Source organism: Streptomyces sp. NPDC047515 (assembly GCF_040643055.1).
Taxonomy (GTDB): domain Bacteria; phylum Actinomycetota; class Actinomycetes; order Streptomycetales; family Streptomycetaceae; genus Streptomyces.
In genome coordinates, this window is record NZ_JBEYTM010000025.1 from 1 (window position 1) to 56,817 (window position 56,817).

Annotated in this window: 48 protein-coding genes, 1 tRNA gene, 1 pseudogene and 1 riboswitch; of the genes and pseudogenes, 34 read left to right on the top strand and 16 right to left on the bottom strand. The window is 70.5% G+C overall.

What is annotated here, in order from left to right; translation table 11 throughout:
- The first annotated feature begins 152 nt into the window (after positions 1-152).
- The 10 genes from ABZ826_RS21070 to ABZ826_RS21115 all read left to right on the top strand — a co-directional run bounded on the left by ABZ826_RS21070 (position 153) and on the right by ABZ826_RS21115 (position 12,439).
- Positions 153-1,127: a nucleoside triphosphate pyrophosphohydrolase gene (locus tag ABZ826_RS21070; RefSeq protein WP_361450223.1), complete on the top strand. Its 975-nt coding sequence runs from the start codon at positions 153-155 to the stop codon at positions 1,125-1,127.
- 9 nt (positions 1,128-1,136) lie between these two features.
- Positions 1,137-2,558 (top strand): cytochrome P450, encoded by a 1,422-nt coding sequence (locus ABZ826_RS21075; RefSeq protein ID WP_361450226.1) that lies wholly within the window; start codon positions 1,137-1,139, stop codon positions 2,556-2,558.
- 105 nt (positions 2,559-2,663) lie between these two features.
- The gene (locus tag ABZ826_RS21080; protein ID WP_361450229.1) at positions 2,664-3,632 is read left to right on the top strand and encodes a transglycosylase family protein; all 969 of its coding nucleotides are present in this window, start codon (positions 2,664-2,666) and stop codon (positions 3,630-3,632) included.
- A 299-nt stretch (positions 3,633-3,931) separates the two neighbouring features.
- A riboswitch (cyclic di-AMP (ydaO/yuaA leader) is annotated at positions 3,932-4,102 on the top strand.
- Positions 4,103-4,105: 3 nt separating this feature from the next.
- Positions 4,106-4,858, top strand: coding sequence for a transglycosylase family protein (locus ABZ826_RS21085; RefSeq protein ID WP_361450232.1), 753 nt, complete (start codon positions 4,106-4,108; stop codon positions 4,856-4,858).
- A 406-nt stretch (positions 4,859-5,264) separates the two neighbouring features.
- Positions 5,265-6,551, top strand: coding sequence for a phosphopyruvate hydratase (eno, locus tag ABZ826_RS21090; protein WP_351076713.1), 1,287 nt, complete (start codon positions 5,265-5,267; stop codon positions 6,549-6,551).
- Between the two features lie 192 nt (positions 6,552-6,743).
- Positions 6,744-7,214, top strand: coding sequence for a septum formation initiator family protein (locus ABZ826_RS21095; RefSeq protein ID WP_361450236.1), 471 nt, complete (start codon positions 6,744-6,746; stop codon positions 7,212-7,214).
- A 60-nt stretch (positions 7,215-7,274) separates the two neighbouring features.
- Positions 7,275-7,883, top strand: a complete 609-nt coding sequence (locus ABZ826_RS21100) for a DUF501 domain-containing protein (RefSeq protein WP_361450239.1) — start codon at positions 7,275-7,277, stop codon at positions 7,881-7,883.
- A 73-nt stretch (positions 7,884-7,956) separates the two neighbouring features.
- Positions 7,957-8,898, top strand: a complete 942-nt coding sequence (locus tag ABZ826_RS21105) for a Ppx/GppA phosphatase family protein (RefSeq protein WP_361450242.1) — start codon at positions 7,957-7,959, stop codon at positions 8,896-8,898.
- 472 nt (positions 8,899-9,370) lie between these two features.
- A complete protein-coding gene (locus ABZ826_RS21110) occupies positions 9,371-10,756 on the top strand; it encodes an NAD(P)/FAD-dependent oxidoreductase (RefSeq protein ID WP_361450245.1) in 1,386 nt (461 codons plus the stop codon).
- Positions 10,757-11,134: 378 nt separating this feature from the next.
- Positions 11,135-12,439: a cyclopropane-fatty-acyl-phospholipid synthase family protein gene (locus ABZ826_RS21115; protein WP_361450248.1), complete on the top strand. Its 1,305-nt coding sequence runs from the start codon at positions 11,135-11,137 to the stop codon at positions 12,437-12,439.
- 88 nt (positions 12,440-12,527) lie between these two features.
- On the opposite strand, the gene ABZ826_RS21120 is transcribed toward ABZ826_RS21115, so the two are convergent.
- Positions 12,528-15,056: an FtsX-like permease family protein gene (locus ABZ826_RS21120; protein ID WP_361450251.1), complete on the bottom strand. Its 2,529-nt coding sequence runs from the start codon at positions 15,054-15,056 to the stop codon at positions 12,528-12,530.
- A 58-nt stretch (positions 15,057-15,114) separates the two neighbouring features.
- Positions 15,115-15,885 carry an ABC transporter ATP-binding protein gene (locus ABZ826_RS21125; RefSeq protein WP_361450254.1) on the bottom strand — a complete coding sequence of 257 codons (771 nt, stop codon included), beginning with the start codon at positions 15,883-15,885 and terminating at the stop codon, positions 15,115-15,117.
- A gap of 621 nt (positions 15,886-16,506) precedes the next feature.
- Between ABZ826_RS21125 and ABZ826_RS21130 the strand changes: the two genes are divergently transcribed.
- The 3 genes from ABZ826_RS21130 to ABZ826_RS21140 all read left to right on the top strand — a co-directional run bounded on the left by ABZ826_RS21130 (position 16,507) and on the right by ABZ826_RS21140 (position 18,727).
- A tRNA-Leu gene (locus ABZ826_RS21130) sits at positions 16,507-16,592 on the top strand.
- Between the two features lie 712 nt (positions 16,593-17,304).
- Positions 17,305-18,192 (top strand): Bax inhibitor-1/YccA family protein, encoded by an 888-nt coding sequence (locus ABZ826_RS21135; RefSeq protein ID WP_361450257.1) that lies wholly within the window; start codon positions 17,305-17,307, stop codon positions 18,190-18,192.
- Positions 18,193-18,409: 217 nt separating this feature from the next.
- Positions 18,410-18,727 carry a hypothetical protein gene (locus tag ABZ826_RS21140; RefSeq protein WP_361450260.1) on the top strand — a complete coding sequence of 106 codons (318 nt, stop codon included), beginning with the start codon at positions 18,410-18,412 and terminating at the stop codon, positions 18,725-18,727.
- 67 nt (positions 18,728-18,794) lie between these two features.
- Here ABZ826_RS21140 and ABZ826_RS21145 read toward each other — a convergent pair whose 3' ends face one another.
- From ABZ826_RS21145 to ABZ826_RS21155, 3 genes and pseudogenes are all read right to left on the bottom strand, one after another.
- The gene (locus ABZ826_RS21145; protein ID WP_361450439.1) at positions 18,795-19,625 is read right to left on the bottom strand and encodes a hypothetical protein; all 831 of its coding nucleotides are present in this window, start codon (positions 19,623-19,625) and stop codon (positions 18,795-18,797) included.
- Positions 19,626-20,079: 454 nt separating this feature from the next.
- Positions 20,080-21,300: an acetyl-CoA C-acetyltransferase gene (locus ABZ826_RS21150; RefSeq protein WP_361450263.1), complete on the bottom strand. Its 1,221-nt coding sequence runs from the start codon at positions 21,298-21,300 to the stop codon at positions 20,080-20,082.
- 358 nt (positions 21,301-21,658) lie between these two features.
- Positions 21,659-22,633 (bottom strand): annotated as a pseudogene (locus tag ABZ826_RS21155) (SGNH/GDSL hydrolase family protein); the annotation flags it as partial.
- Positions 22,634-22,788: 155 nt separating this feature from the next.
- Here ABZ826_RS21155 and ABZ826_RS21160 point away from each other — a divergent pair.
- Positions 22,789-24,195 carry a cystathionine beta-synthase gene (locus ABZ826_RS21160; protein WP_361450266.1) on the top strand — a complete coding sequence of 469 codons (1,407 nt, stop codon included), beginning with the start codon at positions 22,789-22,791 and terminating at the stop codon, positions 24,193-24,195.
- A gap of 390 nt (positions 24,196-24,585) precedes the next feature.
- Here the strand turns inward: ABZ826_RS21160 and ABZ826_RS21165 are convergent, their stop codons facing one another.
- Together ABZ826_RS21165 and ABZ826_RS21170 are read right to left on the bottom strand one after the other, a co-directional pair.
- Entirely contained in the window at positions 24,586-25,005 is a 420-nt protein-coding gene (locus ABZ826_RS21165; RefSeq protein ID WP_361450269.1) for a hypothetical protein, read from the bottom strand.
- A gap of 78 nt (positions 25,006-25,083) precedes the next feature.
- Positions 25,084-26,529, bottom strand: coding sequence for a cytosine permease (locus ABZ826_RS21170; protein WP_361450272.1), 1,446 nt, complete (start codon positions 26,527-26,529; stop codon positions 25,084-25,086).
- Positions 26,530-26,940: 411 nt separating this feature from the next.
- Here ABZ826_RS21170 and ABZ826_RS21175 point away from each other — a divergent pair, with 411 nt between their 5' ends.
- Positions 26,941-27,792: a MurR/RpiR family transcriptional regulator gene (locus ABZ826_RS21175; RefSeq protein WP_361450275.1), complete on the top strand. Its 852-nt coding sequence runs from the start codon at positions 26,941-26,943 to the stop codon at positions 27,790-27,792.
- Between the two features lie 140 nt (positions 27,793-27,932).
- Positions 27,933-28,499, top strand: coding sequence for a hypothetical protein (locus tag ABZ826_RS21180; protein WP_361450278.1), 567 nt, complete (start codon positions 27,933-27,935; stop codon positions 28,497-28,499).
- Positions 28,500-28,509: 10 nt separating this feature from the next.
- On the opposite strand, the gene ABZ826_RS21185 is transcribed toward ABZ826_RS21180, so the two are convergent.
- From ABZ826_RS21185 to ABZ826_RS21200, 4 genes are all read right to left on the bottom strand, one after another.
- Positions 28,510-28,884: a hypothetical protein gene (locus ABZ826_RS21185; protein ID WP_361450281.1), complete on the bottom strand. Its 375-nt coding sequence runs from the start codon at positions 28,882-28,884 to the stop codon at positions 28,510-28,512.
- A gap of 69 nt (positions 28,885-28,953) precedes the next feature.
- Positions 28,954-29,418, bottom strand: a complete 465-nt coding sequence (locus ABZ826_RS21190) for a roadblock/LC7 domain-containing protein (RefSeq protein ID WP_361450283.1) — start codon at positions 29,416-29,418, stop codon at positions 28,954-28,956.
- A 38-nt stretch (positions 29,419-29,456) separates the two neighbouring features.
- The gene (locus ABZ826_RS21195) at positions 29,457-30,194 is read right to left on the bottom strand and encodes a winged helix-turn-helix domain-containing protein (protein ID WP_361450442.1); all 738 of its coding nucleotides are present in this window, start codon (positions 30,192-30,194) and stop codon (positions 29,457-29,459) included.
- 38 nt (positions 30,195-30,232) lie between these two features.
- Positions 30,233-30,655 carry a hypothetical protein gene (locus ABZ826_RS21200; RefSeq protein ID WP_361450286.1) on the bottom strand — a complete coding sequence of 141 codons (423 nt, stop codon included), beginning with the start codon at positions 30,653-30,655 and terminating at the stop codon, positions 30,233-30,235.
- A gap of 280 nt (positions 30,656-30,935) precedes the next feature.
- On the opposite strand from ABZ826_RS21200, the gene hutU reads away from it, so the two are divergent.
- The 4 genes from hutU to hutI all read left to right on the top strand — a co-directional run bounded on the left by hutU (position 30,936) and on the right by hutI (position 36,746).
- Complete coding sequence (hutU, locus tag ABZ826_RS21205) at positions 30,936-32,597, top strand: urocanate hydratase (RefSeq protein WP_361450289.1); 1,662 nt, start codon at positions 30,936-30,938, stop codon at positions 32,595-32,597.
- Positions 32,598-32,791: 194 nt separating this feature from the next.
- Positions 32,792-34,000 carry an allantoate amidohydrolase gene (locus ABZ826_RS21210; protein WP_361450445.1) on the top strand — a complete coding sequence of 403 codons (1,209 nt, stop codon included), beginning with the start codon at positions 32,792-32,794 and terminating at the stop codon, positions 33,998-34,000.
- Positions 33,991-35,376, top strand: a complete 1,386-nt coding sequence (locus ABZ826_RS21215) for a formimidoylglutamate deiminase (protein WP_361450292.1) — start codon at positions 33,991-33,993, stop codon at positions 35,374-35,376. The genes ABZ826_RS21210 and ABZ826_RS21215 overlap by 10 nt, the downstream gene beginning before the upstream one ends.
- Positions 35,377-35,573: 197 nt before the next feature.
- A complete protein-coding gene (hutI, locus tag ABZ826_RS21220) occupies positions 35,574-36,746 on the top strand; it encodes an imidazolonepropionase (RefSeq protein WP_361450295.1) in 1,173 nt (390 codons plus the stop codon).
- 247 nt (positions 36,747-36,993) lie between these two features.
- Here the strand turns inward: hutI and ABZ826_RS21225 are convergent, their stop codons facing one another.
- Positions 36,994-37,974, bottom strand: a complete 981-nt coding sequence (locus ABZ826_RS21225) for an RNA polymerase sigma factor SigF (protein WP_361450448.1) — start codon at positions 37,972-37,974, stop codon at positions 36,994-36,996.
- Positions 37,975-38,257: 283 nt separating this feature from the next.
- On the opposite strand from ABZ826_RS21225, the gene ABZ826_RS21230 reads away from it, so the two are divergent.
- From ABZ826_RS21230 to ABZ826_RS21255, 6 genes are all read left to right on the top strand, one after another.
- Positions 38,258-38,626, top strand: a complete 369-nt coding sequence (locus ABZ826_RS21230; protein ID WP_361450298.1) for an STAS domain-containing protein — start codon at positions 38,258-38,260, stop codon at positions 38,624-38,626.
- Between the two features lie 192 nt (positions 38,627-38,818).
- Entirely contained in the window at positions 38,819-39,340 is a 522-nt protein-coding gene (locus ABZ826_RS21235; protein ID WP_361450301.1) for an ATP-binding protein, read from the top strand.
- 391 nt (positions 39,341-39,731) lie between these two features.
- Positions 39,732-40,403: a peptidase gene (locus tag ABZ826_RS21240; RefSeq protein ID WP_361450304.1), complete on the top strand. Its 672-nt coding sequence runs from the start codon at positions 39,732-39,734 to the stop codon at positions 40,401-40,403.
- Between the two features lie 153 nt (positions 40,404-40,556).
- Positions 40,557-41,510 carry a hypothetical protein gene (locus ABZ826_RS21245; RefSeq protein WP_361450451.1) on the top strand — a complete coding sequence of 318 codons (954 nt, stop codon included), beginning with the start codon at positions 40,557-40,559 and terminating at the stop codon, positions 41,508-41,510.
- 86 nt (positions 41,511-41,596) lie between these two features.
- A complete protein-coding gene (locus ABZ826_RS21250; RefSeq protein ID WP_361450454.1) occupies positions 41,597-42,628 on the top strand; it encodes a hypothetical protein in 1,032 nt (343 codons plus the stop codon).
- A gap of 38 nt (positions 42,629-42,666) precedes the next feature.
- Positions 42,667-44,019 carry a hypothetical protein gene (locus tag ABZ826_RS21255; protein WP_361450457.1) on the top strand — a complete coding sequence of 451 codons (1,353 nt, stop codon included), beginning with the start codon at positions 42,667-42,669 and terminating at the stop codon, positions 44,017-44,019.
- 146 nt (positions 44,020-44,165) lie between these two features.
- Here the strand turns inward: ABZ826_RS21255 and ABZ826_RS21260 are convergent, their stop codons facing one another.
- Positions 44,166-45,656, bottom strand: a complete 1,491-nt coding sequence (locus ABZ826_RS21260; RefSeq protein WP_361450307.1) for an oligopeptide:H+ symporter — start codon at positions 45,654-45,656, stop codon at positions 44,166-44,168.
- A gap of 490 nt (positions 45,657-46,146) precedes the next feature.
- Between ABZ826_RS21260 and ABZ826_RS21265 the strand changes: the two genes are divergently transcribed.
- Both ABZ826_RS21265 and ABZ826_RS21270 read left to right on the top strand, forming a co-directional pair.
- Positions 46,147-46,824 (top strand): response regulator transcription factor, encoded by a 678-nt coding sequence (locus tag ABZ826_RS21265; protein WP_361450310.1) that lies wholly within the window; start codon positions 46,147-46,149, stop codon positions 46,822-46,824.
- A 15-nt stretch (positions 46,825-46,839) separates the two neighbouring features.
- Complete coding sequence (locus tag ABZ826_RS21270; RefSeq protein WP_361450313.1) at positions 46,840-48,105, top strand: ATP-binding protein; 1,266 nt, start codon at positions 46,840-46,842, stop codon at positions 48,103-48,105.
- A gap of 5 nt (positions 48,106-48,110) precedes the next feature.
- Here the strand turns inward: ABZ826_RS21270 and ABZ826_RS21275 are convergent, their stop codons facing one another.
- Positions 48,111-48,635 carry a GtrA family protein gene (locus ABZ826_RS21275; protein WP_361450316.1) on the bottom strand — a complete coding sequence of 175 codons (525 nt, stop codon included), beginning with the start codon at positions 48,633-48,635 and terminating at the stop codon, positions 48,111-48,113.
- Between the two features lie 171 nt (positions 48,636-48,806).
- Between ABZ826_RS21275 and ABZ826_RS21280 the strand changes: the two genes are divergently transcribed.
- From ABZ826_RS21280 to ABZ826_RS21290, 3 genes are read left to right on the top strand one after another with little or no spacing between them, the layout of a single operon-like run.
- Positions 48,807-49,958, top strand: coding sequence for a 5-(carboxyamino)imidazole ribonucleotide synthase (locus ABZ826_RS21280; protein WP_361450319.1), 1,152 nt, complete (start codon positions 48,807-48,809; stop codon positions 49,956-49,958).
- Entirely contained in the window at positions 49,955-50,494 is a 540-nt protein-coding gene (gene purE, locus ABZ826_RS21285; RefSeq protein ID WP_361450322.1) for a 5-(carboxyamino)imidazole ribonucleotide mutase, read from the top strand. The genes ABZ826_RS21280 and purE overlap by 4 nt, the downstream gene beginning before the upstream one ends.
- Positions 50,495-50,500: 6 nt before the next feature.
- The gene (locus ABZ826_RS21290) at positions 50,501-51,721 is read left to right on the top strand and encodes a dipeptidase (RefSeq protein WP_361450325.1); all 1,221 of its coding nucleotides are present in this window, start codon (positions 50,501-50,503) and stop codon (positions 51,719-51,721) included.
- Positions 51,722-51,802: 81 nt separating this feature from the next.
- Here the strand turns inward: ABZ826_RS21290 and ABZ826_RS21295 are convergent, their stop codons facing one another.
- Positions 51,803-52,165 carry a VOC family protein gene (locus ABZ826_RS21295; RefSeq protein ID WP_361450328.1) on the bottom strand — a complete coding sequence of 121 codons (363 nt, stop codon included), beginning with the start codon at positions 52,163-52,165 and terminating at the stop codon, positions 51,803-51,805.
- A 109-nt stretch (positions 52,166-52,274) separates the two neighbouring features.
- Here ABZ826_RS21295 and ABZ826_RS21300 point away from each other — a divergent pair, with 109 nt between their 5' ends.
- Positions 52,275-52,787 (top strand): CGNR zinc finger domain-containing protein, encoded by a 513-nt coding sequence (locus ABZ826_RS21300; protein ID WP_361450331.1) that lies wholly within the window; start codon positions 52,275-52,277, stop codon positions 52,785-52,787.
- Between the two features lie 26 nt (positions 52,788-52,813).
- Here ABZ826_RS21300 and ABZ826_RS21305 read toward each other — a convergent pair whose 3' ends face one another.
- A complete protein-coding gene (locus ABZ826_RS21305; RefSeq protein WP_361450333.1) occupies positions 52,814-54,157 on the bottom strand; it encodes a UDP-glucose/GDP-mannose dehydrogenase family protein in 1,344 nt (447 codons plus the stop codon).
- A gap of 198 nt (positions 54,158-54,355) precedes the next feature.
- Here ABZ826_RS21305 and ABZ826_RS21310 point away from each other — a divergent pair, with 198 nt between their 5' ends.
- Together ABZ826_RS21310 and ABZ826_RS21315 are read left to right on the top strand one after the other, a co-directional pair.
- Positions 54,356-55,513: an acyl-CoA dehydrogenase gene (locus ABZ826_RS21310; RefSeq protein WP_361450460.1), complete on the top strand. Its 1,158-nt coding sequence runs from the start codon at positions 54,356-54,358 to the stop codon at positions 55,511-55,513.
- Between the two features lie 362 nt (positions 55,514-55,875).
- Positions 55,876-56,373, top strand: coding sequence for a DUF4365 domain-containing protein (locus tag ABZ826_RS21315; protein WP_361450336.1), 498 nt, complete (start codon positions 55,876-55,878; stop codon positions 56,371-56,373).
- Positions 56,374-56,817: the final 444 nt, after the last annotated feature.

Sequence of the window (56,817 nt, forward strand, 5' to 3'; positions counted from 1 at the left end):
ACGCGGGAGGGGGTCCCCCCTGGCCCTCAAGGCCTTGGGGGAGTGCGTGCCAGGGCGTGGCCGCCCGATCAGAGGCCGCCCGACAGGCTCTGAGGCCGAGAGGCCCTGGAGCACGGGCACGGCGACCGGAGCGACCGAGGTAGATTCGAACGGTGAACGCTGAAGACCCCGGCCGTATCGTCCTGCTCACCGCCAGCCACCGCGTCGCGCCCGGTCTTCTGTCCTGGCCCGCCTGGCAGACGCTGCACGCCGCCGACCGGGTGCTCTGCGCCGAGCGGGACAATCCGCAGCTGCCGTATCTGCGCGAGGCGGGCGTCACCGTCGAGCACGTGGCGCCCACCGCGCAGGAGCTCGTCGACGCCTGCGCGGGCGGCCGGAGCGTCGTTCTCCTCACGAGTGGCGAAGGCAGCCCGGCGCTGACCGACGGGCTCGCGCGGCTCGCGGGTTCGGGCCGGGTGCGGATGCCGGACCTGGAACTGCTGCCCGGTTCGTACGATCTGCCGGGGGCCCGGTTCCTCGATCTGGTCCAGATCATGGACCGGATCCGGATCGAATGCCCCTGGACCTCGCAGAAGACCCACAAGGGCCTCGCCAAGTACGCCATCGAGGAGGCGTACGAACTCGTCGAGGCGATCGAGGACGGCGACCGCGACGAGCTGCGCGAGGAGCTCGGGGACGTACTGCTCCAGGTCGTCTTCCACGCCCGGATCGCCGAGGAAGGCCGCCCCGAGGACGGGGCGGAGCCGTTCTCCGTCGACGACGTGGCCGCGACCCTCGTCGAGAAGCTGATCCACCGCCACCCGCACGTCTTCGGCGACGAGACCGCCGAGACCCCGCAGGACGTGCACGCGCACTGGCTGCGGACCAAGGCCGTCGAGAAGCAGCGCGACTCGGTCACCGACGGGGTGCCGCTCGGCCAGCCCGGCCTGGCGCTGGCGGCGAAACTGGCCGGCCGGGTCCGTACCGCGGGGCTCGACGTGGCCCTCCCCACGGGCGACGGCATCGGGTACGAGCTCCTCGCCCTCGCCGTGCGCGCCGAACAGGACGGCATCGACCCCGAGGCCGCGCTGCGGGCCGCGGGCCGCGCCTACCGGGACGCGATCCGGGCGGCGGAGGGCAACGGATAACGTCGGAGGGTGAATCACAGCCCCGCCGACCGCCCCGCCGATCCGCCTACCGACGGCCCTGCCGGTGACTTCGGTGACCGCCCCGCCGATGGCCCGGCGGCCCACCCCGGCTCCCGCCTCGCCGACAGCTCCGCAGCTGCCCCCGGCGATCACCCCGCCGCCTGCCCTGTCGGTGCGCCCGAACTCTTCACCTGGGAGTTCGCCACCGATCCGTATCCGGCCTACGCCTGGCTGCGCGAGCACAGCCCCGTGCACCGCACCGCGCTGCCCAGCGGCGTCGAGGCGTGGCTCGTGACCCGGTACGCGGACGCCCGGCAGGCGCTCGCCGACGGCCGGCTCTCCAAGAATCCGGCGCACCACGCCGAGCCGGCGCACGCCAAGGGGAAGACGGGCATCCCGGGCGAGCGCAAGGCGGAGCTGATGACGCATCTGCTGAACATCGACCCGCCCGACCACACCCGGTTGCGCCGCCTCGTCTCCAAGGCGTTCACCCCGCGCCGGGTGGCCGCGTTCGCGCCGCGCGTGCAGGAACTGACGGACCACCTCATCGACCGCTTCATCGCGGAGGGGAAGGCGGACCTCATCCACGACTTCGCGTTCCCGCTCCCCATCTACGCGATCTGCGATCTGCTCGGCGTGCCGCGCGAGGACCAGGACGACTTCCGGGACTGGGCGGGCATGATGATCCGCCACGGCGGCGGACCGCGCGGCGGGGTGGCCAGGTCGGTGAAGAAGATGCGCGGCTATCTCGCCGAACTGATCCACCGCAAGCGGGAGAACCCGGGGGACGATCTGATCTCGGGGCTGATCAGGGCCGGCGACCACGGCGAGCACCTCGCCGAGAACGAGGCCGCAGCCATGGCCTTCATCCTCCTCTTCGCCGGCTTCGAGACGACGGTCAATCTCATCGGCAACGGGGTGTACGCCCTGCTGCGCAACCCCGCACAGCGCGAGCGGCTGCACCTCTCCCTCGACGCGGGGGAGAGCGGGCTGCTGGAGACCGGGATCGAGGAACTGCTGCGGTACGACGGCCCGGTGGAGCTGGCGACCTGGCGGTTCGCCACCGAGCCGCTGACGCTCGGCGGCCAGGACATCGCGGCCGGTGACCCCGTGCTCGTCGTACTCGCCGCCGCCGACCGCGATCCGGAACGCTTCGAGAACCCCGACGCGCTCGACCTCGCACGGCGTGACAATCAGCACCTCGGATACGGGCACGGCATCCACTACTGCCTGGGAGCACCACTCGCCCGGCTGGAGGGACAGACCGCGCTCGCCATGCTCCTGAGGCGCCTTCCGGACCTGCGGCTTGCGGTGGAACCTACCGATTTGCGGTGGCGTGGCGGACTCATCATGCGCGGACTGCGCACGCTGCCCGTGGAGTTCACGCCGGGGGTCACGACGACACAAGGTGACACTCTGTCAACTCTGTGACTTTCACGTGATCTGTGCTGCATCGACTTGTGACACGCGTTCGAGTCCCGCTAGGTTCACCGTTCGACTCACCAGTCACTCGTCAGTCACACGGAAGGCAACCCCATGGGCTCCGCGAACGGCAGACACCGTCGCCCTCGTCAGGCACCCGCCATCGTCGTCGCCGCGGGCGTGACCGGCTCGGCCATCGCCATCCCGCTGCTCGGCGCGGCCGGTGCGCACGCGGCCGACGCCACGACCTGGGACCGGGTGGCCGAGTGCGAGAGCGGCGGCATGTGGAGCGCCGACCTCGGCAACGGCTTCTACGGCGGCCTGCAGTTCTCGCCGGAGACCTGGAAGGCGTACGGCGGCGAGTCGTACGCCCCGCGTGCCGACCTCGCCAGCCGCGCGCAGCAGATCGCCGTGGCCCAGAAGGTCCTGGCCGACAAGGGGCCGAAGGCGTGGCCCAGCTGTGCGGTCATCTCCGGTCTCGCGGTGGACGGAACGCTGCCGGGTGTCGACCCGGGGGTCACGGACTCCGCCGAGCCGGCGGACGGTGCGGAGTCGGCTGACGGCGCGTCGGCGACCCCGTCCGATGCCGCCACGCCATCGGGCGGCGCCCACAAGCCGACGGGCAAGCAGGCGGGCGAGAAGCCGGGCGAGAAGGCGGGAGAGAAGGCGGACGAGGCGGGCAACTCCGCGAAGCCTTCGGCCACCGAGTCGGCCGTTCCGTCCTCGGGCCCGTCCTCCGAGACGTCCGATTCACCCCGTACGTCCGACTCGTCCAGTGGTACGAGTGGCAAGCACCGCGGCACTCCGGCGCCCGAGGAGAGCCGGGACGTGGACGGTGGCGTCGACCGCGAGTCGGGCCGCCATGCCTCCCGTGGCGGCGGCGACGCCCGCGACGCGGGTGCGTCGGCCGTCGACGGCGCGTACGCCGTCCGTTCCGGCGACAACCTCTGGGCGATTGCTGATGCACAGAAGGTTCCCGGCGGCTGGCCCGCGCTCTATGAGGCCAACAAGGAGACGGTCGGCTCCGACCCGGACCTCATCCTCCCTGGCCAGAGCCTCCGTCTCGATGTGAAGGCCGACTGAGGGCAGTCTGAAAATCGGCTAATAGACCCTCAAAAACCGGGGTAGTTCAGGGACCTATGTCCACTTATGCGTAAGTGAGACATGGGTCTCTTTACGTCACTGGCGTGTCGCGCCCGGGGGGCCCTTCCGTATTGCCTCCCACCTGCGGAAACGATGGTTCCTCAGATGCAAGTAAGGGCTGATTGTCCGATGTGTCCATCTTTGAATGTGGGGGTTGCCTATGTTTACGGTCGGAACCGCTCGCACCGCGGGCCCCGTCGACCGTCACGCCGAATCCTGCCGTCGGTCGAAGGGAACAGACGCGTAAAGCGCCGTAGGCAGGAGCGGGGGACCCAGGTAAGCGCCGGCCCGATCGTCGAAAGACGGATCAGGGGCGGCTTGGGGTGAAGTCGCGTGCTAGGACGTGCGACCGGGCAACTCACTTGGCCCGAACCCGACAGCTCACCTCGTAGGCGTCGGTGAGGAGAAGTTCCATGCTGTTTTCCAGCAAGGGCAAGCACCGTCGCCCGTCCAAGGCCGTCCGTATCGCCACGCTCGCCGGTGTCGCCGGTACCGCCGTCGCCGTCCCGCTGATGGGTGCGACCGGTGCCTCCGCCGCCTCCGTCGCCACCTGGGACGCTGTCGCCCAGTGCGAGTCCGGTGGCAACTGGTCCATCAACACCGGCAACGGCTACTACGGCGGCCTGCAGTTCTCGCAGTCCAGCTGGGCCGCCGCCGGCGGTACGCAGTACGCCCCCCGTGCCGACCTGGCCACCAAGGCCCAGCAGATCGCCACGGCCGAGAAGCTCCTCGCCCTGCAGGGCCCGGGTGCCTGGGGCTGCGCCGGCGCCGGCAACCTGCGCAACGACGGTGTGGACCCGGGCGTCGACACCGGCTCCTCCTCGAAGACCAACTCCGGCGCCACGCAGCAGCAGAGCGCCCCCGCCGCGCCCGAGCGGCAGGTCCAGCCGAAGAAGGCCGAGCGCACCGAGGCCCCCGCCACCAACCGCTCGGACCGCTCCGCCGCCCCGCAGGCCGAGGCGAAGAAGACCGTCACCACCCCGACCGGCGAGAAGGTCAAGAAGGGCGACGGCGAGTACAAGGTCGTCTCCGGCGACTCCCTGAGCAAGATCGCTGCCGACCACAAGGTCGAGGGCGGCTGGCAGCACCTGTTCGAGCTGAACAAGGACATCGTCAAGGACGCCGACCTGATCTACCCGGGTCAGCAGCTGCACCTGACGAAGTAGTCCGGGAACTCTCCTCCCTGAGCACCCCGGCCCGGCGCGCGTTCCCCCGTACGCGCCGGGCCGGGGTTTCCGTGTGACCCCCTGCTTCCGCGAGGTGCGTCACCTCGCTGCGTGCGGCAGCTCTGTCCCGGCGGGGCGCGTCGCCTCCGTATCGCGTCCGGACGGGCCGGCTCCGGCCCGCGCGGGGCGGGCTCCGGGAGGGCCCAGCGGTGCGTGATCGTTCAACTTCTGTAGTTACTGACCAGTAAAATTCTGGCTGTTCGCCCCGTGATGCTCGCTCTTGGGTCCTTTTTCGTCCCAGGGGGCGGGCGGTAGTCCGACTGAGCGGGCCGGGCCGGTTAGGCTCTTGTCGCAAGGCCAAAGTGACCCTGCACAACCAGTGTCATATCCCAGAAGGAGATGCCTCGTGCCGTCCATCGACGTCGTCGTAGCCCGGGAAATCCTCGACTCCCGGGGGAACCCCACGGTCGAGGTCGAGGTCGGCCTCGACGACGGCAGCACGGGCCGTGCTGCCGTGCCGTCCGGCGCCTCCACCGGTGCGTTCGAGGCCATTGAGCTTCGCGACGGTGACCCCAACCGCTACCAGGGCAAGGGCGTGGAGAAGGCCGTCCTCGCCGTGATCGAGCAGATCGGCCCGGAGCTCGTGGGTTACGACGCGACCGAGCAGCGGCTGATCGACCAGGCGATGTTCGACCTGGACGCCACGGAGAACAAGGGCTCGCTCGGCGCGAACGCCATCCTCGGTGTCTCGCTGGCCGTCGCCCACGCCGCCTCCGAGGCCTCGGACCTGCCGCTGTTCCGCTACCTCGGTGGCCCGAACGCGCACCTGCTGCCCGTTCCGATGATGAACATCCTCAACGGTGGGTCGCACGCCGACTCCAACGTGGACATCCAGGAGTTCATGATCGCCCCGATCGGCGCGGAGTCCTTCTCCGAGGCCCTGCGCTGGGGCGCCGAGGTCTACCACACGCTGAAGAAGGTCCTGAAGACCAAGGGCCTTTCGACCGGTCTCGGCGACGAGGGCGGCTTCGCGCCGAACCTGGAGTCGAACCGCGCCGCCCTGGACCTCATCGTCGAGGCCATCAAGGAGGCAGGCTACGTCCCGGGCAAGGACATCGCGCTCGCGCTCGACGTCGCCGCCTCGGAGTTCTACAAGGACGGCAAGTACGAGTTCGAGGGCAAGTCCCGCTCCGCCGCCGAGATGACCGAGTACTACGAGGAGCTCGTCTCCGCGTACCCGCTGGTCTCCATCGAGGACCCGCTGTACGAGGACGACTGGGCCGGCTGGAAGGTCATCACCGACAAGCTCGGCGCCAAGGTGCAGATCGTCGGCGACGATCTGTTCGTCACCAACCCGGAGCGGCTGGCCCGCGGCATCGAGGAGGGCTCCGCCAACGCCCTGCTCGTCAAGGTCAACCAGATCGGTTCGCTGACCGAGACGCTGGACGCCGTCGAGCTGGCCCAGCGCAACGGCTTCAAGTGCATGATGTCCCACCGCTCCGGCGAGACCGAGGACGTCACCATCGCCGACCTCGCCGTCGCGGTGAACTGCGGTCAGATCAAGACCGGCGCCCCGGCCCGCTCGGACCGCGTCGCCAAGTACAACCAGCTGCTGCGCATCGAGGAGATCCTCGACGACGCCGCGGTGTACGCGGGCCGCTCCGCGTTCCCGCGGTTCCGCTCCGAGAGCTGATCTGCACAGCGCCACGACAGCCGGTCGGCACAGCGCTTTGTGAACCGACGAGCGCAGCGCCCAGCGAACCTCAGGCGCGACAAGGCCTGATCGCAGGCCCCTCGCGGGGCAAAGGCACCGGCCTCCGTCCGTCCCCGCACTCGGTCCCGTACCGTGTGCGGGGACGGACGTGCGTAATGGGGAGGCGGAGACATGGCCGCGAAGGACCGGGACCGGTTCTCCACCGCGACCCGGCTGCGGCTGCTCGGTGAGCAGACCGCCGCCCGCGTCTACCGGTCGCAGAACCGCCGCCAGGCCCGCCGCTCCCGGCTCACCGGCCGGGCGGCCTTCCTCGCCCTGATCGTCTGCTCCCTGGTGGTCGCGCTCGCGTACCCGATGCGACAGTACGTGTCGCAGCGCGACGAGATCGCCGACCAGGAGCGCCGGGCGCAGGAGGCCCGAGACCGTACCGAGGAGCTGCGCGACGAGAAGGCGCGCCTCCAGGACGACGCGTACATCAGGCAGCTGGCCCGCAAGCACCTGCACTACCTTCTCCCCGGAGAGACCGGATATACGGTGATCGACCCCGACGCGGTCAAGGAGCGCAACGGCGAGACGGATGATTCCGGCCGGCCGTGGCACTCCAACCTCTGGGACGGCGTGGACAGCGCCGACCGCGACTGACTCCCTTCATCCCCTCTGCAGAACCGCAGTTCGAGCAGCCCGATCAGAACCTAGGCAGGCATGGAAACCCCCCCTCCGCAGACCGAGTCCACCGCGCCCACCGAGGCGGACATCGCCGCGTTCCAGCTGCAGCTGGGCCGCCCGCCGCGCGGGCTGCGCGCGATCGCGCACCGCTGCCCGTGCGGCAACCCGGACGTGGTCGAGACCCAGCCCCGGCTGGAGGACGGTACGCCGTTCCCGACGACGTACTACCTGACGTGCCCGCGTGCCGCGTCCGCGATCGGCACGCTGGAGGCGAACGGCGTCATGAAGGAGATGACCGAGCGCCTCGCCACGGACCCGGAGCTGGCGGCCGCGTACCGCGCCGCGCACGAGGACTACATCGCCCGGCGCGACGCCATCGAGGTCCTTGAGGGCTTCCCGAGCGCCGGGGGCATGCCGGACCGGGTGAAGTGTCTGCACGTGCTGGTCGGCCACTCGCTGGCCGCCGGGCCCGGAGTGAACCCGCTGGGCGACGAGGCGATCGCCATGCTGCCGGAGTGGTGGCGCAAGGGGCCGTGCGTGACGCCGTGCGGCGCGCCGGAGGAGAAGGACGGCCGGACCGTCGAGACGTCGGAGGGCGGGCACTTCGCGTTCCGGCCGGCCGACGGGGCGCCGCACGAGGGCTGATCGTTCCCCCGGGGCCCCACCCCCGGACCCCCGCTCCTCGATCGCCGGAGGGGCTTGATCTCTAGGAGCACCCATGACCCGCGTGGCCGCCATCGACTGCGGCACCAACTCCGTCCGACTGCTCGTCGCCGACGCCGACCCGTCCACCGGCGAGCTCGTGGAGCTCGACCGGCGGATGGAGATCGTCCGCCTCGGCCAGGGCGTCGACCGCACCGGCAGGCTCGCGCCCGAAGCCCTGGAGCGGACGTTCGCCGCCTGCCGCCGGTACGCGGCGGTGATCAAGGAGCACGGGGCGCAGAGGATCCGTTTCGTCGCCACCTCCGCTTCCCGCGACGCGGAGAACAGGGAGGACTTCGTCCGTGGTGTGCTGGACATCCTGGGCGTCGAGCCCGAGGTGATCAGCGGCGACCAGGAGGCGGAGTTCTCCTTCACCGGCGCCACCAGGGAGCTCGCGGGCCGCGATCACCTCGCGAAGCCGTATCTCGTCGTGGACATCGGCGGCGGCTCCACCGAGTTCGTCCTCGGCGACGATCACGTGCGGGCCGCGCGTTCCGTGGACATCGGCTGCGTCCGGATGACCGAACGGCACCTCGTGCACGACGGTGTCGTGAGCGATCCGCCGGCCCCCGACCGGATCGCCGCGATCCGCGCCGACATCGACGCGGCCCTCGACCTCGCGCAGGAGAGCGTCCCGTTGACCGGGGCCGCCACGCTCGTCGGTCTCGCCGGGACGGTCACCACCATCGCCGCGATCGCCCAGGGGCTGAAGGAGTACGACTCCGAGGCGATCCACCACTCCCGGATCACCCTCGGGCAGGTCCAGGAGATCACCGGACGGCTCCTCGCCTCCACCCACGCCGAGCGCGCCGCGATCGGTGCGATGCATCCGGGGCGGGTCGATGTGATCACCTCCGGGGCGCTGATCCTGCTTGCCGTGATGGAGCGGACCGGGGCCCGGGAGGTCGTCGTCAGCGAGCACGACATCCTCGACGGGATCGGCTGGTCGATCGCGTAGGTACGCTCCGGCGAGGCCGCCCCCGGGCCGCCTCGCCGGGGGCGGCCCGGGGGGTTTCTGAAAGGTGCTCATGCGGACTCCGGCCTGCACCTTTGAGCCTTCATGGGCCACCAGAGGGGCGCCTTGCGAGACACGTCGCGACGAACTTCGTGAACTTCTTCACAAGGAATTCCGCCCTGTGAAGGGCAGTTCTGGCCCGTATGGGCACTCAGGGTCGCCGGCGGGGTCGTTCCGTGTCGATACGGGGCTGTTCCGGGCGCGTTGCCGGAGCGTGAATCGAGGCGGTGGTTCACCCCGCTCCGAGGCTCAAGGGCCAGCTCACAAGCGGTGAACAACGTTCGCCCCCGTGCCGCGGTTCCCTGCCGGCGTCATGACCTCGGTCACGTGGGTGGCGCAGTGTAGCAGAGGGCCGGTCATAGCTTGTGAAGGGGCTCACGAGCCCGCCCTCCGAGGGGGGTGGATACTCGATGCCATGAGCACCACGGAGCGTCCCAGGATCCTCGTAGTAGGCGGTGGGTACGTAGGCCTGTACGCAGCTCGACGCATTCTGAAGAAGATGCGCTACGGAGAGGCGACCGTCACGGTCGTCGACCCGCGCTCGTACATGACGTACCAGCCCTTCCTCCCCGAAGCTGCTGCCGGCAGCATCTCGCCTCGGCATGTCGTCGTCCCGCTGCGACGCGTACTGCCGAAGGCCGAGGTGCTCACCGGCCGCGTCACGACCATTGATCAGGACCGCAAGGTCGCCACGGTCGCGCCGCTCGTCGGCGAGGCCTACGAGCTGCCCTTCGACTACCTGGTCATTGCGATGGGCGCGGTCTCCCGCACCTTCCCGATCCCCGGCCTTGCCGAGCAGGGCATCGGCATGAAGGGCATCGAGGAGGCCATCGGCCTGCGCAACCACGTCCTGGAGCAGCTGGACAAGGCCGACTCGACGACCGACGAGGACGTCCGCCGCAGGGCGTTGACGTTCGTCTTCGTGGGTGGCGGATTCGCGGGTGCGGAGACCATCGGCGAGGTCGAGGACATGGCCCGCGACGCGGCGAAGTACTACACGAACGTGAAGCGCGAGGACATGCGCTTCATCCTCGTCGACGCCGCCGACAAGATCCTTCCCGAGGTCGGCCCGAAGCTGGGCACCTGGGGCCGCGAGCACCTGGAGTCCCGTGGCGTCGAGGTCTTCCTCTCGACCTCCATGGACTCCTGCGTCGACGGTCACGTCGTGCTGAAGAACGGCCTGGAGGTCGACTCCAACACGATCGTGTGGACGGCCGGTGTGAAGCCGAACCCGGCGCTGGCCCGTTTCGGTCTCCCGCTCGGTCCGCGCGGTCACGTGGACACCTCCGAGAAGCTCCAGGTGCAGGGCACCGACTACATCTGGGCCGCGGGCGACAACGCCCAGGTCCCGGACATGGTCGGCCGCAGGGCCGGCAACCCGAACGCCTGGTGCCCGCCGAACGCCCAGCACGCGCTGCGTCAGGCCAAGGTCCTCGGCGACAACGTCATCTCCGGGATGCGCGGCTTCCCGCAGAAGGAATACAGCCACGCCAACAAGGGTGCGGTCGCCGGTCTGGGGCTGCACAAGGGCGTTGCGATGATCGTCATGGGCAAGATGAAGATCAAGCTCAAGGGCCGTCTCGCCTGGTACATGCACCGGGGCTACCACGGCATGGCGATGCCGACCTGGAACCGTAAGATCCGGATCTTCGCGGACTGGACCCTTGCGATGTTCCTCAAGCGCGAGGTCGTCTCGCTCGGCGCCATGGAGACGCCGCGCGAGGAGTTCTACGAGGCCGCCAAGCCGGCCCCGGCACCGGCCGTCGCCAAGGCCGAGGGCGAGAAGGCCAAGGCCTCCTAGGGCTTCTTGTCCGGGCCGGGCCGGAGCCCGGCGTGATCCGGGCGAAGGGCCTCGGTCCACCCGCGGGTCCCACACGCCCGCGCAGTACGTGCACAACGCCCGAAGGGGCCGTCCGCCATCCGTGGTGCGGACGGCCCCTTCGGCGTACCCGGCCGTCGCGCGGTGGGGCATCGCGCGGGGCGCGAGGTGGCGCACCATCAAAAAACGTGTGACCTACAGGCATTTTGCCGTTCCGTTGCGCCATAGCGGGATGGCCCGCGTTCCGCAGACAGTTGAGGAGGGTGTACCTCGCCGTGGCGTCGTAGGTGCCCGGCGTGGTTGCAGGCATGTTTGGACATGTTTGGGCACATTGGGAACACCATCACGGAGGTGTGCGCCATGGCAGACGCCGCATTGCGGCTGACCGCTCTCGCCGAGGAGTTGCTGGGAGAAAAGCTGCCGGTCCGTATCCGGGCCTGGGACGGCAGCGAAACCGGACCGCCCGGTGCCCCCGTTCTTGTCGTCCGGAACCGCCGTGCGCTGCGCAGGCTGCTCTGGAAGCCGGGCGAACTGGGCCTGGCCCGCGCCTGGGTGGCGGGCGATCTGGGCATCGAAGGCGATCTGTACGAGGCTCTGGATCTGCTGGCCTCGCTGATCTGGGACCGCGGCGCGGAGGCCACGTCCGGCGTCCATCCGGTCCGCGACCCGAAGGTGCGGGCCTTCGCCACGGGGCTGTTGCGGCTCGCGGGCCCCTGGCTCCCGCCCGCGCCGCCGCCCGAGGAGGTACGCCGCCGCGCCGGCACCCTCCACACCAAGCGCCGCGACAAGGAGGCCATCAGCCACCACTACGACGTGGGCAATGACTTCTACGAACTGGTCCTCGGCCCGTCCATGGTCTACTCCTGCGCCTACTGGGAGGACGACGGAAATCTTGAGGACGCCCAGCGCGACAAGCTCGACCTCGTCTGCCGCAAGCTCGGGCTGAAGGAGGGCGACCGGCTCCTCGACGTCGGCTGCGGCTGGGGCTCCATGGCCATCCACGCGGCGCGCGCCTACGGCGCCCGGGTCACCGGAGTGACCCTCTCCGCCGAGCAGGCCGCCTATGCCAGGAAGCGCATCGCGGAAGAGGGCCTCACCGACCGGATCGAGATCCGGGTCCAGGACTACCGGGACGTCAGGGACGGCCCGTACGACGCCATCTCGTCGATCGGCATGGCGGAGCACGTCGGCTCCGTCCGCTTCCGCGAATACGCCGACGACCTCTACGCACTGCTCAAGCCCGGCGGCCGGCTGCTCAACCACCAGATCGCCCGCCGCCCCGAGAAGGACGAGTCCGCGTACCACGTGGACGAGTTCATCGACGCCTACGTCTTCCCGGACGGCGAACTGGCCCCGCTGGGACGGACCGTGACCACCCTCGAAGAAGCCGGGTTCGAAACCCGTGACGTCGAGTCGATCCGCGAACACTACGCACTGACCCTGCGCCGCTGGGTCGCCAATCTGGAGAAGCACTGGGACCGCGCGGTCCGGATGACCTCGCCCGGACGGGCCCGGGTCTGGCGGCTCTACATGGCCGCCTCCGCCCTCTCCTTCGAGCACAACAAGATCGGCGTCAACCAGATCCTCGTGGTGCGCCCGGCGGCGGGCGGGGCCTCCCGCATGCCGCTGCGGGCCCGCGACTGGACGGCTCCGGCGACCGGCTGACACCGGGACGGACCGAGGGCCGGTGCCCGCAGCTCCGTGCTGCGGGTACCGGCCCTCGGGCGCGTCCGGCGAGATGCCGCCCGGTTCGCTACTCGGTCTTGATCGCCGTCAGCATGTTCAGCTTCGCGGCGCTGCGGGCCGGCCAGAGGGCGGCCAGCACACCCACGACCCCTGCCAGCACCAGGAAGACCGCGATCCGGTCCCACGGGATGACCAGCGCGTACTCCGGGATGTCCGACGACAGGGTCTGCCCGATCGCCCAGCCGAGGAACATGCCGAGCACGACACCGACCACCGCACCGAAGAGCGAGATGACCACGGCCTCCAGCCGGATCATGCGCTTCACCCGGCGCCGGTCCAGGCCGATCGCCCGCAGCATGCCGATCTCCTGCTGGCGCTCGAAGACCGACATCGCCAGGGTGTTGATGACTCCGAGCACCGCGATGATCAGGGCCATCGCCAGCAGCCCGTACATGATGTTCATCGCGAGGTTGACCGAGCCGCCGAACATGTCACGGATGTCCTGACGGTCCATGATGCTCATCGCCGGGTTGTCGCCCAGAGCCTTCACCAGGGCCTGCTCGTTGGCCTTGGTCGCGCCGCCGTCCATCTTCAGCCAGATCTCGCGGATGTCCGACATACTGCCGTGCGCATCGGTGACGTTCTTCGGGACCAGGACCGGGGAAAGCATCTCGTTCCCCTCGAAGACCGCCCCGACCTTCAGCTCGCCCATCTTGTCGTCGTCGAACTTCACCCGGAGGGTGTCGCCGGTCTTCCAGCCGTTCGACTTGGCCGTCTTCTCGTCGACGGCGATCTCGCCCTTGTCCAGCGCGTCGATCGAGCCGGAGAGGGTCGTCAGCGCGAAGAGCTTCTGCACATCGCCGGGGGTGACGGCGGATGCGGAGTGGTAGTCCTCCTTGACCCGCAGCGAGGTGGCCTGCTGCGGCGAGATCGCCGAGACCCCGTCGGCCTTCTGCAGGGCGGTGAGCGCCGACTCGTCGAGCGGACCGCCGCTCGCCATCGTCACCATGTAGTCGGCCTTGATGTTGTCCGTGGTCATCCGGTCGACCGCCTGGCCGAGGGTGACGCCGAGGACCGAGATACCGGTGACCAGGGTGAGGCCGATCGCCAGCGCGGAGGCGGTGGCACCGGTACGGCGCGGGTTGCGGACCGCGTTCTGCGCGGCCAGCTTGCCGGAGACCCCGAACAGCCGCTTCAGCAGCGGGCGGACCAGTGCGATCACCGGCCGCGACAGCAGCGGGATCAGCACGATGACACCGATCAGCGTGAGGAAGGCGCCCACGGCGATGACGGTCCGGCCGGTCGATCCGGACTTGGCCGCGCCCGCCACGATGGCCGCCCCGCCCAGCAGGGTGAGCACGGCGCCGATCGAGTTGCGCAGCACCAGGGACTTGACGGTGGCCGTCGCGTGCACGCTGCTCATCGCCGCGACCGGCGGGATCTTGGCGGCCCGGCGGGCGGGCAGCCAGGCGGCCAGCACGGTGATCAGGACACCGACGGCGAGCGCGGCGATGACCGCGGTGGGCGAGATGATCAGCGGTCCGGCCGGGATCTTTCCGCCGAACAGGCCCATCGCGGAGCGCAGTCCGGTGGCGAGGCCGAGGCCGAGGGCGAAGCCGATGACCGAGGCGATCAGGCCGACGACGGCCGCTTCGAGGAGCACCGAGCGCTTGACCTGGCGGCGGGAGGCGCCGACGGCGCGCATCAGTGCCAGCTCCTTGGTGCGCTGGGCCACCAGCATGGTGAAGGTGTTGGCGATCAGGAAGACACCGACGAACAGGGCGATGCCGGCGAAGGCGAGCAGCATCCCGTTGAGACCGCTCAGACCGTCCTCGATCCGCTTGGCCTGATCGTCCGCGAGCGCCTGGCCGGTCTTGGCCTGGGCGTCCTTGGGCAGCAGCGGCTTCACTCCGGCCAGCAGCTTCTCGGCGGAGACGCCGGGCGCGGCGGACACGTTGGCGTCCCTGAACACGCCGGGCCTGAGGTAGAGCTTCTGGGCGACCTCGGTGTCGAAGAGGACCAGGCTGCCGCCCGCGTTGACCGCGCCGTCCTCGGTGGTGAAGACACCGGAGAGGGTGTACTCCTTCACCGGCCCGTTCGTGGCGACCCGGACCCGGTCACCGACGTGGTACTCGCCCCGCCTCGCGGTCTCCTGGTCGAGCGCGATCCGGTCGGCCGCGACCGGGCCCGTACCGTCGACGAAGGTGTACGCGGAGTCCTTGCCGTTCTTGCCGGGGGAGTAGTTCCCACCGGTGTTCGACCAGCCGTTGCCGATCAGCTTGCCGTCGGGGTCGGCGACCCCGGCGAAGCCGGAGACCCGGCCGGTGGCGGTGTCGACGCCGTCCAGGCCCTGGATCTTCTTCAGGGTGGCGGCGGTGATGCCGGGCGTCTTCTCGTCGCGCTGGTCGGCATAGGAGGTGACGGCCACGGCGACGTCGTCGTAGCTCTTCGCCGACTGGTTACGGAGGGCGTTGCCGAGGGTGTCGGTGAAGACCAGGGTGCCGGACACGAAGGCCACGCCGAGCATCACGGCGAGTACGGTCATCAGCAGCCTGGCCTTGTGCGCGAGCACATTGCGCAGGGCGGTTCGGAACATGTCTGTCAGTCCTGGGATCGGGAGGGGTTCCGGAGGATGGCGCGGAGAAGAGCGGGCGTCAGCTGGTGCGGCCCTTGGCGTCGAACGCCTTCATCCGGTCGAGGACCCCGTCCGCGGTGGGGTGCATCATCTGGTCGACGATCCGGCCGTCCGCGAGGAAGATGACCCGGTCCGCGTAGGAGGCGGCTGCCGGGTCGTGGGTCACCATCACCACGGTCTGCCCCAGCTCGCGCACCGAGTTGCGCAGGAAGCCGAGGACCTCGGCGCTGGAGCGGGAGTCCAGGTTTCCGGTCGGCTCGTCACCGAAGATGATCTCCGGCTGCGAGGCCAGGGCGCGGGCCACGGCGACGCGCTGCTGCTGGCCGCCGGAGAGTTCGGTCGGCCGGTGGGTCAGCCGGTCGGAGAGGCCCACCATGTCGATGACCTTGCGCACCCACTCGGCGTTCGGCTTGCGGCCCGCGATGTCCATGGGGAGCGTGATGTTCTCCTGGGCCGTCAGCGTCGGCAGCAGGTTGAACGCCTGGAAGATAAAGCCGATCTTGTCCCGGCGGAGCTGGGTGAGCTGCTTGTCCTTGAGGGAGCCGAGCTCCGTCTCACCGATCCGTACCGAACCGCTGCTGAAGCTGTCGAGGCCGGCCACGCAGTGCATCAGCGTGGACTTGCCGGAGCCGGACGGGCCCATGATCGCGGTGAACTCGCCGCGCGGGAAGTCCACGGAGACCTGGTCCAGGGCGGTCACCCTGGTCTCGCCCTCTCCGTAGACCTTCGACAGATCCGTGGCGCGGGCAGCCACCGTGGTGACGCGGTGTGCGGTGGAAGTGGTGGTCACGGGAATCTCCTGATTCGGGCTCCGGCCGAGGGCCTCGTCCGGGGTTGCGTTCGGTTGCGTCCGCTTGAGTTCGGAACCCCTCCATCGTCACCGCCGTATCGCCGCGGATCGTCAGTCCCCATGCCCGTTCCCGTGGCCGTCTTGAGTCGCACCGAGGGGCCCCGGTGTCCTCCTTCGGTATGACATCGACCCTGAGAGGCCCACCCGTCCGGCCGAGGGTCCCGCGGTCTCCCCGCCCCGGTGCCGGCCACCCGTCAACCCGCTGCCGGGAGAGCGCCGTGTTCCGCGTCACAGCCGAGGGGGTTCCCGGACCCTGGGAGGGCCCGGCGCCGGCCCCCGTCCGCGGTATGTCGGAGACACTGTCGCCCGGCCGGGTGGCGCACCCATGGCGATCACTGGCGCGTGTCTGGCGAATGCTCCGTCCGAGTGCGGCGACTTTACGTCAATCCGGAATAACGGTCGCCGTGCCCGCTACCCCGCCCAGGCATGTGACGATGGCCTCCCGCGAGTGCTGACGACCCCTCAAACGGTCAATAAAATAAGACAACATCGCGTCACCGATCGGCTGATCGGAGGAAGCGCCCGGATAGGGTCATGTGCCAACGCGGAGCCGCGCGCCAGGCCCGGATGGTGGAATGCAGACACGGCGAGCTTAAACCTCGCTGCCCCTCGGGGGCGTACCGGTTCGAGTCCGGTTCCGGGCACCACCCAGCGCGCAAGGCCTGACCGGCGAAAACAGCCCAAAACGCGCCTGATCCCTTCCCGTCCCGGCCGCACCGTTGCCACCCGCCCGACCGGTTTCGGCGCACGCCGGGCGTGCGAGAGCGAGAAGGCCGCGACAGGACGAGCTTCCGGGCCCGCCCGGTGGACGGGAGGAACCCGCCGGGGCGCGGAGCGGCCGGAGACGTTCGGCGACGCGGTGTCAGCCGGGTTCCTCAAGACTGCCGTTGGTGGGGCCGGGAAGAGCCGGCCGCCGGGGCGGGTCGGTGCGCGCCGCGCGTGTCACCGACGGTGCTGGACGCGCTCATGGAGCCGGGGCAGCACCGGCTGGAGCGCGACGGTCCGTGCTTCGGAGTGCTCGTTCGCCCCGGATTCCGTCGAGTGGGTGATGCGGCCGGACCTGTGACCTGGGCGCATTCGGTACGGATCCGCGCGGCGTTCGCCGGTGATCTCACCGGGACGGCCGAGCGGCGCGCGGCGATGCCGGAGCGCGATCGGCGAGGGCTCCCGCACGGGCTTCGGCCTGTGGCGCTCCCACCGGGTCCCGCCTTGGGGCGGGCGTCGGCCGTCGGCCTCGGCTCGCTCCGGTTCTCGTGCCGTTCCGCTTCCGCAAAGATCCTCCCCAAGCACTAGTCTGATCCCTTTGCCTACCCATTACTCTTGTGGGAAGGCCACGCAGGGTGGCCATGGAGGAGTGAGATGAGGAGCAGCAACCCGGTCTTCTCGCGACGGGGCTTCAGCCGCGACAACGGATACGCGGGCTTCAATACGGCGCCGCAGGCCGGGGCCCCCGTCGCGGGTGCCAACCCGTACGCGCAGGGCACCGCCGCCAACCCGTACGCCACCAACCCCTACGCCCAGCAGGACACCCAGTACGGCGTTCCGCAGGCACCGGTGCGTTCCGGTGCGATGACGATCGACGACGTCGTCACGCGCACCGCGATCACGCTGGGCACCGTGGTGCTCGGTGCCACGCTCGCCTGGGCCCTGCTGCCGGTCGACGAGGCCAATCTCGGCAAGTCCTACGGCATCGCGATCGGCGCCGCCCTGGTGGCGTTTGTCCTGTCGCTCGTCCAGTCCTTCAAGCGCAGGCCGTCCCCGGCGCTGATCGTCTCGTACGCGGCCTTCGAGGGCGTCTTCCTCGGAGTGATCTCCAGCGCGGTCAGCACGTACATCGGGCCGGGCGTCGTGATGCAGGCGGTGATGGGCACCATGTGTGTCTTCGCCGGTGTGCTGCTCGCGTACAAGATGCGCTGGATCCGCGTCACCCGCCGCTTCTACGGCTTCGTGATGGCCGCCGCCATGGGCTTCATGCTCCTGATGGTGGTCAACCTGCTGTTCGCCGTCTTCGGTGGCGGTGACGGCCTGGGCTTCCGCAGCGGTGGCCTCGGCATTCTCTTCGGCGTCATCGGGATCGTGCTCGGCGCGTGCTTCCTGGCCCTGGACTTCAAGCAGGTCGAGGACGGCATCGCGTACGGCGCTCCGCGCGAGGAGTCCTGGCTGGCGGCCTTCGGCCTCACCATGACCCTGGTGTGGATCTACCTGGAGATGCTGCGTCTGCTCTCCATCCTCAGCGGCGACGACTGACGTACGGCCCCGCGTCGCGATACGGAACGGCCCGCAGGCACCGCCTGCGGGCCGTCCCGCGTCTTTGGGGCCGGGGGGTGCTGGAGCAGCTCGCGCGCGGCCCTTGCGAGGTCGTGCTCGCGGATGAGTGCCTTCGCACGTCGCCGGTCCTTCCCGGCGCCGTGCCCGAGCGTCGGCCCGTTGGCGACCGTCCCGGGAGGGCGCGTAGGGTCGCGGAGTGCTCGATACGACCCCGCTGATCACCGCCGTGGACCGATTCGCCGACCGGCTGCGCGCCGCCCCGCAGAGCCGGCTGCAGCGTGGAGCCGCTGCCGAAGGGCTGGCCACGGCCAGAGAGCTGGCTGTGCGGGCCCAGCGCATCGAGGCGCCGGACCGGGAGCCGCGGATCCTGCCGGACGCCGGGATCTTCGCGATCGGCGACCAACTCGCCGTAGCGGGTCGTGACTTGGCGGTGGCACTGGAAACGGCCCCGTCAGCTGAGCTGGACGAGGCCGTGCAATTCGTGGCGGAGGCGGCTGCGCGGGCGTTCGCGTAGCCGCGGGCGGGCGGTGGGCCCGGAGGCGGTGGCCGGCGAGAGCCGCCCCGCCCGGAGGACCCGGGGTCTAGAACGAGGCGATGACGCGGTCGGCGAGGATGTAGACGTTCTCCTTGCCGCAGGAGAACGTCAGGGCGTACGCGCCGGAGACGCCGGAGCCGCCCAGCAGAACGGGGTGCTCGCCCGCGTGCAGTGCTTCGGCCAGCCGCTCGGCCGTCTCGCGGTGGCCGGGGGTCATACAGAGCGTGGTGCCGTCGGCGAAGACATAGACATCGAGGGTGCCGAGCGGGCCGGGACGCACATCCGCGAGCTCCGTACGGCTGTCGGCGAGCTCTTCCAGCCGGTTCACGGTGCGCTCGTGGTCGGTGACGACCGGGGTCTGCACCGGTACGAAGTCGGGGTGCGAGGGGTGGCGGCGACGGGCCGCGGCCAGTTCGGGGGAGTCCTCGGCGAACTCCGCCGTCTCGGGCAGCTCGGTCACGTCCGCCAGCTCGGTCAGTTCCGTCAGCTCTTCGAGCGCCTCGGTGGCTTCGAAGTCCATGGCCTCCAGGCCCGCGAAGTCGGCCTGGCGCGGCAGGAAGAACGGCACGTCCTCACCGATCCCGGTCAGACCGCCCAGCAGGGACGGGGCGTCGGCGGCATCGCGCGCTTCCTGGGAGGCCCAGAAGGCGCGGGCCTCGGCGAGTTCGCGCTCCCGCTCCTCGGCCAGTGCTTCGGCGACCGCCGCGCGTATCTCGGCGGCTGGGGTGATGTCGTTGCGGCTCTGCGCGGGCACGGCGACGTCGTGGGCGCGGGCCGTGGTCAGCTCCGTCCGAAGGGCCGTGATCTGCTTGCGCAGCCCGTGAGCGGCGTGCAGAGCGGCAGCGCCCACGGCCGTGGCGGCGGCGGTGGTCAGCAACAGGGCAAGAGACATGGCGCTCACTGACATACTCCCGGTTTCAATCGATCCCCCGACTTCCTACCTCAGCTTGTCCTCTACCTGCGCCCGGTGTCAGTGCATTACGTCACGAATTGGACAGGTCTTTGGGCCTGGGGTTTAACCCTGTTACGGGTGTGACCTGCGAGAATGCGTCTCCCCCAGGAGATAGGTCACATCCTGGGGGAGATTCGGTCACGGTCGGGGCTCGGAACCGGCCACTGCTCAGCCACTCGATCTTGTGGTCGTGCTGGAGCCCGTGGTCGCGTTCGCTTCGCTTTCGCTGTGGGCAGGTGCCGCCTTCGTTCCTCAGGCGCCCCCTACCCTCCGCTGCAGCTCAGCTCAGCCGCTCGGTTCTGTGGTCGCGTTCGCTTCGCTTTCGCTGTGGGCAGGTGCCGCCTTCGTTCCTCAGGCGCCCCCTACCCTCCGCTGCAGCTCAGCTCAGCCGCTCGATGACCATCGCCATGCCCTGGCCGCCGCCCACGCACATGGTTTCCAGGCCGAACTGCTTGTCGTGGAACTGAAGGCTGTTGATCAGCGTGCCGGTGATCCGGGCGCCGGTCATGCCGAAGGGGTGACCGACGGCGATGGCGCCACCGTTGACGTTGACCTTCTCCAGCGGCAGACCGAGGTCGCGGTAGGAGGGGATCACCTGGGCGGCGAACGCCTCGTTGATCTCGGCCAGGTCGATGTCGTCGACGGTCAGCCCGGCCCGCTTCAGCGCCTGCCTGCTGGCCTCCACCGGCCCGTACCCCATGATCTCGGGGGAGAGGCCGGAGACGCCCGTCGAGACGATCCGGGCCAGGGGGGTCAGGCCCAGCTCGCGCGCCTTGGTGTCGGACATGATCACGAGCGCGGCGGCGCCGTCGTTGAGCGGGCAGCAGTTGCCCGCGGTGACCCGGCCGTCGGGACGGAAGACCGGCTTCAGGCCCTGCACGCCCTCCAGGGTGACGCCTGCGCGCGGCCCGTCGTCCTTCGAGACGACCGTGCCGTCCGGGGTGGTGACCGGAGTGATCTCGCGCTCCCAGAAGCCGTTCTTGAGGGCTTCCTCGGCGAGGTTCTGCGAGCGCACGCCGAACTCGTCCATGTCCTGACGGGTGACGCCCTTGAGTCGGGCCAGGTTCTCCGCGGTCTGCCCCATCGCGATGTACGCGTCCGGGACCAGGCCGTCCTCGCGCGGGTCGCGCCAGTCGTCGCCGCCCTGCTCGGCGCGGGCCGCGGTGCGGGCCTCGGCGTCGGCGAACAGCGGGTTGTGCGTGTCCGGCAGGCTGTCGGAGTTGCCCTTCACGAAGCGGGACACCATCTCGACACCGGCCGAGATGAAGACGTCGCCCTCGCCGGCCTTGATGGCGTGCAGCGCCATCCGGCTGGTCTGCAGGGAGGACGAGCAGTAGCGGGTGACCGTACAGCCGGGAAGGTGGTCCATGCCCATCTGTACGGCGATGATGCGGCCCAGGTTGTTGCCCTGCTCGCCACCGGGGAGGCCGCAGCCGAGCATCAGGTCGTCGATGTCCTTCGGGTCCAGCTCGGGAACCCTGGCCAGCGCGGTCTGGATGATCGTGGCGGTCAGGTCGTCCGCGCGCAGGTCCTTCAGTGAACCCTTGAAGGCCCGGCCGATGGGGGAACGGGCAGCAGAGACGATCACGGCTTCGGGCATCACGCGGCTCCATGAGGGCTGGAAGGCGGGTTCTGGCAGGTGCTGACTTGGAAGTTACCTGTACGTAGATGCTGGGTCACCGGGCAGCGCATGTGACGCCGACCTCTTTTCTAAGCAACCGCTCAGTCGATCAATTGGCCGGGAGATTGTGCGTCTCCCCACTTGTCTCCTCGCTCACCTCCTCGCTCGCCTCCTCGCCCGTCCCGCCCCGCGACCGCCCGTCCGGCCGTCCATGCGGCTCTCCGTGCGGTTCCCCGTGTGTCTCCGCAGGGGTCTCCAGAGGTGTCTCCGTGCGCGAGTCCGCGGGCGGGCCCACGCGTGGGTCCTCGTGCGCGTCCGGCTCCGGTTCCTCGTGCGTCTCCGGGTGCGGATGGGGCTCCGTGGCCGCGGGCAGACGCCGCCGCCTGCGGTGCTTGAGGAGCGCCCAGGGCGCTCGGGCCCCCGTGACCTCCGTACCGGCCTCCCTGGCCGCCTGGGAGGCCGCCTTGGCCACCGGCAGCATGTCCTCGCGCCGGGCACCGTCCAGCCGGTCGGACTCCGGCCACAGCCCCAGGACCGCGCAGAGCGTGGGCAGGACCGCCATCGCCGCCGTGGCGTACCCCTCCGCCGACGGGTGGTAGTTGTCCGGCCCGAACAGCTCCCGCGGATTCGCCTCGAACTCCGGCCCCAGCAGATCGCCCAGCGACACCGTGCGCCCGCCCTGCTCGACCGAACCGATCGTCTGTGCCGCCGCCAGCTGCCGGCTCACCCGCCGGGCCAGCCAGCGCAGCGGCTGATAGACCGGCTCGATCGTGCCGAGATCCGGGCATGTGCCCACCACCACCTCCGCACCGGCCGTACGCAGCCTGCGTACCGCGGTGGTCAGACAGCGCACCGACTGGGTGGCGGGCATCCGGTGTGTCACATCGTTGGCCCCGATCATGATCACGCAGACATCGGGCGTACGGGACGGGTCGGCGAGCAGCAGCGAGACCTGCCGCTCCAGATCGTCCGACCGGGCGCCCGGCTGCGCCACGTTGCGCAGATCCACCGGACGTTCCGACACCGCCGCGAGCCCCGACGCCAGCAGTGCCCCCGGGGTCTGCCCGGACCGGCGCACTCCCTGTCCGGCCGCCGTCGAGTCGCCCAGCAACCCCAGTTGCAACGGGTCCGCCGGGCCGGCGAACGCCACCCCGTACCGCCCGTCCGCGCTCGGCGGCACCGGTGCGACGCCACCGCCCACCTGCCGTTTCGCCAGCTGGACCTCCGCCAGCAGTACGCCTACCGCCGCCGCGCCGAGCAGCCCGATGCTGCCGCCGCCGTAGGCCGCGCCCGCCGCGATCCGCCGTGCCACCCTTGCCCTCGACACAGTCCGGTCCACCTCCTCGTTGCCGTACCGCCGTACATACAGCTAACTGCCCCGCGGCGACCGCCGCTCAATCGCTTCGCCCAATCTCGCGTCCGTACGCATACCCTTGCCGGACCATCTCGGAGACCCCGGAGTACACGGTGCAATTCCACGATTCGTTGATCAGTCTCGTAGGCAATACCCCGCTGGTGAGGCTGCGCAGTGTGACGGCCGGCATCCAGGCGACGGTCCTGGCCAAGGTCGAGTACTTCAACCCCGGCGGTTCGGTCAAGGACCGCATCGCTCTGCGCATGATCGAGGCCGCCGAGCAGAGCGGCGAGCTGCAGCCCGGCGGCACGATCGTCGAGCCGACGAGTGGCAATACGGGCGTCGGCCTGGCGATCGTCGCCCAGCAGAAGGGGTACAAGTGCATCTTCGTCTGCCCGGACAAGGTGTCCACGGACAAGATCAATGTGCTGCGCGCCTACGGTGCCGAGGTCGTCGTCTGCCCGACGGCCGTTGATCCCGAGCACCCCGACTCGTACTACAACGTCTCCGACCGGCTCGTCCGCGAGACGCCCGGCGCCTGGAAGCCCGACCAGTACTCCAACCCGAACAACCCGCGTTCCCACTACGAGACCACCGGTCCCGAACTGTGGGAGCAGACGGACGGGAAGATCACCCACTTCGTCGCGGGCGTCGGCACCGGCGGCACCATCACCGGCACCGGCCGCTACCTGAAGGAGATCAGCGGCGGCTCGGTCAAGGTCGTCGGCGCGGACCCGGAGGGCTCGGTCTACTCCGGCGGCTCGGGGCGGCCTTACCTCGTCGAGGGCGTCGGCGAGGACTTCTGGCCGAGCGCGTACGACCGGACGGTCACGGACGAGATCGTCGCCGTGTCCGACAAGGACTCCTTCCAGATGACCCGCCGCCTCGCCAAGGAGGAGGGGCTGCTGGTCGGCGGCTCCTGCGGCATGGCGGTCGTCGCCGCCCTGGAGGTCGCGAAGCGGCTGGGCCCGGACGACGTGGTCGTCGTGCTGCTGCCCGACAGCGGCCGCGGCTATCTGAGCAAGATCTTCAACGACGAGTGGATGGCCGACTACGGCTTCCTGGAGGGCACCGGCCCGTCCGCGCGCGTCGGCGACGTGCTCGACCACAAGGACGGCCCGATCCCGACGCTCGTCCACATGCACCCCGAGGAGACCGTCGGCGAGGCGATCGACGTCCTGCGCGAGTACGGCGTCTCGCAGATGCCGATCGTGAAGCCGGGCGCGGGCCACCCGGACGTGATGGCCGCCGAGGTCATCGGCTCGGTCGTGGAACGCGAGCTGCTGAACGCGCTGTTCGCGCAGCGCGCCTCCCTCTCCGACCCGCTGGAGAAGCACATGTCGCCGCCGCTGCCGCAGGTCGGCTCCGGCGAACCGGTCGAGGACCTGATGTCGGTGCTCGGCGGCACGAACGCGGCGGACGCCGCGATCGTTCTGGTGGAGGGCAAGCCGAAGGGCGTGGTCAGCCGGCAGGACCTGCTGGCGTTCCTCGCCAAGGACGCGGCGACCGGGAAGCCGTAACGGCCGGGGAGCCGTGGTGGCCGGCGAGGCGTAACGGCCCGCGAGGCCGGGCTTCGTGAAATCGGTACGAGCACGACACGTACGCGCAGCACCGGCTTAACACGGGTCCGGCACATTGATGGGTGTCGGCGGGGGAACCCGCCGGCACCCGATACGGCGACACGGACTACGGAGCGGCTCCCGGACCTCCACCGTCGCCCGGACGCGGTGACCGGCGCTGACCCGGACCGTGTCCCTCGCGGGGACCGCCGTCGTCCCGCCCCCTGGGAAACCAGGGGTGCGGCGGTCCCCGCGACATACCCGTACGCCCGCGCGCGATGCGCGATACACGTCTGAACGCGCGTGGTGCGCGAGGTGCGCCTGAACGCGGGCGCGGGCCTCCCGCGGCCCTCAGTCCTCCCAGTCGGACTCCGTGCGCCGGGGACGGCGCTGGAACCAGGGCCAGTTCCGGGCAGCGTGGACGGCGTTGACAGCGACGATCCCGAGCCAGACGACGACCAGGCCCGCCGTATGGGCGGCCGCGGCGCCGATCGCCGACAGCGGGATGGCCAGGACCAGCGAGATGATCCCGAAGCCGTAGCGTTCGCCGAAGTTCCCCATGGGCTGCGGCGTACGCGCACCCCTGGCGACGCTCACCTGCTGCTCGGCGAGATGACGCCGTACGCGGCGATCGAGCGTGGTGTCGAGGCGCTGCTCGACCTTCTCCAGGAAGGACTCGACGAGCGCGGACTCGTAATCCGAACCCAGCTCACTACGGGCGTGCAGGGTGGCATCGAGCTCGTTCTTGAGCTCAGGGTCACGGGTATCCATGTCCTTGACGGTACGAATCGGTGGCGCCGGGGTCAGTGGGGCTAACCCCCCTCTTTCCCGGCTGCGTGTCTCTTCCGGCTACGTGCGGGCGGCCGCCGTACCGGTGGTCCCGGCCCCGCTGTCCTCGCCCGAGGCCGCCTGGGCGGGGAGGATCGTGTGCTCGGGAATGTGCGTGGTGTCGCGGCGGGCGAGCAGCCAGTACAGCAGTGCCGGTACGACCAGGCCGACCACCCACGAGATGTCCGCGCCGCCCAGCGGCCCGACCAGCGGTCCGGTGTAGAAGTGCGTCGCGAGGAACGGCAGCTGGGCGACCAGCCCGATCCCGTACACCGTCAGCGCGTCCCAGCGCCATGCGCCGTACCGGCCGCGCGGATCGGCGAGGGCAGGGATGTCGTACCGCTCCCGGGAGATCAGGTAGTAGTCGACCAGGTTGATCGCCGACCACGGGGTGAAGAAGGTCAGCAGGAAGAGCAGGAAGTCCTTGAAGGAGGCGAGGAAGCTGTCCTTGCCGAGCAGGGCGACGACCGTGCCGACAACCATGATGCCCGTGATGTAGAGAGCCCGGCCGCGTGGGGAGAGGGTCTTCTGACCGCGGAAACCGCTGATGCTGGTCACCAGCGACATGAAGCCGCCGTAGGTGTTCAGGACATTGATGGTCAGCTTGCCGAGCGCGATCACGAAGTACAGGAACGAGGCGATCAGGCCGGTCCCGCCCAGGGCGACGACATAGCCGACCTGGCCCGCCAGGAAGGCGTCCCCGGCGGTGGCCGCGACCAGCACGCCGAAGACCATGGACCACTGGGAGCCGAGCGCCGAGCCGGAGAGAGTCCACCAGAAGGTGGCGCGGGCACTGGTCGTACGCGGCAGATAGCGGGAGTAGTCGGCGACGTACGGGCCGAACGCCAACTGCCAGGACGCGGCGAGCGAGACCGCGAGCAGGAACATCGGCAGATCGAAGGCGCGGTCGGCGAGGACGGCTCCGAGATCGATGCGGTCGAGCAGCCGTATGCCGAGATAGACGAAGGCGACCGCGCAGATCACCCCGGCGACCCGGCCGAGCATGTGGATGACGCGGTAGCCGATCGCCGCCATCAGGGCGGTGACCAGCGCGAAGATGACGATGCCGGGTGTCTCGCCGAGGTGGGTGAGCTCCCCCACTGCCTGACCGGCCAGCACGCTGCCGCTGGCGAAGAAGCCGACGTACATCACGATCACCAGGGCCAGCGGAATCACCGCGCCCTTGACCCCGAACTGCGCGCGGGACTGGATCATCTGCGGCAGCCCCAGGCGCGGGCCCTGCGCGGAGTGCAGGGCCATCACGGCTCCGCCGAGCAGATTGCCCAGCGCCAGGCCGATGACCGACCAGAACGCGCCGCCGCCGAAGACGACCGCGAGCGCGCCGGTGACGACGGCGGTGATCTGGAGATTGGCGCCGAGCCAGAGCGTGAACTGGCTGAACGCGGTGCCGTGACGTTCGTCGTCCGGCACGACATCGATGGAGCGCTGTTCGAGCAGGCCTGCCATGGGTCGGGCTCCCTTCCTGAGGCTGAGGCCGAGGTCGTGAACTGCCGTGGTGCCGTTCGGGAAACGCTCGTCCACCGCGCCGAACCGATCAAGGTCGTCAGCCGCCCCGGCTGCATATAGTCATGCAGACTTCTTCTTCCTTGAATAGATTGTCAATACTTTGGAGTAAAACACTGGTTACAGAGGCCCGAGGAGTGAGATGAGGCGCCCGGACAGGACGCGTTTGCGCAGGATGTCGTCCCATGTGACGGACTCCGGGGACTTCGGGGACCCCCCGCCCGGGATCGCAGGCCCCTTCCGGGCTTCCGGCTCCGTCGGCCCCGCGGGCCGGGCCCGGCCACTCACCGATGATGGAGAGGTCGCGGCCGGGGAGCTGCTCGACCAGTACACGGGATTTTGGAGGGGGACGGTATGAGCGAGAGCAGCCCTGCCGCACGACTGCAGCAGCTCTTCGAGGGGCGCCGGCTGACACCGACACAACGGCGCATCGCGCACTCGATGGTGCGCAGGGCCGGGGACGCGCCGTTTCTGTCGAGCGTGGAGCTGGCCGAACTCGCCGGGGTCAGCCAGCCGTCCGTCACCCGGTTCGCCGTGGCACTCGGGTTCGACGGCTATCCGGCGCTCCGCAGACACCTGCGGGAGGTCGCCCCCGCCGAGTCCGTACCGGGGGGCGGCGGCGAAGAAGACGCGTACAACGAGTACCAGCAGGCCGTCCTCGGCGAGATCGAGAATCTGCGGCATCTGGCCGAGTTGCTCGCCGACCCCGGGCCCGTCGAACGCGCGGGCAGGCTGTTGGCGGCCTCCCGGCCGCTGCCGGTGCTCGGCCTGCGGGCCGCCTCCTCGCAGGCGCGCGGGTTCGGGTACTTCGCGGCCAAAGTGCATCCCGATGTGCGGGTGCTCGACGAGGGCGGCAGCATGCTGCACGACCGGATCGACGCCGCGCGGCGGGCGGGTGCCACCGCGCTGATCTGCTTCGCGCTGCCCCGGCACCCGAAGGAGGTCGTGGACGCTCTCGCGTACGCCCGGGAACAGGGCCTGGCCGTGGTGGCGGTCGCCGATTCGGCGTTCGCTCCGGTGGCCGCGCACAGCGACCTGCTGATCCCGGCCGCCGTCGGCACCGGGCTCGCCTTCGACACCGCGTGTGCGCCGATGCTGCTGGGGCGGGTGCTGCTGGAGGCGATGTGCGACGACCTGCCCGACGCGCAGGCGCGGCTGGAGGAGTTCGATGCGAGGGCCGTGGCGCGAGGGCTGTTCGTCGAGTGACGGCGGTGGCGACGGCCCGATGGGGATCAGGTGTCGAGGGTGGCCCCACCAGCCTCGACGATTCTCAGACACCACTCATGTACGGCTATTAATCTCCCGGCCCGGAAGGACCAGTAGGAGCTGTGGAGAGGGGTACGGACGTGGGGCGCGGAGCGCAGTCGTTGGCGAGGGTGGCCGTGATCGTACGGGCCGGAGCCGCACCGCTGTGGTGGCCGGGGCTGCTCGCCGCGGCGATCGGCGCACTGGTGCCGGGACTCACCGGGCGCCGGATCGGGCTGCTGGCCGGGGCGGCGCTGTTCCTGATCACGGCGGCCGCGGTGGCGCTCGAACGCGGCCGGCGGTACGCGGAACTGGCCGGGGGCGCCACCCGCGCCGGACGGTCCGACTTCCTCCAGGACCGGGCCGTGACCGTACGCAACTGGCGGCGCGGGCACCGGTGGTGGCTGCTCGGGGCGTTCCTGGTGGCGGTGGCGAGTGCCTTCCTGCTGCCCGGAGCCGGCGGCCTGGTCCTCGCGGGGGCGGGGGCCGGACTGTGGCTCAAGGCCGTCAGGATCGGGCAGCGCGAGCGCCGGGACGACGTCCTGTACTGGGTGCGGACCGACTGGGTGGAGCGCGGGCGGCCCGCGGGCAAGCAGGTGAAGGGGTATCGCACCACCGGGCCGATGGCGGGTGACGCCGCGCCCGGCGGGGCGCGGCGTCACCGTTGAGGCCGCCGGGTCAGACCTCCAGCTCGGTCTCGATCCGCTTCAGCTGGTGGCGGGCCATTGCCAGGTTGGCGCGTTGCGCGTCCAGCACCAGGTACAGGAAAAGACCGTTGCTGCCACGGGCCTTGAGCAGCCTGATCAGGTGGTACTGGGTGCCGAGCGTGATCAGGATGTCCTCGATCTCGTCCTTGAGCCCGAGGTGTTCCATGGTGCGGAGCTTGGAGCGTACGACATCGGTGTTGCCCGCCGCCGCGACCTCCAGGTTGAAGTCCTTGCCGCCGCCGAGGGTGCCCAGCGCCATTCCGCTGGTGTAGTCGACGAGGGCGACAGCGACGGTGCCCTCGATGGATGACATCGCTTCCTTGAGTGACGCTTCGGTGTTCGCCATGTGCAGTCGTTTCCTTTCCTGGCCGGCCGGGTCGACCGGCTCCTTGGGTTGTCTCCGGGGCATGTGGTGTTACGTGCGGCGCGGCAGCGGGCCGGGCTGCGGGGTGGGCTGTTCGGGGGCGCGGGCCGGGGGTGCCGGGTGCGCGGCGCGTTCCATCGCGGTGTCGATCAGTTCGCCGATGCGGGCGCCCGCCCGGCGGCCCTCCAGATGGAGCCTGCCGACGTTGATCCGGTCCTCGGCCAGCAGTGTGAGGATGGCCGAGGAGCCCGCGGCGTACGTCGCGATGTAGCCGGTCTCGCCGCGTACGAGAAGTTCACGGAAGCCACCCCGGCCGGTCGCGTCCGCCATCCGGATCGCGACGCCGAGCGCGGCCGCGGTCAGTGCGGCGACACCCTCCGCCTCCATGCCCGGGGTGTCATGGGCCAGGATGAGACCGTCGGTGCTGGCCGCCAGGGCGCCGGAAAGGAGCGGGACCCGGGCCCGTAACCGCTGGAGCTCGGCCAGGACATCCTGCACTTCGGCCTCGGGCACCATCAGCTGTCTCCTTCCGGCACGCTGTCTGAGCGCGCGTATCACAGGGCCTCCAATGCGTCTCGGAGCCGGCGCAGCAGGGCGACGTCGGGGTCGGCCGTGACCTCGGGAAGCGGGATCCGGCCGGAATCGGTCGCGGCCGACGGCTTCCGTACCGCCTCGACCAGTCCGGCCGCGGCCAGGCGCCGCAGACCGACCAGGACGTGGAACGCCGGCCTGCCCAGCTCCTGGGCGATGTCCGACGCGGTACGCGCCCCGTCCACGAGATCGAGCACGCGGCGCCGGCCCGGCGGAACGGGTGCGTCGACGGAACGGTCCGTCCGCACCAGCGGTCCGCTGTCGGTCATCGCGTCGGGCCAGATCCGCTCCAGCAGCTCGCGGCGCCGGAAGGTCTCGCGCTGCACGGCGTCGACGGGGACGGGGCGGACGGTGCCGATCCAGTGCGAGACCCCGTGGCGGAAGCGTGCCGGGGCCCGGGTGGGCGCCAGCGCGAAGAACGCGGCGTCGTACAGCGCGCCCAGATGACACAGCTCCAGCGTCCCGGCCGGCACCCTCCCGCTGTCCACCAGATGGCGGCCGACCCGTTGTCCGGCGCCCGCCCTCGTGACCGCCTCCCACCAGCCGTCGCGATGCAGGGCGCCGCCCGTGGTGAGCAGGATGTCGATGCCGGGGGTCGCCGGGCTTTCGGCGTGCACCACCTGGCCCTCGGCGAGGTAGAGGGTGCCGTGGTCGCGGATCAGGGCGCCGGTGGCGCGCTCGGCGGCGAGGCGCCGCAGCATGGGGGAGAGGGCCGTGACGTCGGCGGGGGTGGCCGTCCTCACGCCAGGACCAGCCGCTCGGCCATTTTGCCCAGCCGGATCCGGGCGAGAGCCAGATTGCCCTCCGCGCGATCGAGCCAGAGATGGACGAAGACGCTGCTGTCGAAGGCGGTCTCGACGAAACGGAGGATGTGGTACCCGGTGCGGGTGGTGACGATGACGTCCTCGACGGGGGGTGGCGATCCGCCAACCGCCTCGTCCGGCAACGCGGCCGACGGACCGGTCGCCTCCAGGGCGAAGGCGGGTTGCTCGGCCGCCATCCTCGCGACCTCGGCGGTCTCCGCGGCGGTGGCCTCGTGGTCGCCGTTGGGCGATTCGCCGATGGTGCCGAGGGCGAGGCCGCTCGTCCAGTCGACCACCGCGGCGCCGCGGGCGCCGGGCAGCCTCATGACTTCGAGCAGGCACTCGTCGATTCCGGGCACGCGCACTCCCCTCCCGACGTGGCGTACGGCTGTGACCCAGAGGCTACGCAACGTGCCCGCGCCGGGCGGGAGTTCTGGCATTTTCCATAGGTACATGCGCAACGGATCTTCGGACACAGGTACGAAGGATCTTCGGAGGGCGCGGGAGCTGTGCCGGAACGTCCCAGCACACAGGGGGCGGGTGTCGTCGCTCCACGGTGTCGGCGCGAAGCTGTTGACTATGAGTATTCAGTTCATCAGTATGTGAATAGAAGATTTACATACACGAGGAGGCATCGCCATGTCAGGACCCCGCCCCGTACGGGCGCCGCGCGGTACGGAACTGAGCACCCTGGGATGGCAGCAGGAGGCCGCTCTGCGCATGCTGCAGAACAACCTCGACCCCGAGGTCGCCGAGCATCCCGACAAGCTCGTCGTCTACGGCGGCACCGGCAAGGCGGCCCGCGACTGGCGCTCGTTCGACGCGATGGTGCGCACACTGCGGACGCTCAAGCAGGACGAGACGATGCTCGTCCAGTCCGGGCGTCCGGTCGGCGTCATGCAGACCCACGAGTGGGCGCCGCGGGTCCTGATCGCCAACTCCAACCTGGTGGGCGACTGGGCGAACTGGGAGGAGTTCCGCCGCCTGGAGGCGCTCGGGCTCACCATGTACGGCCAGATGACCGCCGGATCGTGGATCTACATCGGTACGCAGGGCATCCTGCAGGGCACGTACGAGACGTTCGCCGCCGTCGCGGCCAAGAAGTTCAACGGGACGCTGGCCGGAACGATCACCCTGACCGCCGGACTCGGCGGTATGGGCGGCGCCCAGCCGCTCGCCGTGACCATGAACGACGGCGTCGCGATCTGCATCGACTGCGATCCGCGTGCCATCGAGCGCCGGATCGAGCACCGCTACCTGGACGTGCGCGCCGACTCCCCGGAGCACGCACTCCAGCTGGCCACCGAGGCCCGTGACGCCCGTAAACCGCTGTCCATCGGTCTGCTGGGCAACGCGGCGGAGCTGCTGCCGCGGATGCTCGCCGAGGGCGCGCCGATCGACATCGTCACCGACCAGACCAGCGCGCACGACCCGCTCTCCTACCTCCCGCTCGGTGTCGACTTCGACGACATGGCCTCGTACGCCGCCGAGAAGCCCGCCGACTTCACGCAGCGCGCACGGGAGTCGATGGCCAGGCACGTCGAGGCGATGGTCGGCTTCATGGACGCCGGGGCCGAGGTCTTCGACTACGGCAACTCGATCCGCGGTGAGGCCCAACTCGCCGGATACGACCGGGCGTTCGACTTCCCCGGATTCGTGCCCGCCTACATCAGGCCGCTCTTCTGCGAGGGCAAGGGGCCGTTCCGCTGGGCCGCCCTGTCCGGCGAGGCGTCGGACATCCACAAGACCGACAAGGCGATGCTCGAACTCTTTCCGGAGAACGAGTCGCTGCACCGCTGGATCAAGATGGCCGGTGAACGCGTCCACTTCCAGGGACTGCCCGCCCGGATCTGCTGGCTCGGCTACGGCGAGCGCGACCGGGCCGGTGAGCGGTTCAACGACATGGTGGCGAGCGGTGAACTGGCCGCTCCGCTGGCCATCGGGCGCGACCACCTGGACTGCGGCTCCGTGGCCTCCCCGTACCGGGAGACCGAGGCCATGCTCGACGGGTCCGACGCGATCGCCGACTGGCCGCTGCTGAACGCCATGGTCAACGTGGCGTCGGGGGCCTCCTGGGTCTCCATCCACCACGGCGGCGGCGTCGGGATGGGGCGTTCCATCCACGCCGGGCAGGTGACCGTCGCCGACGGTACGAAGCTGGCGGGCGAGAAGATCCGCCGTGTGCTCACCAACGACCCGGGCATGGGCGTCATCCGGCACGTGGACGCCGGCTACGACATCGCCGAGTCGGTCGCCGCGGACAAGGGCGTGCGCGTACCGATGACGGAGGACGAACGATGAGCGAGCCGTCCGGGGCCGGAGCCGCGGGCGGAAGCCGCAGTGGTGGCGTCCCCTCGTCCGGGGCCGGGACTCGGCCGTCCGGGGCGGGAGCCGGGGCTGCGGCCATGGGGGGCACCCGGCAGTCCGGGGTCACAGCCGGGGCCGTGGCAGACGCCGGAATCCGGCCGTCCGGGGCCGGAGCGTCGTTCCGGGCCATGTGGCGGGAGCTGGCACCCATCGGCCGGCATCAGGACAGCGGCGGCTACCGCCGTTACGCCTGGACCGGGGCCGATGCCGACTGCCGCGCCTGGTTCCGCGCCCAGGCCGAGGCGCGCGGACTCACCCATGAGGTCGACCGGAACGGCAATCAGTGGGCCTGGCTCGGTGACCCCCTGGCCGGGGACGCCGTCGTCACCGGATCGCACCTCGACTCCGTGCCGGACGGCGGCGCCTTCGACGGGCCGCTCGGCGTGGTCTCCTCCTTCGCCGCGCTCGACGAACTCCGCCGCAGGGGAGCTGAGTTCACCCGGCCGCTGGCCATCAGCAACTTCGGCGACGAGGAGGGGGCCCGTTTCGGACTGGCCTGTGTGGGCTCCCGGCTCGCGGCGGGACAACTGGCCGTCGAGGCGGCCCACCGGCTCCGCGACGGCGACGGCATCACGCTGCCGCAGGCCATGGAGGCGGCCGGATACGACGCGGACGCCATCGGCCCCGACCCCGAACGGCTCGCCCGCATCGGCGCGTTCGTCGAGCTCCATGTCGAGCAGGGTCGCGCCCTCGACCTCACCGGCGACCCGGTCGGCATCGCCTCCGCGATCTGGCCGCACGGGCGCTGGAGGTTCGACTTCCGGGGCGAGGCCAACCACGCGGGCACCACCCGGCTGGCGGACCGCCGCGACCCGATGCTCACGTACGCCGAGACGGTGCTGGCGGCGCGCCGCGAGGCGGAGCTCGCCGGAGCCCTCGCCACCTTCGGCAAGGTCGCCGTCGAGCCGAACGGTGTCAACGCCATCCCCTCCCTCGTCCGTGGCTGGCTCGACTCCCGTGCCGCCGACCAGGACCGCCTCGACGCCGTGGTCGGCGGCATCGAGCGGGCCGCCCGGGAACACGCCGAGCGGGCCGGGATCGACCTCGACGTCGTACGGGAGTCCTTCACGCCCGTCGTGGAGTTCGAGCACGCCCTGCGCGACGAACTCGGCAAGATCCTCGGGGGCCGGGGCGAGGTGGACCGGGCCGTACCCGTCCTCGGCACCGGAGCCGGACACGACGCGGGTATTTTGTCCGCTTCGGTCCCGACCGCCATGCTGTTCGTACGGAACCCCACCGGTATCTCGCACTCGCCGGCCGAGCACGCCGCCGAGGACGACTGCGTGGCCGGGGTGATCGCACTCGCCGATGTACTGGAAGGTCTCGCGTGCAGCTGACAACGGAGCCGACGGGCAGGCCCGTCACCGTGACGTACTGGTTGTCCCACGCCTGGCTCGGCACCCATGTCGAGCCGGGCGTAGCCCTGGACGTGTCCGGCGGGATCGTCGCGGGCGTGCGCACCGGCGTCGCCACCCCGCCGCCGGGGGCCACCGTGCTGCGCGGACTCACCCTCCCCGGGCTCGCCAACACCCACTCGCACGCCTTCCACCGTGCCCTGCGCTCCACCGTCCAGGTCGGCTCCGGCACCTTCTGGACCTGGCGCGAGACCATGTACCAGATCGCCGCCCGGCTCACCCCCGATTCCTATTACGACCTCGCCCGTGCCGTGTACGCCGAGATGGCCCTGGCCGGCATCACCGCGGTCGGCGAATTCCACTATCTGCACCACGCGCCGGGCGGCACCCCTTACGACAACCCGAACGCCATGGGCGAGGCGCTGATCGCGGCCGCGGGCGAGGCCGGTATCCGGATCACGCTGCTGGACACCGCCTATCTCTCCGCCGGATTCGGCCGGCGCCCCACCCAGTACCAGCAGCCCGACCACCACCAGCTCCGCTTCTCCGACACCACCGCCGACGCCTGGGCGGAACGCGCTTCCCTCCTCAAGGGCGGCGACCACGCCCTGATCGGCGCGGCCGTCCACTCCGTGCGCGCCGTCCCGGCCGCGCAGCTCGCCACCGTGGCCGCGTGGGCCGAGGAGCGGCAGGCCCCGCTCCACGTCCACCTCTCCGAACAGACCGCGGAGAACGACGCCTGCCTCGTCGCCCACGGCTGCACCCCCACCCGGCTGCTCGCCGATCACGGCGTCCTCGGCCCGCGCACCACCGGCATCCACAACACCCATCTGACCGGTGAGGACATCGCGCTCCTCGGCGCCTCGGCGACGGGCACCTGCATGTGCCCGACCACGGAACGCGACCTCGCCGACGGAATCGGTCCCGCCGCGGCCCTCCAGCGCGCCGGCTCGCCGCTCTCCCTGGGCAGCGACAGCCACGCCGTGATCGACCTCTTCGAGGAGGCTCGGGCGATGGAGCTCGACGAACGCCTGCGCACCCGGGCGCGCGGTCACTGGACGGCGGCCGCCCTGCTGCGCGCCGCGACCGTCGACGGACATGCCGCGCTCGGCCGGCCCGAGGCGGGCATCCTCGAACCGGGGGCCCCCGCCGACCTGACGACCGTCGCCCTGGACTCCGTCAGAACAGCGGGGCCGGTGCCGCGGCTGGCTGCCGAGACAGCTGTATTCGCCGCCTCCGCAGCCGATGTGCGGCACACGGTCGTGGCAGGCCGGCACACCGTCCGCGACGGGCGGCACACGCTGGTCGAGGATGTCCCCGCGGCGCTCGCTTCGGCGATCGCCGCACTCCACCGCTGAACGAGCCGGCCCGGAGACCGGCGATCCCCGGTCTCCCGGCCCACGGATCGCCGCCCCCGAGCCCCCTGGATCCGGGGGGCTCGGGGGCGGCGCCTCCGGCCCCGAGACCGAGATGAGGGGCGGCGTCCCGACCCGCTCCCCGCAGGCCCTGCCACAGGCCGCCCCGCAAGCCGATCCCCAAGGAGAGCAGTCTCCCCATGACGACGACCGCCATCACCCACATCGCCAGTCTGGTTACCAACGACCCCTCCCTCCGCGCGGATTCCCCCCTGGGTCTGATCCAGGACGCGGCCGTCGTCATCGAGGGCGACCGGGTCGTCTGGACCGGTGAGTCAAGCAAAGCACCCGCCACTGACAACACCGTCGACGCGGGCGGCCGGGCGGCGATCCCCGGCTTCGTGGACTCCCATTCCCACCTCGTGTTCGCGGGCGACCGCACCGAGGAGTTCAACGCCCGGATGTCCGGCCGCGCCTACAGCGCGGGCGGCATCAGGACCACGGTCGCGGCCACCCGCGCCGCCACCGACGAAGAACTCTCCGCCAACGTCGCGCGCTACCTCGCCGAGGCGCTGCGCCAGGGCACCACCACCATCGAGACGAAGTCGGGCTACGGCCTCACCGTCGAGGACGAGGCCCGCGCCCTGCGTATCGCCGCCCGGCACACCGAGGAGGTCACCTACCTCGGCGCCCACATCGTCTCCCCGGACTACGCCGACGACCCGGCCGGCTACGTCGACCTGGTCACCGGAGCGATGCTCGACGCCTGTGCCCCGTACGCCCGTTGGGTCGACGTCTTCTGCGAGAAGGGGGCCTTCGACGGGGACCAGGCCCGCGCCGTCCTCACCGCCGGCCGGGCCAAGGGCCTGCACCCCCGCGTCCACGCCAACCAGCTCGGCCACGGCCCCGGCGTCCAGCTCGCCGTCGAGCTCGACGCCGCGTCCGCCGATCACTGCACCCATCTCACCGACGCGGACATCGACGCCCTGGCCCACGGCAACACCGTCGCCACCCTGCTCCCCGGCGCCGAGTTCTCCACCCGCGCCGCCTGGCCGGACGCCCGCCGCATCCTCGACGCGGGCGCCACCGTCGCGCTCTCCACCGACTGCAACCCGGGCTCGTCGTTCACGTCCTCCATGCCCTTCTGCATCGCCCTCGCCGTACGCGACATGGGCATGACCCCGGACGAGGCCCTCTGGTCCGCCACCGCGGGCGGCGCGGCGGCCCTGCGCCGTACGGACATCGGCCGCATCGCCCCCGGCGCCCGCGCCGACCTGGTCCTCCTCGACGCACCCAGCCATGTCCACCTCGCCTACCGGCCGGGCGTCCCCCTGGTCCACGCGGTCTGGCAGCACGGCGAACGCGTCGTCTGAGTCCGTGCCGCCGCAGCCGGGAGCCCGTGGAACCGGCACCCGTGCGGCTGGGGCCCGCGCATCCGGCGCCCCTGCGGTCGGGAGCCCGTCGAAATCCGCCCAGGGTGGCCGGGAGCCCGCTCATCCGGCGCCCGTGACACGGCGTCACACATGCGGAAGGACCCGCTCGTTGCCGACGCGGGTCCTTCCGCAAGGGGGGCTCGCGGTATGCCGCGCGCGGGTGTTCCGCGGGCACGCGAGCTGCCCGTCATTCCTCCAGCGTCAGCCCCTTGCGGAGCTTGACCAGTGTGCGGGAGAGCAGCCGCGACACATGCATCTGCGAGATGCCCAGCTCCTCACCGATCTCCGACTGCGTCATGTTGGCGACGAACCGGAGCGAGAGGATCGTTCGGTCACGGCCTGGCAGCGAGGCGATCAGCGGCTTCAGGGACTCGACGTACTCGATGCCTTCGAGTCCGTGGTCCTCGTAGCCGATGCGGTCGGCCAGCGCGCCTTCGTGGTCGTCCTCCTCGGGCTTGGCGTCCAGCGAACTCGCGGTGTACGCGTTGCTCGCGGCCATGCCCTCGACGACCTCGTCGTTGGTGATGCCGAGGCGGTCGGCGAGCTCGCCCACGGTGGGTGAACGATCCAGCTGCTGGGCGAGCTCGTCGCCCGCCTTGGCCAGGTCGAGCCGCAGCTCCTGCAGCCGGCGCGGGACGCGCACGGACCAACTGGTGTCACGGAAGAAGCGCTTGATCTCACCGACGATGGTCGGCATCGCGAACGTCGGGAACTCCACGCCCCGACTGAGCTCGAAGCGGTCGATCGCCTTGATCAGGCCGATGGTGCCGACCTGGACGATGTCCTCCATCGGTTCACTGCGGGAACGGAACCGGGAGGCGGCGAACTTGACCAGGGCCAGGTTCAGTTCGACGAGCGTATTGCGGACGTACGCGTACTCGTGGGTGCCCTCTTCGAGGGATTCGAGCCGTTCGAAGAGCGTCTTCGACAGGGCCCTGGCGTCCAGCGGCCCCACCTCGTCGTAGGGCGGGATCTCGGGAAGTCCTTCGAGACCGACGGTGACGCCGTGGTCGTCGAGGCCGGCGGTGGTGTCCGCGCCGATGGTGCTGATGTCGCTGTTGCGCGTGCCGTCTCCGGCGTTCGCGGCAGGGGAGTCCGAGGGGGTCGGTCCCTGAGGACATGCTGACGTCGCGTCGTGCGTGCGCGGTGCGTCGAGCCGGGGTGACATGGTCTCCTCCATCGTTCTCGGCATATGGCTGCCGATGCCCATACGTGTTCCTGCGGTGAAGCGGCGCCTCCGAAGCCGGCCGTGTTTTGGGTGTCCCCCTACCCTTACCCGGTTCGGACAGGCAGTTACAAGCTCCAATTGGGGCTATATGTCCGGTTTGTTGAGGTCTTCGGGTACCGCGTGGCGTACGGAACGCGTACTGTTTCAGTGACGTGAGCGACAGCTACAACGAATCTGCATACGCAGAGACGCAGGCAGTGACGAACGGCGAAGAGGGACGGTCATGGACCGCGGGACGGTCGGCAGTGCGAACCGGGGTCGGCTTCAGGTCGAGGCCCGCACCGAGGGGTGCAGCGAGGTCGTGACGCCGGTGGGTGAGCTGGATCACCACACGGCGGATCTGCTGCGGGAGCCCCTGGAGAACGCGGTCGAACAAGGGCGAGTACGCCTGGTGGTCGACTGCTCGCGACTCGAATTCTGTGATTCCACCGGGCTCAATGTGCTGCTCGGTGCCCGCCTCAAGGCGGAGGCGGCCGGGGGAGGGGTGCATTTGGCCGGAATGCTGCCGGTGGTGGCGCGGGTCTTCGAGATCACCGGGGCCGAGGCGGTCTTCACCGTCCACGACTCCCTCGAAGAGGCCCTGGACGCCTGATCGTGGCGTGTTCCGCGGCCCGGGTGCCTCCTGTGTTGCCCGTGTCACGCGGTCCACGTGGGTGAAGTGGGTGTTGTCACGATTCGGCCGGGCAGAAGACACCCGGCGGGGCCCTCGGGTGACCCGCGCACTCTGTATCTGTACTTGTAACTGTTCGATGGTGACATGGTGAATCGGTGAGGTGAAGCGCTGATGAGCACCACCCGGCAGCATCCGCCGGGCGACCTCGGCCGCGAGCCGGGGGACGCCGGAGCGGGCGCACGCGAGAACGCGGACGCCGGCGCGGCACCCCCCGAGCCGGCCGAGCGGCAGTGGCGCACGTTGTCGCTGCGGGGAATCGCCGGCATCGTGCCGACGGCTCGCGACTTTGCCCGCCAGGCCCTCCATGACTGGGGCTGGCTTCCCGCGTCGAGCGCCGACGGACGCGCCGCCGCCGAGGATGTCCTGCTGGTCGTCTCCGAGCTGGTCACCAACGCCTGTCTGCATGCGGACGGCCCCGAGGAACTGCGTATCGCCTGCACGGCGAAGGTGCTGCGGGTGGAGGTCGTCGACTCGGGCGCGGGCCAGCCCGCGCCGCGCACCCCGCACCGGGCCGGGCGGCCCGGCGGGCACGGCATGTTCATCGTGCAGCGGCTCTGCCTGGACTGGGGCGTCCTGCGGGTGGCGGACCGGGCCGGCAAGACCGTCTGGGCGGAGCTGGCCGCCCCCGCCTGAGGGCTGTCCCGTCATCCGTGGTGGATCGGCGCGCGGCGTCGGATGCGGTGGTCGCAAGGCGGAGGAACGTCCACATAGTGGATGCATGCGGATGTTCCGACAACGCGGCGAGGTGCCGTAGCTGTTGTCGCGCGCCCGCCAGGGATCACGGGACAGCCCTTCGGTCGCGTCCGGCGCATCCTGCCGGGCGCGCGACGCCCGGCACCCCGTCGGGCCCTGGGGTGCGGGGCCCCGCATGTGCACCTTCGAAGAGCGCGCCGGATCGGCGCGCTCTTTGTCTTCCCTCCACAAGGCCCCAGGCGTACCTTGAGCGCCCGATCTGATGTGTCGTCAGTAACTTGCGTCGGTGAGAGACGGCGCGCGGCGACTTCCGGCATGAGGGGAACTCAAGGTGTCCTACCAGAAGCGAACAGCTCTCGCGCTGGCGTCCGCGCTGGCGGGCACGGTGGTGCTGATGGCCGCGCCCGCCGCCCACGCCACGGTCGTGGACGTCGACTACCAGTGCAAGACCCCGATCGGCGACAAGAGCGCCGTGTCTCCGATCGACATCAAGAGCGTCAAGAGCGGCGGTGGCTACAAGCTCACGATGTCCTTCCAGAAGGGCGTGTCGTCCAGCCCCGTCGAGCTGGGCAAGGGGGCGATGAACCCCAGCGCGGTCATCAAGGTCGGGGGCGCCGACCCGGGCCAGGTCCAGGTCTCCGGGGCGTCGAACTCCGCGGCCATACCCGCCAACACCCCCATCAAGATCAGCGATCTGTCGGGTACGTACACGCCGAAGAAGAGCGGCAAGGTCGACTTCACCGCCGGTGTGCTCACCATCAAGGCGCTCGGTACGACCACGACCTGTACGCCCTCCAACAACCCGGGGCCGTCGCTCCAGCTCGATGTGACGGCCGCGGGCAACGCGCAGAGCACCCCGGCGGACAACGGCGGGCAGCTGCCGAAGACCGGCCCGCTCGACTCGGCCGTGGCGCTCGGCACGCTCGGGGGCACGGTGCTGCTGACCGGCGCGGCCGGAGTGCTCTGGCTGACCAGGCGCGGGCAGGGGGCCGTGGGCCGATAGGGCAGTGGGGCGTTTCTTCGGATCGGGACGGATCCGAAAAGGCCCCGGCCGCCCACGAGCCAGCCGCCGTCACGCACAAGGGAGCCGCCCATGCCGTCGCCGCCCGGTCACGCCGCCCGACTCGCCCTCACCGTAGTGCTGTTCGTCCTCGCCATGACGCCGGTGGCCGGTGCCGCGGCCCGGACGCCGATGCCCGGGGACGCCGCCGCGTGGACGGCCCGGCCCGCGGTGAGCGGTCTTGGGGCGGGCGAGGGCAGACCGTACTTCTATCTGGAGGGCTCGCCCGGCGCCGTCCTCCAGGACCGGCTCTCCGTCACCAACCCCGGTACGGCGCCGCTCACCGTGCGGCTGAGCGGTGCCGACGCGTACAACACCGAGGACGGCGGTTTCGGGGTACGCCGCGGCACGGGCTCCACCGGGACCGGTGCCTGGCTGCGGACCGCCGCCGCCGAGGTGACCGTGCCGGCCCGTACCCGCGCCGATGTGCCGTTCGCGGTCACGGTGCCGACGGGCGCGACGCCGGGCGACCACCCCGGCGCGATCGTCGTACGCGGCGGCGACCGCTCGGTGGGCGTACGGATCCAGCTGCGGGTGGGCGGGCCGACGCTGGCCGCGCTCACCGTCGAGGACGTGAGCGTGTCCGGGCGGACGATCCACTACACGCTGGTCAACCGCGGAAACACGGTGCTGGCCCCGCGGATCACCGTCGGCGCCGAAGGGGTGTTCGGGACGCTGCTGCGGCGCGAGGCCCGCACGCCGCCGGTGGAACTGCTGCCCGGACAGCGCGTCAGGCTCGCCGAACCCTGGCGGGACGCCCCGGCCCTGGACTCGGCGACCGTCCGGCTACGCGTCACGGCGGCGGGCGGCGCGCACAGCGAGGCGGCGGCCCGTGCGGTCTTCGTCCCCTGGCTGCCGGTGACCGGCGGCGCGCTGCTGATCCTGGCCGCCGTCGCGGCGGGAGCGTACGCGTACCGGCTCCGGCGCTCGCGCGGACGGCCGTCCGACGGAGCCGACGACGGAGCCGACGACGGCCGCCCCGGACCGCCCTCGGACGAACAACAGCACGCGGAAAGCAGGCACTTGGTGAAGGCGGGAGCGGAATCGTGACTGGACAGGCCGGACCGGCACCACTGCGCCGCGGCGTGCACCGGTGGGCCGCCGCGCTGCTCGGCGTACTGCTGCCCGCCCTGCTGATGCTCTGTGCGACCGGCGCCGTCGCGGCGGGTACGAGGGCCGCGGACCCGAAGCCCTCGGTCACCCTCTCCAAGCAGCAGGCGGGCAAGGGCGGTGACATCACCGTCAAGGGCAGCGGCTGGCGTCCGAACACGCTGCTGATGATGCTGATCTGCGGGCGGTCCACCCCCGACCGCGGGGTGATCGGCGGCACCAACTCCTGCGCCAACGCCGAGGGCCGAGCCGTCACCACCGGCACTGCGGGCGCCTTCAGCAAGAAGATGCCGGTCACCGAGCCGCCCGTGCCCTGCCCCTGTGTGGTCCATGTCGCGACCGTCACCGGAGAACAGGCCACCGCCGACGCCGTGTTCGTCGTCGCGGGCCACCCGGTCGCCGCGCTGCCGAAGGAGACCGGAGGCGGCAGGCTCGCGGTGCTGGCCACCACCCGGCTGGAGGGCGACAGCTCCATTCTCACCTGGTTCGGCGCCCCGCCCTCCCGACAACTGGTCTTCACCGTGGGCAACCTGGGCTCCGCCCCCGTCAAGGATCCGGTCTTCCGGGTCGGCACCGCGCACGGCGTCTTCGCCCCGCAGTGGGAGGAGCGGCAGTGGCGCGGCACCATCGAGTCCGGCCGCAAGGCGCAGATCAAGCTGCCGGTCGAACTGACGGCGGGCGCCCACGGCGACTACCAGATCTCGCTGAAGTACGGCGGCAAGGTCCTGGCCGAGCAGCCGTGGGGGGTCGGCCGCCCCTGGGGCGTCACGCTGTTCTGGATCCTGCTGTGCGTCGTCGTACCGGCCGCGGTGTTCCGCATCGGCATGGCGATCGTCGACAAGGTACGCCCCCGCTCCGCGCGCACCCCGGCCCGTTCCGGACGCCGTCGCCCCCCGCAACTCACCGAGGTGACCGCCAGGCTCCCGAAGCTGCGCCGCCCGGCGGGGCCCGCCGAGGGCCCCGCCGCCGCGCCCACGACCACGACGGCCACGCTGCCGTGGTTCACACCGGATTCCGCACCGTCAGAGAACAGACCGACGACGAAGGGACATTCGTGAGTACGCAACGCAGGACGGTCGCGGCAGGAGTCGCGATGATGCTCGGCGGCGCGGGCCTGCTGCTGGCCGCGAGCCCGGCCCAGGCCGCCGACATCTCGTACAGCACGGAGTGCATCCCCCCGGCCATCTCCGGGCTGCCGGCCGTGCAGGGCACCACCGTGGTGCAGTTGACCGCGCCCGCCGAGGCCAAGGTCGGGGACACCGTCGAGGTGGTGTGGAAGACGGTCGAGGCCGCTTCCAAGAACCCCGACGTGCTCGATCTGGACAAGGACACGGTCAAGCCGACCGGCACGATCAAGGTGGGCGGGGCGGCCACGGGCACCCTCCAGATGGAGGGGCCGCGGCAGAACCCGCCGATCCCGAAGAACAGCGCCATGGTGCTGCCCGACATGAAGGGCACACTGAAGCTGGAGAAGGCCGGTGAAATCACGCTCACACCGGACGCGTACAACATCAACGTCTCCAAGCCGATCTCCACCGACACCAAGTGCTCCCCGAAGGAGACCGTGCAGCCGGGCGCGACCATCGAGGTCACGGACGGCGGCGGATCCACGACGGCGGGGGGTACGTCCTCCGGCTCCACCTCCGGTTCCACGACGGCGGGTGGTACGACCTCGGGCTCGACCACGGCGGGCGGCACGTCGTCCGGCTCCACGACCGCGGCGGGCGGCACGTCGTCCGGCTCCACGACCGCGGGCGGCGCCACCTCGGGCTCCGGCGGCGGCAGCGGTCAGACCGACTTCCCCGGCAAGGAGGTCTCGGTCCACTTCACCTGCACGTCCCCCGGACCGGCCGACATCGCCTCCAAGGTGACGATCAACGCCAAGAAGAGCGGCGGGAGCTACGCGCTCACGGTCAAGACGGCCAAGGGCGTGATGGACAGCCCGGCCGCGTTGCCCGCGGGTGCGCTCAAGCCGTCCATGGACGTCGTCATCGGCGGCGCCGACAAGGGCTCGGTGAAGGTCACCGGACCGGCCAACGCCGCGCCGCTGGAGCAGGGCAAGCCGGTCGACCTGTCCGACATGACCGGCACCTACAAGCCGGGCGCGTCCGGGAAGTCCACGCTCAGCCCCGGCACCCTGACGATCGATGTCACCCTGGGCGGCTCGAAGATCAACATCCCCTGCAAGGTCACGGGATCGGTGACCCCGTCACTGGAACTCGACACCACCGCCCAGCAGGGCGGCGCCTCCGGTTCCACCACGGCGGGCTCCAGCGGTTCCACCGGCTCCGCGGCCGGCGGCACGGCCTCCGGCGGCGGACTGGCCGCCACCGGGGCCGAGGACAACGGCACCCTGCGCGCACTCGGCCTGGTCGCGGGGACGGCGATCCTGCTGGGCGGCGCCGTGTTCACCTTCACCCCGTGGCGCAGGCTGCGCGGCACCAGGTGAGCCCGCTCACGTAACACCGGCACGAGATTCACCGGCACGAGGCTCACGGGCACGAGGTTCACCGGCACGAGGTGGACCCACAAGGGCCGCCGCACCGGTCGACGGTGCGGCGGCCCTTGTGCCGTGGACGGTGCGGGAGCCGTGCGTCAGCGCACGTCGCCCATGAGCTCCACGACCTTCTTGCGGTACATCCAGATCGCGAACGCCGCGACGATCGCGAGTGCCGCCTCCAGGCCCACCATGCCGGTCCTGTTCAGATCGACGCCCGCCAGCGACAGCAGGCTCGTGGTGCAGTCGCCCGCGGTGACGGCGAGGAACCAGACACCCATCATCTGGCTGCCGTACTTCGCCGGAGCCATCTTCGTGGTGACCGACAGGCCGACCGGGGAGAGGCAGAGCTCACCGACGGTCTGCAGGAAGTAGATCGACACCAGCCACATCGGGCTGACCTTGTCGCCGTCCGCGGCCAGGGTAAGCGGCAGCATGAAGACGAGGAAGGAGACGCCGACCAGGAAGAGGCCCGAGCCGAACTTGACGACCGTGCTCGGCTCCTTGCCACGCCGGTTCAGCGCCAGCCAGATCCAGGCGACGACCGGGGCAAGCGCCATGATGAAGACCGGGTTGACCGACTGGTACCAGGAGGTCGGGAAGCCCACACCCAGCACGCTGTTCGTGGTGGAGGACTCGCCGAAGAGCGACATCGTGGAGCCGCCCTGGTCGTAGATCATCCAGAACACGGCCGCGGCGATGAAGAACCAGATGTAGCCGGACATCTTCGACTGCTCGGTCTTCGAGAGATCCCGGTCCCGCTTGATCCGCACCAGCACGGCGATCGGAATGATCAGACCGGCGACGGTGATCGGGACGAGCGCCCAGTTGAGCGTGTACACATCGGTGGCGACGAGCACGCCGTAGAAGACGGCGGCGGCTGTCAGCCACAGCAGACCCTTGCGCAGGGTCGTACGGCGCTCCTCGGCCGACAGCGGCTTCGGGACGACGCTGCTGCGGGCGCTGAGGTGGCGCGTACCGATGAGGAACTGGGCCAGGCCCAGGGCCATGCCGGCCGCGGCGATGGCGAAGCCGAGGTGCCAGTTCACCTTCTCGCCGATCGTGCCGATGATCAGCGGGGCGGCGAAGGCACCGAGGTTGATGCCCATGTAGAAGACGGTGAAGCCACCGTCGCGGCGCGCGTCCTCCGGGCCGTTGTAGAGGTGGCCGACCATCGTCGAGATGTTGGCCTTCAGCAGACCGGAGCCGAGCGCGACCAGCGCCAGACCGGCGAAGAAAGTGCCCGAGCCGGGCAGGGCCAGCGTGAGGTGGCCCAGCATGATGATCACGGCCGAGACGGTGACCGTCTTGCGCGGCCCCCAGACCCGGTCGCCGAACCAGCCACCGGGCATGGCCAGCAGGTACACCATGGCCATGTAGATGGAGTAGATCGCGGTGGCCGTGGCCGCGTTCATGTGCAGGCCGGAACCGGAGACCAGATACAGCGGAAGCAGGGCCCGCATGCCGTAGAAGCTGAAACGCTCCCACATCTCGGTCATGAAGAGAGTGGCCAGGCCGCGGGGGTGGCCGAAGAAGGTCTTCTCGGAACCAGATGTACTGGCCGGGTCCTTCGTCAGGCTGGACGCCATGGTCGATCCTTGGGTGCTCGGGACGCGACGCCTTGTGAGCGTGACGCGCCCGGTGGGGGGAGGCCGACACCGACCCGGCCGCACCCCACCCCCGCGCCTGACAGGGGATTCGTCCCGACCGCCGGACTCACCGGGGAGCCGACTGGAGGAGACGGGGACCGACCGCATCGGGATCCACGCCCGGTGCGCATCCTCGCGCTCCGGGCCCGGCCACAGGTCATTCACTGAAGTCACGGCTGGCGGGTACCAGCCGGCAAAACAAAAGAGACCCTCGGCGCTAAAAGCTGCCCAAGGGTCCTTGAGTAGTGCAACAGGCGTCAAGCCACCATACGCACGACACGGCCGGATATGAATGGACTTGAGAGATGGATCACAGGTTCTGATGGAACCGCGCTCCCATATTCGAAGGCGTCTCCCCGTTTCCCCTGCGAACCCGCAGGGCTTTTCGATCACCTCACGGCATCCCCCCTGCGCGGACTACCATCACTCCATGACCCGTGTACTGCTCGCCGAGGACGACGCATCCATCTCGGAGCCACTGGCCCGCGCCCTGCGTCGGGAGGGTTACGAGGTCGAGGTCCGCGAAGACGGTCCGACCGCTCTCGACGCCGGCCTCCAGGGCGGAATCGACCTGGTCGTACTCGACCTGGGCCTGCCCGGGATGGACGGCCTCGAAGTCGCCCGCAGGCTCCGTGCCGACGGCCACACCGTGCCGATCCTGGTGCTCACCGCCCGTGCCGACGAGGTGGACACCGTCGTCGGCCTGGACGCGGGCGCCGACGACTACGTCACCAAGCCCTTCCGACTGGCCGAACTGCTCGCCCGGGTCCGGGCCCTGCTGCGCCGCGGTGCCACCGAGCCCGCCCCGCAGCCCGCCACTCACGGCGTCAGGATCGACGTCGAGTCGCACCGGGCCTGGATGGGCGACGAGGAACTCCAGCTCACCGCCAAGGAGTTCGACCTGCTGCGGGTCCTGGTCCGCGACGCCGGCCGGGTCGTCACCCGCGACCAGTTGATGCGCGAGGTCTGGGACACCACCTGGTGGTCGTCGACCAAGACCCTCGACATGCACATCTCGTGGCTCCGCAAGAAGCTCGGCGACGACGCGGCCAACCCCCGCTACATCGCGACCGTACGGGGCGTCGGCTTCCGCTTCGAGAAGAGCTGACGTACAGAAGCACTCATGCGCCGCAGACTGATCAACTCCACGCTCGCCGTGGTGCTCGTGGTGATCGCCGTCTTCGGCGTCTCCCTCGTCATCGTCGAGAGCCGCACCATCAGCAACAGCGCCCAGGAGAGCGTCGACTCCGAGGCGCTGCGGCTGATCAGCGTCGTCGAGAGCCGGATGCTGGGGGCCGAGCGGATCAACCCCGCACTGCTGGCCGAGCAGATCTCCGGGAAGCGCTACGCCCTGGTCAAGATCCCCGGACGCGCCCCCCTCGAAGTCGGTACGCGCCCCACCGGCAGCGTGATCAGCAGTACGGCCGAGGGGGAGCAGGGCGAACGGGTCACCGTCGAGGAGTCCAGCTCCGCCGTCACCCGCGAGGTCGGCCGCACCCTGCTGATCATCGGCGCGGTGGCCCTGCTGGCCATCGTCTCGGCGGTGCTCCTCGCCGTGCGCCAGGCCAACAAACTGACCTCACCGCTGACCGACCTCGCCGAGACCGCCGAACGGCTGGGCTCCGGCGACCCGCGACCGCGCCACAAGCGGTACGGAGTGCCGGAGCTGGACCGGGTCGCCGACGTCCTGGACGCCTCCGCCGAACGGATCGCCCGGATGCTCACCGCGGAACGCCGGCTGGCCGCCGACGCCTCGCACCAGCTCCGTACGCCGCTGACCGCGCTCTCCATGCGGATCGAGGAGATCTCCGTCACCGACGACCCGGACACGGTGAAGGAGGAGGCGAACATCGCACTCACCCAGGTCGAGCGGCTCACCGACGTGGTCGAGCGGCTGCTGACCAACGCCCGCGATCCGCGTACCGGCTCCGCCGTCGTCTTCGACCTCGACGAGGTCGTCAAGCAGCAGATCGAGGAGTGGCGCCCGGCCTACCGGGGCGAGGGCCGCGCCATCGTCCGCTCCGGGAAGCAGGGGCTGCGGGCCGTCGGTACGCCCGGTGCGGTCGCCCAGGTGCTGGCCGCCCTGATCGAGAACTCGCTGATGCACGGCGGCGGTACGGTCGCGCTGCGCACCCGGGTCACCGGCAATCAGGCGGTCATCGAGGTCACGGACGAGGGTCCGGGCGTGCCCCCCGACCTCGGCGCCAGGATCTTCGAGCGGACGATCAGCGGCCGCAACTCCACCGGCATCGGCCTCGCGGTGGCCAGGGACCTCGCGGAGGCGGACGGCGGACGGCTCGAACTGCTCCAGCAGCAGCCGGCGGTCTTCGCGCTCTTTCTCAGCCGGGTCGCCCTGAACAGACAGGAACCGGAACGCCCGGTGCGGTGAAACGGCTACTGCCGGGCCGTATCCGCCTCGACCCGCCGCACCCGCTCCGTGCACCCCTGCTTGAGGAACCCCTCCGCATTCAGCACGGTCTCCTTCGCGGGCAGCGCCTTGAACACCCACGTCCGGTAGGACCAGAAGCGGAACAGCGTCGCTATGCCGATCCCGAGGATCTTGAAGACATTGCTCTGGACCGGGCTGTTCCACCCGAACCCGTATGTCGCCGTGTACAGGACACCGGTCTCGATCACCGCACCGACCGCGCTGAACAGCAGGAACAGCGTCAGTTCGCGGGTCCGCCCGCTCTTGTCGCGGTCCCGGTACGTCCAGTAGCGGAAGCCGACGTAGTTGAAGAGGATCGCGACGAGCGTCGCCAGCAGCCCCGCCCGCACCACCTGGAGATCCGTGGTGCGCCAGAGCAGGTTGGACACCGCGATATTGACGACCAGGCCGAGGGCGCCGACCGCGCCGAACTTGGCGACCTCCCGGGCCAGCAGATCCAGCCGGGCCCGCAGTGCGCCCCGTTCGCTCATGGTGATCGCTCAGCCTGTCTGTCGGTTACGTCGGCCCAGCCATGCTAGCGGCCTGCCCCACGGGGTGCCCGGGGATGTTCGGACAGGTGCGGCCAGGCTCCACGTGCCCGCCCGGCGAGGGCGGCACAGGGCGTCGTCGGGTGCCCCCGGGGCGGCGGATACCCTGGAGGAGTGACGTTCCCGGTAGTCGGCATGGTCGGCGGCGGTCAGCTCGCCCGTATGACCCACGAGGCGGGCATCCCCCTCGGCATCAAGTTCAAGCTCCTCAGTGACACCCCCCAGGACTCGGCGGCCCAGGTGGTGAACGAAGTCGTCGTCGGCGACTATCGCGACCTGGACACGCTGCGTGCCTTCGCACGCGGCTGTGACGTGATCACCTTCGATCACGAGCACGTACCGACCGAGCACCTGCGGGCCCTGGAGGCGGACGGCATTCCCGTGCGCCCCGGCCCGGACGCACTGGTGCACGCCCAGGACAAGGGGGTGATGCGCGCGAAGCTCACCGAGATCGGCGCGCCCTGCCCCCGCCACCGCATCGTGACGGACCCGGCGGACGTCGCGGCCTTCGCGCAGGAGGTCGGGGGCTTCCCCGTCGTCCTCAAGACGGTCCGCGGCGGCTACGACGGCAAGGGTGTGTGGGTGGTCCGCTCCGAGGCGGACGCGGCCGACCCCTTTCGCGCCGGTGTTCCGGTCCTCGCCGAGGAGAAGGTCGACTTCATACGGGAGCTGGCGGCCAACATCGTCCGCTCGCCGCACGGTCAGGCCGTCGCCTACCCGGTCGTCGAGTCGGTCCAGGTCGACGGGGTCTGCGACACGGTGATCGCCCCGGCCCCGGAGCTGGACGAGCGGCTCGCCGGCGAGGCCCAGCAGCTCGCCCTCCGGATCGCCTCCGAGCTCGGTGTCGTCGGCCACCTCGCCGTTGAGCTCTTCGAGACCCGGGGCCCGGACGGGAAGCCCGGCATCCTGGTCAACGAGCTGGCCATGCGTCCGCACAACTCCGGGCACTGGACCCAGGACGGCGCGATCACCTCGCAGTTCGCCAACCACGTCCGGGCCGTCCTCGACCTGCCGCTCGGCGACCCGCGTCCGCGTGCCACCTGGACGGTCATGTCCAACGTCCTCGGCGGCGACTACCCGGACATGTACCAGGGGTACCTGCACTGCATGGCCCGCGACCCGCAGCTCAAGATCCACATGTACGGCAAGGACGTGAAGCCCGGCCGCAAGGTCGGACACGTCAACACCTACGGCGACGACCTGGCGGACGTGCGTGAGCGCGCCCGGCACGCGGCCGACTACCTGCGAGGAACGATCACCGAATGACTTCCCCCGCCTCCGCCGCGCCGGTCGTCGGCATCGTCATGGGCTCGGACTCCGACTGGCCCGTCATGGAAGCAGCGGCCAAGGCCCTCGACGAGTTCGAGATCCCCTACGAGGTCGACGTCGTCTCCGCCCACCGCATGCCGCGCGAGATGATCGCGTACGGCGAGCAGGCGGCGGAGCGCGGTCTCAAGGTGATCGTCGCGGGCGCGGGCGGTGCCGCGCACCTGCCCGGCATGCTCGCCTCCGTCACCCCGCTGCCGGTCATCGGCGTGCCGGTCCCGCTGAAGTACCTGGACGGCATGGACAGCCTGCTCTCCATCGTGCAGATGCCCGCCGGTGTCCCCGTCGCGACCGTCTCGGTCGGCGGCGCGCGCAACGCGGGCCTGCTGGCCGCCCGAGTCCTCGCCGCCCACGACAGCGAGCTGCTGGCGCGGATGCAGGAGTTCCAGCAGGAGCTGAACGACCAGGCGACGGAGAAGGGCAAGCGGCTGCGCGCCAAGGTCGAGGGCGCCGACTCCTTCGGCTTCGGGAAGTAGGCCCCGATGGAGAAGGCAGAACAGGTGGAGAAGGCCGAACAACTGGAGCGGGCGGCGGAACTCCTCGCCGAGTACCCCGTCGTCGACGGGCACAACGACCTGCCGTGGGCGCTGCGCGAACAGGTCGGCTACGACCTGGACGCCCGCGACATCGCGACCGACCAGTCCGCCCATCTGCACACCGACATCCCGCGGCTGCGCGCCGGCGGCGTCGGCGCCCAGTTCTGGTCCGTCTACGTGCGGTCCGACATGGCGGGCGACGAAGCCGTCAGCGCCACGCTCGAACAGATCGACGTGGTCGCCGAGTTGCTGGAGCGCCACCCCGCGGACCTGCGGCGCGCCCTGACCGCCGACGACATGGAGGCGGCCCGCGCCGACGGCCGCATCGCCTCCCTGATGGGTGCCGAGGGCGGCCACTCCATCAACAACTCGCTGGGCACCCTGCGCGCCCTGCACGCCCTGGGCGTCCGCTACATGACGCTCACCCACAACGACAACATCGCGTGGGCGGACTCGGCTACCGACGAGCCGGGCGTCGGCGGCCTCTCGCCCTTCGGCCACGAGGTTGTACGGGAGATGAACCGCACCGGCATGCTGGTCGACCTCTCCCATGTGGCGGCCACCACCATGCGCGACGCGCTCGACACCTCCTCGGCGCCGGTGATCTTCTCGCACTCCTCGTCGCGCGCGGTCTGCGACCACCCGCGCAACATCCCCGACGACGTCCTCGGCCGCCTTCCGGCCAACGGCGGCATCGCCATGGCGACCTTCGTACCGAAGTTCGTCCTCCCGGCGGCCGTCGACTGGACCCGCGCCGCGGACGAGAACCTGCGCGCCCACGGCCTGCACCACCTCGACACCACCGCGCGGGCCATGGAGATCCACGCCGCCTTCGAGGCGGCCAACCCGCGCCCGATGGCGACCGTGGCGACGATCGCCGACCACCTCGACCACATGCGCGAGGCCGCCGGGATCGACCACATCGGCATCGGCGGAGACTACGACGGCACGGCCTTCCTCCCGGAGGGTCTCCAGGACGTCGCGGGCTATCCGAACCTGATCGCGGAGCTGTTCGGCCGCGGCTGGTCGAGCGCCGATCTTGCCAAGCTCACCTGGCGGAACGCGGTACGGGTGCTGCGCGACGCCGAGGACGTCGCGCGCGAGCTGCGCACGCGCCGGGCCCCGTCGCACGCCACCATCGAGCAGCTGGACGCCCGGGTCGGCTGAGCCGGAGTTCCCCCGTGCGGGGCGCCCCTTCAGGGGCGCCCCGCACGTTTTTCTGCCCGCTTCCAGTGCCGGTCGCGGCAACTAGCAGGCGCACAGACAGAACGGGTGCCCCGCGGGATCCGCGTACACCCGGAAGGTCCGCTCCCGGTCCGCCGCGTCCAGCACGGTCGCGCCCAGGGCGAGCACCTCCTTCTCCGCCGCGTCCAGATCCGGCACGGTCAGATCCAGATGGAACTGCTGCGAACCGTCCGGACGCGGCCACTGCGGCGGTACGTGACCGGGCGCGCCCTGGAACGCGAGCGTCGTGCCCGTGCCCCCGCTCAGCTCCACCCAGCCCTCGCCGTCGTCCTCTACCTTTCCGCCGAGCAGCCCGGCATAGAAACCGGCGAGCGCGGCGGGGTCGGGGCAGTCCAGAACGACAGCACCCAGTGTGGCGACAGCCATGGCACTTCCTCCTTCGAACGGGGACAGTCTTCGCACAGGAGTTACCGCTGAAAGGCCTCAACAGGTAACCGTTACTGCATGCTGCCGCACTGGGGGTAACGTCGCAACCATGAATGCGAAGGATTCCGCGCCCGGTGGACTCGGCCTGATCGAGGCCCTGGTCAACACACTGGACATCGAGACCGGTGCGGACGCCCTCGACACCGTGGCCGGGCGCGCCGCCTTCTCGCTCACCGAGTCCGAGGTCCCGGATGCGCGCGTGCTGCGCGAGGCGCTCCGCACCGCCTGCCTCGCCCACGCCGGTCACCGCCCGCCGGAGGGAGCCGCCGCGCCCCCGCTCGACCGGCTGCTCGCCGAAGCGCCGCTGCGCGTCACCGTGGACGCGGCGGGCGCCGCCGCCTTGCGCCCCGCGGCCGAACCGGCGGGGCTGACCGCCCGAGTCGCGGCGGCCATCGCCACCGCGGCGGCCGACGGCACCTGGGCCCGGCTCAAGGCGTGCGAGGCCGAGGACTGCCGGTGGGCGTACTACGACCGCAGCCCGGCGGGGCGCCGCCGCTGGTGCTCCATGTCGGTGTGCGGCGCCCGCGCCAAGATGCGCACCTACCGCGCGAAGCGCGGCTGAGGTCTTCCGGAAGGGGCCCGGGGCCGTCAGGCCTTGGGGCGCCCCATCGCCCGGTACGTCCAGCCGGCCTCGCGCCACAGCTCGCTGTCGAGCGCGTTGCGGCCGTCCAGGATGATCCGGCGGGAGGCGACCTCGCCGAGCGCCGCCGGGTCCAGCTCGCGGAACTCCCGCCACTCCGTCAGATGCAGCACCACATCCGCGCCGCGCACCGCGTCCAGCGCCGAGTCCGCGTACCCGAGCGTGGGGAAGAGCCTGCGGGCGTTGTCCATGCCCTTCGGGTCGAAGACCGTGACCTGGCCGCCCTGCAGGTGGATCTGCCCGGCCACGTTCAGTGCGGGCGAGTCTCGTACGTCGTCCGAGTCCGGCTTGAAGGCCGCGCCCAGGACCGCAACCCGCTTGCCGAGGAACGAATCGCCGCCCACGGCCTCGCGGGCCAGCTCCACCATGTGACCGCGGCGCCGCATGTTGATCGAGTCGACCTCGCGCAGGAAGGTCAGCGCCTGGTCCGCGCCCAGCTCGCCGGCGCGCGCCATGAAGGCCCGGATGTCCTTCGGCAGACACCCGCCGCCGAAGCCGATCCCGGCCCGCAGAAACTTGGACCCGATCCGCTCGTCGTGCCCGATCGCCTCGGCCAGCTTCTTCACATCGCCGTCGGCGGCCTCGCAGACCTCCGCCATCGCGTTGATGAACGAGATCTTCGTGGCCAGGAAGGAGTTGGCCGCGGTCTTCACCAGCTCGGCGGTCGGGAAGTCCGTCACCACGAACGGCGAACCCGCGGCGACCGGCACCGCGTACACCTCGCGCAACAGCTTCTCGGCCCGCTCGCTCGCCACACCGACGACGATCCGGTCCGGGTGCAGGGTGTCCTTCACGGCGAAGCCCTCGCGCAGGAACTCCGGGTTCCAGGCCAGTTCCGCGTCCGCGCCCGCCGGTGCCAGCTCCGCCAGCCGCGCCGCGAGCCGGGCCGCCGATCCGACCGGCACGGTCGACTTCCCGACGACCAGGGCGGGCCGGGTCAGATGCGGTGCCAGCGACTCGAAGGCGCTGTCGACGTAACTCATGTCGCAGGCGTACTCGCCGTGCTTCTGCGGAGTGTTCACGCAGACGAAGTGCACATCGCCGAAGTCCGCCACCTCTTCCCACGAGGTGGTGAACCGCAGCCGCCCGGTCGATCCCTCGATGCCCTCGACGTGCTTGCGGAGCAGCTCCTCCAGGCCCGGCTCGTACATCGGGACCTTGCCGGTGCTCAGCATCTCGATCTTCTCGGGCACGACATCGAGACCGAGCACTTCGAAGCCCAGTTCCGCCATGGCCGCGGCGTGGGTGGCGCCGAGGTAGCCGGTGCCGATCACAGTGATCCTGAGGGCCATGGAGTGCTCCTGGAAGATGCGGACAGACGTGCGGTCAACGAGCATAGTCGTGCCCTCGAAGACCCGGTTTCCGGCTGCCCGCACGGGTTCTGCCACCCCTGTCGTGAAGCTCACGCGCGCATTGCATAGGCCATCGCGGGACCCGGGCCCTAAAATTGGGTTACTTAACGGTAGTTAGCTTCTTGGGGAGTGAGCGTCTTGGCGGGTTCGACCGATTTCGACCTGTACCGTCCGGCCGAGGAGCACGAGATGCTCCGCGAGACGGTGCGTGCGCTCGCCGAGGCGAAGATCGCCCCGTACGCGGCGGCGGTCGACGAGGAGGCGCGCTTCCCGCAGGAGGCGCTGGACGCCCTGACCGCCGCGGACCTGCACGCGGTGCACGTACCCGAGGAGTACGGCGGCGCGGGCGCCGACGCCCTCGCCACGGTCATCGTGATCGAGGAGGTGGCCCGCGCCTGCGCCTCCTCCTCGCTCATCCCGGCCGTGAACAAGCTCGGCTCGCTCCCGGTGATCCTCTCCGGTTCCGAGGACCTGAAGAAGAAGTACCTGGGCCCGCTGGCCAAGGGCGACGGCATGTTCTCGTACTGCCTCTCCGAGCCCGACGCGGGTTCCGACGCGGCGGGCATGAAGACCAAGGCCGTGCGCGACGGCGACTTCTGGGTGCTCAACGGCGTGAAGCGCTGGATCACCAACGCGGGCGTCTCCGAGTACTACACGGTGATGGCCGTCACCGACCCGACCAAGCGCTCCAAGGGCATCTCGGCCTTCGTCGTCGAGAAGTCGGACGAGGGCGTCTCCTTCGGCGCCCCGGAGAAGAAGCTCGGCATCAAGGGCTCCCCGACCCGCGAGGTCTACTTCGACAACGTCCGCATCCCCGCCGACCGCATGATCGGCGAGGAGGGCACCGGCTTCGCCACCGCGATGAAGACCCTGGACCACACCCGTATCACCATCGCGGCCCAGGCCCTCGGTATCGCGCAGGGCGCCCTCGACTACGCCAAGGGCTACGTCCAGGAGCGCAAGCAGTTCGGCAAGCCGATCGCCGACTTCCAGGGCATCCAGTTCATGCTCGCCGACATGGCCATGAAGCTGGAGGCGGCCCGCCAGCTCACCTACTCGGCCGCCGCCAAGTCCGAGCGCCTCGACGGCGACCTCACCTTCTTCGGCGCCGCGGCCAAGTGCTTCGCCTCCGACGTCGCGATGGAGATCACCACGGACGCGGTCCAGCTGCTCGGCGGCTACGGCTACACGCGGGACTACCCGGTGGAGCGGATGATGCGCGACGCGAAGATCACGCAGATCTACGAAGGCACGAACCAGGTCCAGCGGATCGTCATGGCGAGGAACCTGCCGTAGGACGGTTATCGCTTTGGCGTCCGGCCCCCGATGACACATCGGGGGCCGGACGTGTGTAGCGGCCAGGAGACCGCGTGAGATGCGTCGGCCAGGTCGCAGATATCGGGCTTCCGGGCCCGTGAGCCAGTGCAGGTGGTCGACCAGCCGGCCGATTGTCCTCGTGTCGCGCAGGACGACGCCGATCTCCACGTTGTCGGTGAGGGCACGGCCGGTGAGGTCGGCGCTGCTCAGCGATGCGATGTTGCGCAACCACTGAAGAGGAGGCGGATCAGGCCGGAAACCGATCACGCGGTTTCGTGCCGTCGCAAGCCGCAGATACTCTGTGCGACCGGTCGGAGCCGAGCGCGACATGGGGGGTGTGGATGAACGAGCGTCCGACGAAAAGCCGTTACCACTACGGTGTGCCGCCGCAAGGGGGCTCCGACGGGTGGAGTGTGCCGGACGACCCAGCCCCGACCGAACTTCCGCACCCGGCAGAGCCGGTCTACGTCACAGACCCGTCGGCGGAGCCTCGGTTGGAACCGGTGGCGATGGGCGACAACAACCACAAGGGCGATTTCGGCGAGCAGTTCGTCCGGGCGCTTGCGACTGCGGCGAATCTCAACGTGTCCAACTCCCGCGACCGTCTCGGCATCGACTGGGAGCTGACCTACCCGGGGCGGGGTGGCACACGGAGGTTCCCGCAGATCCAGGCCCAGGTGAAGTGCTGGAACCGGCCGAAGGGTATCGGTGCTTCCTGGAGTTATCCGCTGCGGCTGCACAACTACAACCTTTTGTCTGGCCGGGACTTCTACATTCCGCGTTTCCTGTTCCTCGTCGTCGCGCCGGAGGATGCTGGCGAGTGGGTCGAGGCGACATGAAGGCCTGCTGCTCCGGCACGCCGCCTACTGGGCATGCTTCCACGACAACGACCTCACGGACCGGCCCAGGGAGAGCAGGATGAGGTGCCGGTACCGAAGGCCAATCTGCTCACGACCGAGACCTTGCACGACCTCTTCACCCCTGAGTTCCGGAAGAAGCTGGGGGTGTCATGATCGCGATCTCCGATGCCGAGTTCAGCCGGGTGAAGGATCTGGCCACGTCCTCTCTGCTGCGCTATCTGCGCGGCCGTGGTTGGTCCCCGCAGCGGGACTGCGGCCGGGGCCAGTATGGGTGCTGCCCGTCCCCGGTGGCGAGCTGTACGAAGCGCTGGTTCCGCTGGACCGGGGGCCTCGCGGCTCCGCCGACCTGGTGGAAACCTTGTCCGTGGTGGAGGCTCGTCGCCCGGCGGATGTGCTGCGCGAAATGGCGCTCCCGTCTGCGGA

What these genes read in the sequence shown, in the direction of transcription:
- ABZ826_RS21115 (WP_361450248.1), top strand. Translation starts at nt 11,135, where the DNA reads ATGGCAGACGCCGCATTGCGGCTGACCGCTCTCGCCGAGGAGTTGCTG.
- ABZ826_RS21245 (WP_361450451.1), top strand. Translation starts at nt 40,557, where the DNA reads ATGACGCCGGTGGCCGGTGCCGCGGCCCGGACGCCGATGCCCGGGGAC.
- ABZ826_RS21265 (WP_361450310.1), top strand. Translation starts at nt 46,147, where the DNA reads ATGACCCGTGTACTGCTCGCCGAGGACGACGCATCCATCTCGGAGCCA.
- ABZ826_RS21250 (WP_361450454.1), top strand. Translation starts at nt 41,597, where the DNA reads ATGCTCTGTGCGACCGGCGCCGTCGCGGCGGGTACGAGGGCCGCGGAC.
- ABZ826_RS21165 (WP_361450269.1), bottom strand. Translation starts at nt 25,005, where the DNA reads ATGGATACCCGTGACCCTGAGCTCAAGAACGAGCTCGATGCCACCCTG.
- ABZ826_RS21100 (WP_361450239.1), top strand. Translation starts at nt 7,275, where the DNA reads ATGGAAACCCCCCCTCCGCAGACCGAGTCCACCGCGCCCACCGAGGCG.
- ABZ826_RS21170 (WP_361450272.1), bottom strand. Translation starts at nt 26,529, where the DNA reads ATGGCAGGCCTGCTCGAACAGCGCTCCATCGATGTCGTGCCGGACGAC.
- ABZ826_RS21295 (WP_361450328.1), bottom strand. Translation starts at nt 52,165, where the DNA reads ATGGCTGTCGCCACACTGGGTGCTGTCGTTCTGGACTGCCCCGACCCC.
- ABZ826_RS21315 (WP_361450336.1), top strand. Translation starts at nt 55,876, where the DNA reads ATGAACGAGCGTCCGACGAAAAGCCGTTACCACTACGGTGTGCCGCCG.
- purE (WP_361450322.1), top strand. Translation starts at nt 49,955, where the DNA reads ATGACTTCCCCCGCCTCCGCCGCGCCGGTCGTCGGCATCGTCATGGGC.
- ABZ826_RS21080 (WP_361450229.1), top strand. Translation starts at nt 2,664, where the DNA reads ATGGGCTCCGCGAACGGCAGACACCGTCGCCCTCGTCAGGCACCCGCC.
- ABZ826_RS21135 (WP_361450257.1), top strand. Translation starts at nt 17,305, where the DNA reads ATGAGGAGCAGCAACCCGGTCTTCTCGCGACGGGGCTTCAGCCGCGAC.
- ABZ826_RS21260 (WP_361450307.1), bottom strand. Translation starts at nt 45,656, where the DNA reads ATGGCGTCCAGCCTGACGAAGGACCCGGCCAGTACATCTGGTTCCGAG.
- ABZ826_RS21195 (WP_361450442.1), bottom strand. Translation starts at nt 30,194, where the DNA reads ATGCTGCGGCGCCTCGCCGCCGAGCGCGCCACCGGCGCCCTGATCCGC.
- ABZ826_RS21255 (WP_361450457.1), top strand. Translation starts at nt 42,667, where the DNA reads ATGCTCGGCGGCGCGGGCCTGCTGCTGGCCGCGAGCCCGGCCCAGGCC.
- ABZ826_RS21225 (WP_361450448.1), bottom strand. Translation starts at nt 37,974, where the DNA reads ATGTCACCCCGGCTCGACGCACCGCGCACGCACGACGCGACGTCAGCA.
- ABZ826_RS21175 (WP_361450275.1), top strand. Translation starts at nt 26,941, where the DNA reads ATGAGCGAGAGCAGCCCTGCCGCACGACTGCAGCAGCTCTTCGAGGGG.
- ABZ826_RS21210 (WP_361450445.1), top strand. Translation starts at nt 32,792, where the DNA reads ATGTGGCGGGAGCTGGCACCCATCGGCCGGCATCAGGACAGCGGCGGC.
- hutI (WP_361450295.1), top strand. Translation starts at nt 35,574, where the DNA reads ATGACGACGACCGCCATCACCCACATCGCCAGTCTGGTTACCAACGAC.
- ABZ826_RS21290 (WP_361450325.1), top strand. Translation starts at nt 50,501, where the DNA reads ATGGAGAAGGCAGAACAGGTGGAGAAGGCCGAACAACTGGAGCGGGCG.
- ABZ826_RS21185 (WP_361450281.1), bottom strand. Translation starts at nt 28,884, where the DNA reads ATGGCGAACACCGAAGCGTCACTCAAGGAAGCGATGTCATCCATCGAG.
- hutU (WP_361450289.1), top strand. Translation starts at nt 30,936, where the DNA reads ATGTCAGGACCCCGCCCCGTACGGGCGCCGCGCGGTACGGAACTGAGC.
- ABZ826_RS21300 (WP_361450331.1), top strand. Translation starts at nt 52,275, where the DNA reads ATGAATGCGAAGGATTCCGCGCCCGGTGGACTCGGCCTGATCGAGGCC.
- ABZ826_RS21275 (WP_361450316.1), bottom strand. Translation starts at nt 48,635, where the DNA reads ATGAGCGAACGGGGCGCACTGCGGGCCCGGCTGGATCTGCTGGCCCGG.
- ABZ826_RS21270 (WP_361450313.1), top strand. Translation starts at nt 46,840, where the DNA reads ATGCGCCGCAGACTGATCAACTCCACGCTCGCCGTGGTGCTCGTGGTG.
- ABZ826_RS21235 (WP_361450301.1), top strand. Translation starts at nt 38,819, where the DNA reads ATGAGCACCACCCGGCAGCATCCGCCGGGCGACCTCGGCCGCGAGCCG.
- ABZ826_RS21105 (WP_361450242.1), top strand. Translation starts at nt 7,957, where the DNA reads ATGACCCGCGTGGCCGCCATCGACTGCGGCACCAACTCCGTCCGACTG.
- ABZ826_RS21305 (WP_361450333.1), bottom strand. Translation starts at nt 54,157, where the DNA reads ATGGCCCTCAGGATCACTGTGATCGGCACCGGCTACCTCGGCGCCACC.
- ABZ826_RS21230 (WP_361450298.1), top strand. Translation starts at nt 38,258, where the DNA reads ATGGACCGCGGGACGGTCGGCAGTGCGAACCGGGGTCGGCTTCAGGTC.
- ABZ826_RS21110 (WP_361450245.1), top strand. Translation starts at nt 9,371, where the DNA reads ATGAGCACCACGGAGCGTCCCAGGATCCTCGTAGTAGGCGGTGGGTAC.
- ABZ826_RS21190 (WP_361450283.1), bottom strand. Translation starts at nt 29,418, where the DNA reads ATGGTGCCCGAGGCCGAAGTGCAGGATGTCCTGGCCGAGCTCCAGCGG.
- ABZ826_RS21120 (WP_361450251.1), bottom strand. Translation starts at nt 15,056, where the DNA reads ATGTTCCGAACCGCCCTGCGCAATGTGCTCGCGCACAAGGCCAGGCTG.
- ABZ826_RS21150 (WP_361450263.1), bottom strand. Translation starts at nt 21,300, where the DNA reads ATGCCCGAAGCCGTGATCGTCTCTGCTGCCCGTTCCCCCATCGGCCGG.
- ABZ826_RS21085 (WP_361450232.1), top strand. Translation starts at nt 4,106, where the DNA reads ATGCTGTTTTCCAGCAAGGGCAAGCACCGTCGCCCGTCCAAGGCCGTC.
- ABZ826_RS21095 (WP_361450236.1), top strand. Translation starts at nt 6,744, where the DNA reads ATGGCCGCGAAGGACCGGGACCGGTTCTCCACCGCGACCCGGCTGCGG.